Annotated in this window: 51 protein-coding genes (1 of these 51 cut by a window edge); 11 read left to right on the top strand and 40 right to left on the bottom strand. The window is 40.2% G+C overall.

The features are described from left to right. Positions 1-37 precede the first annotated feature (37 nt). Entirely contained in the window at positions 38-553 is a 516-nt protein-coding gene (locus tag AC6CHU_RS17815) for a hypothetical protein (RefSeq protein ID WP_498122545.1), read from the top strand. Positions 554-631: 78 nt separating this feature from the next. Here AC6CHU_RS17815 and AC6CHU_RS17810 read toward each other — a convergent pair whose 3' ends face one another. Then, entirely contained in the window at positions 632-886 is a 255-nt protein-coding gene (locus tag AC6CHU_RS17810; RefSeq protein WP_498122544.1) for a hypothetical protein, read from the bottom strand. Positions 887-1007: 121 nt separating this feature from the next. Next, entirely contained in the window at positions 1008-1394 is a 387-nt protein-coding gene (locus AC6CHU_RS17805; protein ID WP_498122543.1) for a DUF4257 domain-containing protein, read from the bottom strand. A gap of 449 nt (positions 1395-1843) precedes the next feature. Here AC6CHU_RS17805 and AC6CHU_RS17800 point away from each other — a divergent pair, with 449 nt between their 5' ends. From AC6CHU_RS17800 to AC6CHU_RS17790, 3 genes are read left to right on the top strand one after another with little or no spacing between them, the layout of a single operon-like run. Then, on the top strand, positions 1844-3340 hold the full coding sequence (locus AC6CHU_RS17800) for a spore germination protein (RefSeq protein WP_498122542.1): 1497 nt from the start codon (positions 1844-1846) through the stop codon (positions 3338-3340). An 18-nt stretch (positions 3341-3358) separates the two neighbouring features. Further along, positions 3359-4444 carry a GerAB/ArcD/ProY family transporter gene (locus tag AC6CHU_RS17795; protein WP_498122541.1) on the top strand — a complete coding sequence of 362 codons (1086 nt, stop codon included), beginning with the start codon at positions 3359-3361 and terminating at the stop codon, positions 4442-4444. Next, a complete protein-coding gene (locus tag AC6CHU_RS17790; protein WP_498122540.1) occupies positions 4437-5519 on the top strand; it encodes a Ger(x)C family spore germination protein in 1083 nt (360 codons plus the stop codon). Before AC6CHU_RS17795 ends, AC6CHU_RS17790 begins: the two co-directional genes overlap by 8 nt. Before the next feature lie 41 nt (positions 5520-5560). On the opposite strand, the gene AC6CHU_RS17785 is transcribed toward AC6CHU_RS17790, so the two are convergent. The 21 genes from AC6CHU_RS17785 to AC6CHU_RS17685 form a co-directional block, all read right to left on the bottom strand. Then, positions 5561-6046, bottom strand: coding sequence for a hypothetical protein (locus tag AC6CHU_RS17785; protein WP_159862238.1), 486 nt, complete (start codon positions 6044-6046; stop codon positions 5561-5563). A 250-nt stretch (positions 6047-6296) separates the two neighbouring features. After that, positions 6297-7316, bottom strand: a complete 1020-nt coding sequence (locus AC6CHU_RS17780; RefSeq protein ID WP_498122539.1) for a DUF3231 family protein — start codon at positions 7314-7316, stop codon at positions 6297-6299. A 253-nt stretch (positions 7317-7569) separates the two neighbouring features. Then, the gene (locus AC6CHU_RS17775) at positions 7570-7761 is read right to left on the bottom strand and encodes a hypothetical protein (protein WP_159862240.1); all 192 of its coding nucleotides are present in this window, start codon (positions 7759-7761) and stop codon (positions 7570-7572) included. A gap of 319 nt (positions 7762-8080) precedes the next feature. Continuing rightward, positions 8081-9337, bottom strand: coding sequence for a benzoate/H(+) symporter BenE family transporter (locus AC6CHU_RS17770; protein WP_498122538.1), 1257 nt, complete (start codon positions 9335-9337; stop codon positions 8081-8083). Positions 9338-9367: 30 nt separating this feature from the next. Then, positions 9368-10171 carry an enoyl-CoA hydratase/isomerase family protein gene (locus AC6CHU_RS17765; RefSeq protein WP_251283475.1) on the bottom strand — a complete coding sequence of 268 codons (804 nt, stop codon included), beginning with the start codon at positions 10169-10171 and terminating at the stop codon, positions 9368-9370. After that, positions 10171-11727: a class I adenylate-forming enzyme family protein gene (locus AC6CHU_RS17760; protein WP_251283476.1), complete on the bottom strand. Its 1557-nt coding sequence runs from the start codon at positions 11725-11727 to the stop codon at positions 10171-10173. Before AC6CHU_RS17760 ends, AC6CHU_RS17765 begins: the two co-directional genes overlap by 1 nt. Then, positions 11727-12233 (bottom strand): (2Fe-2S)-binding protein, encoded by a 507-nt coding sequence (locus AC6CHU_RS17755; RefSeq protein ID WP_498122537.1) that lies wholly within the window; start codon positions 12231-12233, stop codon positions 11727-11729. The genes AC6CHU_RS17760 and AC6CHU_RS17755 overlap by 1 nt, the downstream gene beginning before the upstream one ends. A gap of 1 nt (position 12234) precedes the next feature. Beyond that, complete coding sequence (locus AC6CHU_RS17750; RefSeq protein ID WP_251283479.1) at positions 12235-13110, bottom strand: FAD binding domain-containing protein; 876 nt, start codon at positions 13108-13110, stop codon at positions 12235-12237. 16 nt (positions 13111-13126) lie between these two features. Beyond that, positions 13127-13582 carry an SRPBCC family protein gene (locus AC6CHU_RS17745; RefSeq protein ID WP_251283481.1) on the bottom strand — a complete coding sequence of 152 codons (456 nt, stop codon included), beginning with the start codon at positions 13580-13582 and terminating at the stop codon, positions 13127-13129. Between the two features lie 17 nt (positions 13583-13599). Next, positions 13600-16011 carry a xanthine dehydrogenase family protein molybdopterin-binding subunit gene (locus AC6CHU_RS17740; protein WP_251283482.1) on the bottom strand — a complete coding sequence of 804 codons (2412 nt, stop codon included), beginning with the start codon at positions 16009-16011 and terminating at the stop codon, positions 13600-13602. Beyond that, entirely contained in the window at positions 15995-16612 is a 618-nt protein-coding gene (locus AC6CHU_RS17735) for a nucleotidyltransferase family protein (protein ID WP_498122536.1), read from the bottom strand. Before AC6CHU_RS17735 ends, AC6CHU_RS17740 begins: the two co-directional genes overlap by 17 nt. After that, positions 16613-17713 (bottom strand): XdhC family protein, encoded by a 1101-nt coding sequence (locus tag AC6CHU_RS17730; RefSeq protein ID WP_251283484.1) that lies wholly within the window; start codon positions 17711-17713, stop codon positions 16613-16615. Between the two features lie 149 nt (positions 17714-17862). After that, complete coding sequence (locus tag AC6CHU_RS17725) at positions 17863-18612, bottom strand: response regulator transcription factor (protein ID WP_251283485.1); 750 nt, start codon at positions 18610-18612, stop codon at positions 17863-17865. Positions 18613-18685: 73 nt separating this feature from the next. Continuing rightward, entirely contained in the window at positions 18686-20287 is a 1602-nt protein-coding gene (locus AC6CHU_RS17720) for a class I adenylate-forming enzyme family protein (protein ID WP_498122535.1), read from the bottom strand. 207 nt (positions 20288-20494) lie between these two features. Then, on the bottom strand, positions 20495-24325 hold the full coding sequence (locus AC6CHU_RS17715; RefSeq protein ID WP_498122534.1) for a S8 family serine peptidase: 3831 nt from the start codon (positions 24323-24325) through the stop codon (positions 20495-20497). A 431-nt stretch (positions 24326-24756) separates the two neighbouring features. Next, the gene (fabG, locus tag AC6CHU_RS17710; protein ID WP_159862242.1) at positions 24757-25497 is read right to left on the bottom strand and encodes a 3-oxoacyl-ACP reductase FabG; all 741 of its coding nucleotides are present in this window, start codon (positions 25495-25497) and stop codon (positions 24757-24759) included. A 39-nt stretch (positions 25498-25536) separates the two neighbouring features. Next, positions 25537-27108, bottom strand: a complete 1572-nt coding sequence (locus AC6CHU_RS17705; protein WP_159862243.1) for a sodium:solute symporter family protein — start codon at positions 27106-27108, stop codon at positions 25537-25539. Positions 27109-27123: 15 nt separating this feature from the next. Next, on the bottom strand, positions 27124-27252 hold the full coding sequence (locus tag AC6CHU_RS17700) for a hypothetical protein (RefSeq protein WP_268891634.1): 129 nt from the start codon (positions 27250-27252) through the stop codon (positions 27124-27126). Between the two features lie 3 nt (positions 27253-27255). Beyond that, positions 27256-28320, bottom strand: a complete 1065-nt coding sequence (locus AC6CHU_RS17695) for a ketopantoate reductase family protein (protein ID WP_498122533.1) — start codon at positions 28318-28320, stop codon at positions 27256-27258. Between the two features lie 16 nt (positions 28321-28336). Next, positions 28337-29200 carry a beta-keto acid cleavage family enzyme gene (locus AC6CHU_RS17690; RefSeq protein WP_159862245.1) on the bottom strand — a complete coding sequence of 288 codons (864 nt, stop codon included), beginning with the start codon at positions 29198-29200 and terminating at the stop codon, positions 28337-28339. Positions 29201-29393: 193 nt separating this feature from the next. Continuing rightward, positions 29394-30941 (bottom strand): sigma-54 interaction domain-containing protein, encoded by a 1548-nt coding sequence (locus AC6CHU_RS17685; RefSeq protein WP_498122532.1) that lies wholly within the window; start codon positions 30939-30941, stop codon positions 29394-29396. 231 nt (positions 30942-31172) lie between these two features. On the opposite strand from AC6CHU_RS17685, the gene AC6CHU_RS17680 reads away from it, so the two are divergent. Together AC6CHU_RS17680 and AC6CHU_RS17675 are read left to right on the top strand one after the other, a co-directional pair. Then, the gene (locus tag AC6CHU_RS17680; RefSeq protein WP_498122531.1) at positions 31173-31361 is read left to right on the top strand and encodes a hypothetical protein; all 189 of its coding nucleotides are present in this window, start codon (positions 31173-31175) and stop codon (positions 31359-31361) included. Further along, a complete protein-coding gene (locus AC6CHU_RS17675; protein ID WP_498122547.1) occupies positions 31358-32026 on the top strand; it encodes a pyridoxamine 5'-phosphate oxidase family protein in 669 nt (222 codons plus the stop codon). The genes AC6CHU_RS17680 and AC6CHU_RS17675 overlap by 4 nt, the downstream gene beginning before the upstream one ends. Positions 32027-32179: 153 nt before the next feature. Here AC6CHU_RS17675 and AC6CHU_RS17670 read toward each other — a convergent pair whose 3' ends face one another. From AC6CHU_RS17670 to AC6CHU_RS17635, 8 genes are all read right to left on the bottom strand, one after another. Then, positions 32180-32614, bottom strand: a complete 435-nt coding sequence (locus AC6CHU_RS17670) for a dual specificity protein phosphatase family protein (RefSeq protein WP_159862247.1) — start codon at positions 32612-32614, stop codon at positions 32180-32182. 72 nt (positions 32615-32686) lie between these two features. Beyond that, a complete protein-coding gene (locus AC6CHU_RS17665) occupies positions 32687-32935 on the bottom strand; it encodes a PepSY domain-containing protein (protein WP_159862248.1) in 249 nt (82 codons plus the stop codon). A gap of 175 nt (positions 32936-33110) precedes the next feature. Continuing rightward, entirely contained in the window at positions 33111-33554 is a 444-nt protein-coding gene (locus tag AC6CHU_RS17660; RefSeq protein ID WP_498122530.1) for a GNAT family N-acetyltransferase, read from the bottom strand. 66 nt (positions 33555-33620) lie between these two features. Next, complete coding sequence (locus tag AC6CHU_RS17655; RefSeq protein ID WP_498122529.1) at positions 33621-34244, bottom strand: GyrI-like domain-containing protein; 624 nt, start codon at positions 34242-34244, stop codon at positions 33621-33623. A gap of 104 nt (positions 34245-34348) precedes the next feature. Further along, entirely contained in the window at positions 34349-34813 is a 465-nt protein-coding gene (locus tag AC6CHU_RS17650; protein ID WP_236566109.1) for a hypothetical protein, read from the bottom strand. After that, on the bottom strand, positions 34810-34983 hold the full coding sequence (locus tag AC6CHU_RS17645) for a hypothetical protein (protein ID WP_251283491.1): 174 nt from the start codon (positions 34981-34983) through the stop codon (positions 34810-34812). Before AC6CHU_RS17645 ends, AC6CHU_RS17650 begins: the two co-directional genes overlap by 4 nt. 53 nt (positions 34984-35036) lie before the next feature. Next, positions 35037-35264, bottom strand: a complete 228-nt coding sequence (locus tag AC6CHU_RS17640) for a hypothetical protein (RefSeq protein ID WP_159862250.1) — start codon at positions 35262-35264, stop codon at positions 35037-35039. Between the two features lie 136 nt (positions 35265-35400). Beyond that, on the bottom strand, positions 35401-36048 hold the full coding sequence (locus AC6CHU_RS17635; protein WP_159862251.1) for an NAD(P)H-binding protein: 648 nt from the start codon (positions 36046-36048) through the stop codon (positions 35401-35403). Between the two features lie 165 nt (positions 36049-36213). Between AC6CHU_RS17635 and AC6CHU_RS17630 the strand changes: the two genes are divergently transcribed. Then, complete coding sequence (locus AC6CHU_RS17630; protein WP_498122528.1) at positions 36214-36702, top strand: pyridoxamine 5'-phosphate oxidase family protein; 489 nt, start codon at positions 36214-36216, stop codon at positions 36700-36702. A 178-nt stretch (positions 36703-36880) separates the two neighbouring features. Here the strand turns inward: AC6CHU_RS17630 and AC6CHU_RS17625 are convergent, their stop codons facing one another. From AC6CHU_RS17625 to AC6CHU_RS17600, 6 genes are all read right to left on the bottom strand, one after another. After that, positions 36881-37024 (bottom strand): hypothetical protein, encoded by a 144-nt coding sequence (locus tag AC6CHU_RS17625; protein ID WP_201306452.1) that lies wholly within the window; start codon positions 37022-37024, stop codon positions 36881-36883. A gap of 551 nt (positions 37025-37575) precedes the next feature. Then, complete coding sequence (locus tag AC6CHU_RS17620; RefSeq protein WP_498122527.1) at positions 37576-37998, bottom strand: VOC family protein; 423 nt, start codon at positions 37996-37998, stop codon at positions 37576-37578. Between the two features lie 42 nt (positions 37999-38040). After that, positions 38041-38256, bottom strand: a complete 216-nt coding sequence (locus tag AC6CHU_RS17615; protein WP_498122526.1) for a hypothetical protein — start codon at positions 38254-38256, stop codon at positions 38041-38043. Between the two features lie 32 nt (positions 38257-38288). Then, positions 38289-38564: a hypothetical protein gene (locus tag AC6CHU_RS17610; RefSeq protein WP_498122525.1), complete on the bottom strand. Its 276-nt coding sequence runs from the start codon at positions 38562-38564 to the stop codon at positions 38289-38291. Between the two features lie 43 nt (positions 38565-38607). Beyond that, positions 38608-39126 (bottom strand): GNAT family N-acetyltransferase, encoded by a 519-nt coding sequence (locus AC6CHU_RS17605; protein ID WP_498122524.1) that lies wholly within the window; start codon positions 39124-39126, stop codon positions 38608-38610. Between the two features lie 212 nt (positions 39127-39338). After that, complete coding sequence (locus AC6CHU_RS17600) at positions 39339-39650, bottom strand: hypothetical protein (protein WP_498122523.1); 312 nt, start codon at positions 39648-39650, stop codon at positions 39339-39341. Positions 39651-39840: 190 nt separating this feature from the next. Between AC6CHU_RS17600 and AC6CHU_RS17595 the strand changes: the two genes are divergently transcribed. The 4 genes from AC6CHU_RS17595 (at position 39841) to AC6CHU_RS17580 (ending at position 44309) form a co-directional block, all read left to right on the top strand. After that, a complete protein-coding gene (locus AC6CHU_RS17595) occupies positions 39841-41466 on the top strand; it encodes an ATP-binding protein (protein WP_498122522.1) in 1626 nt (541 codons plus the stop codon). Further along, the gene (locus tag AC6CHU_RS17590) at positions 41459-42154 is read left to right on the top strand and encodes a response regulator (protein WP_159862257.1); all 696 of its coding nucleotides are present in this window, start codon (positions 41459-41461) and stop codon (positions 42152-42154) included. The genes AC6CHU_RS17595 and AC6CHU_RS17590 overlap by 8 nt, the downstream gene beginning before the upstream one ends. A gap of 258 nt (positions 42155-42412) precedes the next feature. Further along, positions 42413-43735 carry a CitMHS family transporter gene (locus AC6CHU_RS17585; protein WP_251283493.1) on the top strand — a complete coding sequence of 441 codons (1323 nt, stop codon included), beginning with the start codon at positions 42413-42415 and terminating at the stop codon, positions 43733-43735. 103 nt (positions 43736-43838) lie between these two features. Beyond that, entirely contained in the window at positions 43839-44309 is a 471-nt protein-coding gene (locus AC6CHU_RS17580) for a tRNA (cytidine(34)-2'-O)-methyltransferase (protein ID WP_159862259.1), read from the top strand. A 143-nt stretch (positions 44310-44452) separates the two neighbouring features. On the opposite strand, the gene AC6CHU_RS17575 is transcribed toward AC6CHU_RS17580, so the two are convergent. The 3 genes from AC6CHU_RS17575 to helD form a co-directional block, all read right to left on the bottom strand. Then, a complete protein-coding gene (locus AC6CHU_RS17575; RefSeq protein WP_251283494.1) occupies positions 44453-44740 on the bottom strand; it encodes a hypothetical protein in 288 nt (95 codons plus the stop codon). Positions 44741-45318: 578 nt separating this feature from the next. Beyond that, on the bottom strand, positions 45319-46836 hold the full coding sequence (locus AC6CHU_RS17570; protein ID WP_159862261.1) for a DHA2 family efflux MFS transporter permease subunit: 1518 nt from the start codon (positions 46834-46836) through the stop codon (positions 45319-45321). 61 nt (positions 46837-46897) lie between these two features. Next, a protein-coding gene (gene helD / locus AC6CHU_RS17565) for an RNA polymerase recycling motor HelD (protein ID WP_498122521.1) crosses the window boundary here: on the bottom strand, positions 46898-47769 show its end. 1462 nt of this gene lie beyond the right edge of the window; 872 of the gene's 2334 nt are visible here — the last part of the coding sequence; the start codon falls outside the window, past its right edge; the stop codon is at positions 46898-46900.

Here is a 47769-nt window from a genome sequence, read left to right as displayed (position 1 = left end):
TATGATATTGAATTAAAACGAATAGGAGATTGACTTTATGATAAAAATTCAAGATATTGAAGTGGATTTTACAAATATAGATATAACACCTTATTTTCAAGTTAAGGCAGAAAACAGAATAAGGTTTGGGATAGAAGTTTTTGAGAATCATGGAACAAGATTACTACAAGATATATTAAACGATGTCTTTCTAGATAGCAGTTCGGTTTCTGCTTCTTTTATTACTGGATATATTAATAAAAACAAAAGATCTTCTTTAAAAACCGGACTAGGTGAAATAGTAAAGATTTCAAATTGGAAAGAATCATTAATTGAAGATCCTATTAATGAAAGAACTATTATATTCGGTACAATAAATAATCTCCAACCAAAACATATTTTTGCTTATACCAAAATGATTATACAAGGACACCCTCAGTCTTACATAATATTCTACAATGATAATGTCCTTATTTATGTTAGCAGTGATGTAGTTGATATAATTACCGATAAGAATTTAATTACAAGCCTAAAATCTAAGTATAATAAATACTATGTACAAGGTTTTGAGTGAAGTACAGATAACTAATAAATAATTCTTTCAACAAAATAAAAAAGCTGTATCCCACGATATGTTGGAATACAGCTTTCTTCATTGTAATACATGCTCTTTCTTTCCTTTAATCCGGACAAAAGGTGACGTTGCTCTAATAAGTTCATAGGTTGAAGCCTGTTCTTTATTTCCGCTCATTAAAGATTCGTACCGACTTCTCGCTGTATCTAAGATTTCGTCAATCTCAGCCTGAATTAAGGTCCTCTCCTTCTTGTTATGGGCATCAAGTAGTTCAAGTTGAAGTTCATTAAACTTCTCAAGCTCATTAGCATTTAGAAAGTCCTTAAGTTGCATCTTGGCATCTCCTTTCAGGATTTATTTGCTAAGATTCAGTCTCCATTTAGATATCGTATAATTGTTACGGTAATTATATCATAATTTTCTTGCAAAATATGTAAGAAAGAATAATGCTTGTTTATTGTTCTTTCTCATGTTTTGCTGAGGACTCATTGTCTTTCGGTTCAGGAGCAGGCAAAGATTCGTTTAATTTTTCTAAATTGCTCTTAACCGAATCAATATTAGCTTGCTGATTTGAAGCTTCTAATTTGGCAATTGTACCTTCTCCGGCATAGCCGCCTAAGATAGAAGTCAATATTACTCTTTCCAACCCATTAGGATCTGCCACAATAACAACTGGGACGGCAGCCAATGCCCCATAAGCCATATCAGTTAAAAAACCAGGATAGAATGTTCTTTTTGTGTTTCTTGTTTTTTTAATGGTGTTATTCCTCTTAGCATGAGATATACGCCCATCATTGAACCTATCCCTGCTGCTATTAATATCTTTGTTAACATATTTCACCTCACCCTTTCGTTTTTTGTCTTGAAAATTTGCACAAAAAAACGACCTTTGGACGATAGAAAGACATTACAAATAAAGTAATGTTCCATCGACCACAAAGGCCGTAACTTTTAAGCGTACCCGCTAGTCTCAAAAAGACTGCTAAAAAAAAATACTACTATAAATTTCTAGCGGTATCAATATTTTCCTAATATATTCTTTTACCTCACCCATTCATCCGTGCTCTTTAAAGCATTTTTAGTCTTGTAGAAGCTTCTTTATAACATTCTGGGTCTTCCCTACAAGTATCCTCAATGGAATGGATTAGAACATCAATGGCTTGCAAAGTCAGCTTAAGTTCACTTTTGGACTTTCCTTTTATCTCAAACATTCTCTTTGTTCTTTATGATGGTATCCATGTATAGAAATGACAGGCTCACAGATAATATGAAAAAAACAGAGGTTTTGCTATGAAGAGAAAGAGCAGCCGAAATAGTGACGGCATCGGCAACTCCCATTCAATCCATCAGAATTGGGTTGAAACCTTTTCCGATTCAAATGACTTTGTTCATTATCATACTTCATCAATCGATAATCATCCATTTTGGATAGCCTATTTTCGCACGCTTATATCATCAGATATTCTGCATAAGGATGTTCTTCCATACATACAGGGCCGCCTTTCCTTAATCGAGCTAAAAGACATCATTCCGATTCAGGAAATGGTTATCACCAGCGATTCGGATGAAATCATTCAAAACATTATGAATGGCTACATGGCCATTCAATTACATCCTCATGATGAGGACTGTTTATTAGTCAATATCGCAAACAGTAAATTTCGCGATGTGGGAATTCCAACATTGGAAGCCTCTGCAATAGGTCCTCAAATCGGGTTTATTGAGGAATTGGATACTAATATTAACCTCATCCGAAAGAGATTGCCTATACCTGACCTTATCGTAAAGGAAATGACTGCAGGGAATTTATCAAAAACAAAAGTAGCCGTTCTCTATGTGAAAGGGATAGCAGATCCGGAAAATATCAACACCGTCATTCAAAGAATTACAGACATACAGTATGAACACATCCAGGATAGTTCCTATATCTCAGCTATGATCGAGGACAATTCCAATTCTTTGTTTCCCCAATCCATTTCAACAGAAAGATCTGACAGGGTGGCAGCGGGGCTTACAGAGGGAAAGGTTATCATTGCCGTTGATGGGTCACCCAATCTGATTATCCTGCCCGTCACGTTTATGGAATCCTTTATTGCAATGGAGGATTATAACTATTCATGGATCATCAGTAATTTCTTCCGTATATTGCGCTTTGCTTCCTTATTTATTTCTGCATTTGTCACTCCTATGTATGTGGCGATCATGACCTATCATTACGAGTTAATTCCAGCCCGTCTGCTGGAGCCGCTTGTAGGATCAAGAGCAACAGTTCCCTTCCCCCCTTTTCTGGAAGCATTGTTTTTAGAACTAATGATTGAAATGGTAAAGGAGGCAGGGATCCGATTACCCCTTAAAATTGGGCAATCGCTGGGTGTCGTAGGCGGTATTGTCATCGGACAGGCAGTGGTGGAAGCCGGATTAACCAGCAATGTGCTGCTGATTATCGTGGGGCTTGGAACATTAGCTTCCTACACATCCCCCGTGTATAAATTTAGCAACACCATCCGCTTTATTAAGTTTCCGATCATTTTTCTAGCCTCTTGGCTGGGCCTATTTGGTGTATACCTTAGCTTAATCTATACATTGATACACATACTTAGGCTGACATCACTTGGACGGCCATATTTAAGCAATTATCCTATGCGGAGAACCGCATTTCAGGACCTGTGGATCAGACTCCCTTTTTCCATGCAAAAAGATAACCCCCAAAATTTAAGGCCGCAAAAAAAGAAAAAGGTTTCAGGAAACCAAAAGAATCCTGAGCCATTGAATGATTTTTACGAATAATGTTATAGGGTGATTCGTTTGAAAGTAAGCATAAGGCACCAGGTCTCCCCATATTTGGTCTTTTTCATCATTTCCAACTCACAGGTAGGTGTGGGGATTTTAAGTTTTCAAAGAACGATTGCAGAGAAAGCGGGATATGATGCATGGATTGGCGTCCTCGCCGCAGGATGTCTGGTTCAGGTCTTTATTTGGGTTATGTATAAACTGCTTGGAAAAGCACAGGGGGATATCATCGATATTCACAAGGCTTCCTTCGGCAATGTCCTTGGAAAATTCCTAAGCTTCTTCATCATCAGCTATTATGCTTTAGCAAGTGTGTCTGTCATGCTTAAATTCATAGAAATTATCCAGGTTTGGATGTTTCCGGCCATACCTTCCTGGATTGTATCCGTGTTGATTCTAATACTTGTATATTATTGCATTTCCGGAGGCTTTCGCGTTGTCGTCGGCCTGTCATTTTTATCTTTTCTTTTCCCGCAGCTATGGGTCTTATTTCTGTATATATTTCCATTGAAGACTGCTCATTTTTCAAATTTGCTTCCCATCATGAATCACTCCTTTATGGACATGCTGGACTCTATTAAGAGCTCCATGTACACCATAGCAGGAACAGAGACACTATTAATGGTTTACCCATTTATCCGAAATCCTGATAAATCCAGAAAGTTTGCTCATCTCGGTGTACTTTTCACTACATTGCTCTATACCCTTTCTTCCATTGTGTCTTTCACCTTTTATAGTGAAAACCAATTAAAATCGACCATCTGGCCAGAGCTTTCACTTACTAAAGTCATTAAGTTTTCTTATTTGGAGCGCTTTGAATATTTATATATCTCTATGTATTCAATGGTTGTCACCGCATTGATTTCACTGTTGTTATGGTGTTCAAGCAGGGGACTAAAGAAAATCTTTAATGTGAAGCAAAAGTATGCTTTATGGGTCCTTATTTTAATCAGCGTAGGGTTGTGTCTAATTAATAATGAGCATTTTAATGAGATGCTGGATAAATATATTACGCAGATGAATTTGTACGTCTTTTACGTCTATATCCCTCTGCTTCTGATTTATTTCACTTTGTTTAAAAGGGGGCATCAAGATGGGTAGCCGCTCAGTATTATCGATCTTCTTCATCCTTTTCCTATCCGGGTGTTCCCTGCTCCCAACCCGTATTGTCAATGAGGTCGGGATGATACAGGGGGTTGGCTATGATTTGGCCGATGAAGGGGAAATTGAAGGGACCGTTGCCTATCCAGTCTTTAAGAATAAAGGTTCAACAACCGAGGTCAAATCAGTATCCGGATATTCAAGCAAGGAAATAAGGGAAAAGTTAAATAATGAAACACAGCTTCGATTAGTCAGCGGCCAGCTCAGGCTGGCTCTTTATGGGGAGTCACTGGCAGAAAGCGGGATCAGTGATTTTATCGATACCTTAAACCGGGATCCCTTTATCGGAAGCATCGTACAATTGGCGATTGTGGATGGGGAAACGAAAGAGCTGATGAACCTGAATAAATATCAGAGTGAGAATATTTCCATTTACCTCCAGGAAATGCTGGATCAAAACATGGAGTTCGGAACGCTTCCAAAAACCAATCTGCAAACCTTTTTATTTCAATTATTTCAGACAGGTCAAGATGCATACTTACCTTTAATAAAGAATGTAAATGGTACCATCAGAATAACTGGTTTGGCGGTTTTTAAAGATGATAGCTTTATTACTTCCATTCCAAGGGAAGACATATTTATGTTCAAAACATTGCTTAAAAAGAACAAAAACAATGGTACGCAGGCGTTTATGCTGGAAAATGGGGATAAGGTGGTCCTGGAAACCCTTTATTCAAATCCTAAATATAAAATAAAGATGGTTCAGGGAAAGCCGGAATTTTCCATTCACCTAAAAATGAAAACAAAGCTTCAGGAATTTGCTTCATCTGAGAAAAAAAAACATGCTTTTGATAGGAAGAAATATCAGGATAAAGTAGAAAAGGAACTGGAAAAAAAAGCTCTCCATTTCATAAATAGGCTTAAGGAGGAGCAGGTTGATCCTCTAGGGCTGGGAGCAAAATACAGGGAGCATGATCGTGCCTTTGATGAACAACAATGGAAGATGCAATATCCAGATGTCAAAGTGTCCATTAAAGCCGATGTGGAAATAGAGCAGACTGGAACAATCAATTAACTGGATCAAAAAAAGCTGCCTGATCAGCAGCTGATTATAGCTTATGAAGGTCTCTGTGCCCATGTAGTACGAAGCTTGAACATCGAAATGATCATGACTAAAGATAAGATAATGGCTCCGCCGTCCGTAATCGCACTTGGCAGAATCCCTAACACGCCATAAATGTCATTAACTGCTGTCCACATTGATGAAGGAATCATAATTGGCCCAGTGGCTTGCGTGACATTAACGATTAATATGATCCACCACAATATTTTTGAACGGCTATTTAAAGCCAATATGCCTAACGCATTTCCAGCAATGTATAAACACCCGACAATTCTAAAACCAAATGTGAATTCGATTGCTTCACCAGCAGGGTCTGCTGCTCCCGCCATTTGCATCATGGTTTCAATTAAAGACGGATTTATAATAATAAAATTGTGAATGGCTGTCCCAATGGTAAAAAGAATGGAACATAAAAAAATGGTCATTTGCAGCTTTCCGGTTGCAGCTGAATCTGTTAACTGATGTTTCTCTTTTGGCATTTATCTTCATCCTCTTCCTGACTCTTTATATATCAAATGTACCATGGTCCATTTATAGTATCCTGGGCCTCCGGTTCAATTTTTATCTAAGTCTTGGGATTTAGTCTATCGCAGGGAATGGACCAGCAGCTGGTCGTTAATAAATGCACTTTTGTTCCAGACAATATTCGCACGTTTTTTGTCACCCATAAAAAAAGCCTTTCTCAGCGAAAGGCTTCTCTAAACTGCAAAGTATGGACTATTAGAATCATTAACCTCTATCAGCAGCTGCAGGCGGCTGTTCAAACCATCCTTTCTCAATCATAATTCTAGCAGCACGTTCAACAAAATATGAGTTTTTCATAATTGCCTTCAAATAAATCATGCCTATATCCCGCCGGCCATTGACGGCCACTGAATTTCCGAAGGCTCTTATTTTTATTGAAAACATATCCATCTTATGGAACAGCATGATTTTATCTGAAAAAGGAGAAAAAGTGGAATTGGTTACTAAGTCATCCAGATAAGGTGGAGACGGCAAATCTTCCTCATGAAGCTTTTGCTTATAACTCTCGATATTAGCTGTAGTTATTTCCTTTCCACTCTCGAATAGTTTTCGGATCTTTTCATCCTTTGCCACCTGGCTGAATGCCATAATCAGTGCTTTGCTTGTTACATTATTTTCAATATTATCGTAGAAATGGGTGATTTCCATTGCATGCATAGGACGTTTGTTTCCAAGATATCCATTCAGAAAATCCTTATGTACAAATTCCACTTTCTCAGGAGCCGGAATTAATGGTGGTTTAATAATTAACCCTTTATACATGAGGATATCTTTTATCTGCTCCATTAAATCCATGGCAGAATCCATACAATGCCTGAAGAATTCCTTTACATCCTTTCTGTAAACAAGTGGGATCGCGATACTGTAAATACTTAATCCTGCTTTTGCCGTATACTTTAAATAATGGACATAAAATTCGTCCATAAACAGTCTCGGAGCACCTAAGTTAACATCCTCATCAGAAAAACCCGCAGGAATGGGAACTCCATCTTTCTCAAAGATCCCTTTAATGATTTCCATGAATTCTTCTGACAGGTGCAAGGCGTTTTCCAATAACTTTTTAATTTCTTTATCTTCCACATGCTGCAGAAAATATTTTAAAATACATGTTGCCATGCTGTTTCCCATGTATGTAGCCCAAAGCTTGCCCATTTCTGCAGATGTTAATTTTTCCTTGCTGCTTGCTTGATGAGAACCTAATTTAATTGGCTTAATTTTTTTCATGGTAATCCCTTCTTTTTTACTTAATATCTCCCTCCTTTAAATTCGTATACTTTAAATATGCATATTAACAGCCTAATATAAGAAAAGGGAGCTTCCGATCCCTTAGATCTTCAACTCCCAGCTAATGAAAAAGTATCTTCCGGTTAGTTGAAACCTAAATATTGGACTAAGAACACTCCACACATCTATCTGATAAAAACGTCCAAAAATGCACATGTCCTCAATGTCGCCCACTCTAATCTTTTTGTATGGCTTACCCGTCCTGGGAGGACATGGTTAGTTTATATAAATAAGCAAGCGATCCAAGCAGGGCAAACACAGCCAAAGCATTTGTCACAGAAAAAAAGCCTATGTCCGCTAACATGTTCCTGATCATTAAAAAGATAGCCATCACCGAAATCATGACAGCCCAGTAAAAATCAAACCTGCCGCTATCCTTTTTCAAAACCAGCCCTCCCTTTATAATCTAGTACGATCTTTAAGGAGTAAAGGTTTCATTGAACGGATAAAAACACAACAAAAAGAAAATACCCCTCCAGGCTCTAATTAACCACCTTCCTATAGGTCAGCCCCTTCCACCTGTCTCACCTTAAGCACCGCCAAAAAAGAGAAAAACCCGGCTCCATCAAGGAAGCCGGGTTTCTCAATACTATTACTTATCTTTCTTTCCATTCCCTTTACCAGGCTTTGCCGGGCCATCATTATTTATTGAGAAAAGAGGCCTTTATCTGTTATATTATTAGCCACCCATATCATATGGATTATCATACTGCACTTTCAAAATTCTTTTTTTCATTATCAGTTTTTATTTCATATTTAAAGGTATCAAAATCACCTTTTTCAATGATTAAAGAAACAATAACTCCACCAATAAGAGCCCAGAAAGGTGAGCTAATACTAAAAAAAGAGACTCCTGACATCGCAATAACTAATGAGAAAAATGCACCAATTTGAAATTTCCTCTCAGTAAAGGTTGCTTGAAGAGAACTTACCAGTACACCAATCATAGCTAGTCCCGCAACAGTTGAGATCAAAGCACCTGGTAAGGCAGTTACAAATGGGACGGCTAAACCAGCAATTAAGCCAAAGCCTCCAAATATTACTGCATTTACAATTACAGAGGCATAGCGCCCTTCCTTATTTTCTCCAGATTCCCTTGACGAACAGATCGCTGTCATTGGCCCTGCAATATTTGCATTATGTCCGCCGAATAGAGATGTAACTATCCCGCCAATTCCGCTCCAAATCGTCATTGAATTAATAGGGGGCTTATATCCTTCTGCCATCAAGACACCTATTGCTTGGGCATTCTCCGCCCCAATTACTAATAAGGTTAGAGGTATAGAAACTGATATGATTGATTCGAAACTAAATGTTGGAAGTAAGATTTGCGGCAGGGTGAATCCTGCTTCCATACTGGATGATTGAAACTCTCCCATTACTGCTGCCAAGATTCCTCCAGCTACAAAAGACATTAATATAGGAGGGACTTTTTTTATATAGCGTGAAGAAAATAAATAAACCAGAATTGCTGTTCCTACTATTAAAGGAGTTCCTTCAAGCGATGTAATCATCCCAGTGCCAAATTTGATCATCGCCCCTACGATCATCGCCATTACAATCGGCACTGGAATCCATTTCATAATTTTCCCTATTAGACCTGAAATCCCCAGAATAAATACGAGAATTCCTGAAACTAAATAGGCTCCTGAAATTTCATTAAGGGAGTAATGCTGAAGGGCACTTGCGACTAACACTGCCCCTGGAATGGACCAGGCTCCCGCAATAGGCTGACGATACTTTAATGCTAAATAAACTCCAATCAAACTTCCGAAGAAATAAACTGCAAACAGCCATGAAACAGTCTGCTCAATGGATAATCCACCTTCAGCAGCACCGCCAATGATAATTAAAGCCGGTCCAGTGCATCCAAAAATCGCCGCTAGTGTTCCAGTACTAAAGGTGTTAATATCTAAATACCTGGGCATCATTCTAAAACTTTCACCCATTGAGTATTTCATATATACCCTCCATTTCCCAATTCAACTTTCCTAAATCCCTTTGAAACTAGGTTTCACCTTATTTCCAAACGACTGTACACCTTCATTAAAATCCTCAGTAGATCGCAGCATTCCATATGCAAATCCTTCTATTTCCATCCCTACACTTAAAGGCGCATCCTGGGAGCTATTTATGACCTTTTTTAACACTTTTAAGGTCATTGGTGAAAGCCTAACAAGATCTTTAACCAATTTATTTACCTCTACTTCTAAATTTTCCTGACTTGTCACAGTTGTTAACAGGCCCCATTGATGTGCTTCATGTGCTGGTATCCGTCTTCCTCTCATTATCATATCCTTTGCACGGCCGACTCCAGCAATTTTGGCAATCCGCTGTGATCCACCACTGCCAGGAATCATGCCAAGATTGATCTCGGGCAATGCCAACTGCGTGGTTTCTGATGCCACTCGAAAATCACATGCCATTGCGATTTCAAGACCTACCCCAAATGTGTACCCCTGCAATTGGGCAATGACGGGTTTGGGAGAACGCTCTGGTGCAGCTACATTCACATGCAATTCTGATAGTACGGATGGATGCTGCTCCATGAATTCTGCAATATTCCCGCCTGAACTGAAGGCTTTTTCACCCGCTCCCTTTATCACTATCACCCTTACATCCTCATCATTATTTAATTCAGTGAAAATTTGATTAAGATGTGAGCGAGCAATAAAACTTAGCGTGTTCATTTTTTCTGGCCGATCTAATGTAATTGTAGCCGTCTTTGCTTCAATATCCTTGTCTACTAAAATATGATCCCATTGGTAAGTATCGTTGTTATTAAGTGCTGTCATTAGCCTACACTCTCCTCTTTTTGTGTTATAGATGGATAATTTTCTTTTAATTTTTTTCTTAAAATTTTCCCTACTGGGCTTTTAGGTATCTCATTTATAAAACAGTAATCCCTCGGCCGTTTAAAGTTTGCCAACCTGCCAGATTCTCTGCAATAGTTGTCCAGATCTGCAGATGAAATTGCTGGGCTTTTACCAACTATAAATGCAACAACCTTCTCTCCAAAACGCTCATCAGGTATACCAACAACTGCAGCCTCTAATACTTCCGGATGTGAAGACAAAACGTCTTCAACCTCAAGAGGGTGAATGTTTTCTCCTCCAGAGATAATCATGTCATCAACGCGGCCAACCACATAAAGATCTCCATCTTCATCTAAAACACCCATATCTCCCGTGAAGTACCAGCCATTTCTAATCGATTTGATGTTTGCATCAGGTCGTTTCCAATAACCTTTAAACGCCTCTAACGAGTCAATATTCACAATAATTTCTCCTGGCGTTCCATGTGGGACAATATCAGCAGGACCTGTTCTTCCTTCAGGGTCAGGTTCAACTATTCTTAATTGCTGGTGGAAACCTGCTTTACCCGCACAACCCGGCTTTTTATCTAAATAGTTACAAATACTGAAAGTATAAACCTCAGTACTACCATAATGATTTACAAAAACATCCGGCTTTAATTTCCTGAAACATTCTTCTGTTAATTCTGTAGTCATGGATGCTCCAGCGTATCCTATTTTTCGAATATTCCGTAAATTATACCTACTAAATTCTTTATGATTTAATAGGTCATGTATAATGGTAGGAACTAAATAAACGCAACTAACCTTTTCATCTTCCATCACTTTTAACATTTTTGATGTATTATTATCAGGAATCATAACCATTTTCCCATTAATAAATGCCATGGATAATAGAGAGCGCATTCCCATGGTGTGATAGAGCGGCATGACACCCAGAGTGCTTTCATGAAGCACATATTGGTTTTGAATAATGTGTGCGATTGCAGCACTGTATTCATTTTTGTGGCTTCTGGGAACCCCCTTTGGCTTCCCCGTGGTTCCTGAAGTGTATAACATTAAACAAATATCATCTAAATCAATATTGGGGAAATCAAACGCCTCTTGATCATGTTTTATAAGCTCTTCATAGGTTATATCTGCACCTTCAGCACCTAAAACGCTTACAAAAAGCGGCTTACTTGAATATGTGCCATTTAGTGCGGCATTTTGGCTGCTTGGCTCAAAAATGACCGCTTTAGCATCAGCATTATTTACACAATACGCCACTTCTTCTGTTGACAGTCGAAAATTTATTGGTGTAAAAATGGCACCTATTTTTTGAATAGCCCAATAAATTACGACCATCTCTAAGCGGTTCTTAAGTATAATGACAACACGATCTCCTTTTTCAATCCCCTGCTTCTGCAATGAATAAGCAAGCTTATTCATTTCTGCTTGTAATTCCTTATAGGATAACCGTCTATCATCTTGAACGATGGCTGTTTTATCAGGAAATCGATTCACTGCAAAATCAAACAGCTTTCCAAGATTCACTAATTGTCACCTTCTTTACATTTATTTATCCCACACGCTTTTTCAATAGCTGCAATAATTCCTGTGTACCCAGTACAGCGGCAAAGATGGCCGGATAACATTTCTTTAATCTCTTGTTTTGTGGGTACTTGGCCATTATTCATCATCTCTAGTGAAGACATTAAAATCCCCGGTGTACAAAAGCCACATTGAAGTCCATGGCACTCTGTAAATGACTGCTGCAAAGCATGCTGTTCTCCATTCTTTGCTAAGCCTTCAATTGTTTGTATGTCTGAACCGTTAGCTTGAACAGCAAACATTAAACAGCTTCGTACGGCTCTACCATTGTAAAGTACCGTGCAGGAACCACAAACTCCATGTTCACAGCCAACATGAGTACCTGTAAGACCTAGATCTTCTCTTATAAAATCACTCAAGAGTTTTCTAGGCTCAGCTTCTGCTCCCACCTCCTTTCCATTCATTAATAGGGAAACGTTCATTTTTTGTTTAAGGGTGAGATTCGACATTTTAAACCTCCTTTCCTAATGCACGGTTATATGCTTTTATCAATGCTTTCCTTGTGAGAACTTTAGCTATATGGATTCTATATTCTTTTGAAGCATGTAAATCATCATCCGGATCAGCATCCATTACTGCAAGCTCTACTGCTCTGTCAATTGTTTCCTCTGTTATACTTTTTCCTTCTAAATATTCCATAGTCCCTTCTGCTAAAAGAGGAATCGCATCCACCCCTCCTAAGACAAGTCTCAATTTATCTACTTTTCCAATTTCATCAACTGATAAAATACAAGCAACTGCTCCTAAAGCAAAATCACCGTGTCTCCTGCTAAATTCTTCAAATGCGTAACCAGTTTGTTCAGTGAGAGGGACATGAATTTCAGTTAATATTTCCTCCGGCATCACCTCTGTTGTTAAATAGGTAATAAAAAACTCATTTATACTTACTTTCCTAGTCTCATCTATACTTTGAATAACGATTTCGGCATTGAGTGCCAAAAAACAAAGAGGCAGTTCTGCGCTTGGGTCTGCATGGACAACACTTCCTCCCACAGTACCTCTATTTCTCGTTTGGACATGACCAATAAATGGAGTAGCTTCTGTGAGTATAGGAACATGGATTTTAACAGCCTCCGACTGTTCGAGTTCCCTTTGCTTTGTAAGTGCCCCAATTTTCAGAAGGCCATCTTCTACTCTGACTCCGTTTAATTCCTTGATTTTGTTAATGTCAATGAGACACTCCGGTTCTGACATTCTCATATTTAATATAGGAATAAAACTTTGCCCGCCGGCAATGATTTTCCCTGTATCTCCATATTCATCTAAAAGTTTCACTGCTTCCTCTATTGTTGAAGGACTATAGTAAGCAAATGCTGCTGGTTTCATATAATTGTCCTCCTTTCTAGTCAGCAATATTTACTTTATCCAGCTCTCTTTTAATCTTTTTAAAAAAGTCTTTAATAATCAGTTTTGCAACACCACCTAACATACGCTGACCAATTGAAGCGACTTTTCCACCTACAGCGGCCTCATAAGTATACCTAAGCTCTGTATTTTCATCGTCCACCGGAACTAAATGAATGGCTGCTTCGGCATCTACAAATCCTGGTGCTCCTTCACCATGAACAATTAACTTATAGGAGTGAGGAGGCTCCAGGTCCGCAAGACGAATGGTTGCATCATATTTCCCTTTTACTGCAGCAACCCCAACGGATAAGTCTGCCACATACACATTGGTTTCTTGTTTATATAGATCTTTGCACCCCATAATGCAGTTTTTTAATACTTCCGGATCTAATAAGCTTGAAAAAACTTTATCCAGATTTCCGTTCAGCTGAATATTTCCTTCACCATTCATGACAATTCCTCCTTAGGTTAAATTTGTATCGGTTTCTTATTATGAATTTTTGACCAAATCCGATTTGGAGATAAAGGAAGTTGGTCAATCGAGATATTAAATGGTTTTAAAGCGTCTGTAACTGCATTTGCGATAACAACCGGAGCACTCATTGTGTTTCCTTCGCCTAACCCTTTTGCTCCAAGAGGGGTTAGGGGGGAAGGTGTTTCAATATGCTTTATGGTCACATTTGGGATTTCTGTCGCCGTAGGACATAAGTAATCCATAAAACTTCCAGTTAGAAACTGCCCCCTTTCGTCATATGCAAGTTCTTCATAAAGTGCGGCTCCTAGTCCGTGTGCTAAACCACCCATTATTTGACCTTCCACAATATTTGGATTTAATAGTTTCCCAGCGTCATGGATTGTGGTATAGTCAATAATTTTTACTTCACCTGTATCAATGTCCACTTCCACTTGAACAGCGTCAAACACAAATCCATAAGTAACTGATCCATTAACAAGATCCATTTCATTAGGTGACTCCGCTGCAGATAATGTATAAAATGCAGATTCATGGATACCTGGTTCAATACCAGCGGGAAGGCCTTGAGGATTCCAATGTGCCAAACCTACTAATCTCTTAATGGAGATACTATTCGAAGGATTTTTTTCTGCAAATACCTTGCCTTCTCTCATGACCAACTCGTCCACTGTGGTATTTAATTGGTTTTTGGCAATTTCTAAAAGTTTCAATCTTACTTTTTGTGCTGCTTGATAAACGGCACTAGAACCTATTGGAGCAAACCTGCTGGAATAACTACCTGAAGCTACTGACCATGGGCTTGTTAACGTATCCAATTCAGCAATAACCCGGATAGAAGCAGGATCAACACCTAGCACGTCTGCAACGATTTGGGAAGTAACTGTTTCGTGTCCTTGCCCCGTTGGTACCGTACTGATCCGGACTGTGACTCCACCCATGGGATCTATCGATACCGTGGCACCTTCAGAACAGCCTGATTTCGGCAATGATTTTGCTCTCTCTTCCGGCGTCAAAGCAATGGTCACGTAACCCATATTCGACCCGGATGGCTCAACGATGCTAGCAAACCCCACCCCCAGATATTTCCCATTTTCCCAGGCTTCTTTCTGTTTTTCTTTAAAGCCATCATAATCAATTGATTCAAGTGCAAGATGCAATGCCTTATGATAATCCCCGCTATCGTATATTCCCCCTGAAGCTGTATGATAGGGAAATTCTTCTTTCGTAATTAAATTTTTCTTTATGACTTCAATCACATCCAGATCCAATTCAGCTGAAATGATTTGTATCATTCTTTCAAGAGGAAAATAGTGCTGAGGACCGCCATAGCCTCTTATAAGCCCCGTTGGACTTTTATTCGTAACGACTGCAATCGCTTCCATTTTCACGTTTTGAATTCGATAGGCTCCAGTTGAATTTGAGTGTGTTCTATATAAACAAGCAGGTTCGGGGGCACGTATATAACCGCCAACACTATCCGCATATTTCATTTTCAAACCCATAATGGTTCCATCTTTTTTTACAGCTGCATCAATCCAGGTTACACGATCTGTACCACTGGAACTTGCCATGAGGTGTTCTTGTCTGTCTTCCGCCCATTTAACTGGTACATCCAATATTCTTGACACTACTCCGATTAAGACCATATATGGAAATACTCCTGATTTGATACCGTAGCTTCCGCCTATATCCTTTGGCGTAATAATCCTCAGTCTATTGCTTGGCACCCTTAGTGCTGCAGTCATGACGGAATGAAGTGTAAATGGTCCATGAAAATTTGACCAAATGGTATACGCACCTTCACTTTTTGTATAATTCGCGATTACTCCATAATTTTCCACTGGAGTTGCACTAACCTTAGGAAAAGTGAATTTTTTCCTTACAATATAATCTGCACTTTTAAATGAATCCTCGACATTTCCGTATTGGAATACACGATGATTAACTATATTCGTACCTGCTTCTTCATGAAGAACGGCTGACTTAGACGAAAGAGCATCTTCAATTTGGACTACAGGATCCAGCGGTTCGTACTCGACTTTTATTTTTGCGAGAGCATCTTCTGCAATATAACGATCTTTAGCCACAACAACTGCAACAGCTTCTCCCACAAACCGAACCTTATCTACTGCAATGGGGTAGTATTTTATTGGTACCTTTACGCCCACTGGAAAAGGATTGGTTAAAGCTTTTACATGTTCTCCAACAACCACTCCTATTACACCAGGTGTTTTTGCCGCTTCTTCTGGAAGAATCGCTTTAATACGGGCATGTGCATGGGGGCTTCTAAGAATCGCAGCATAGTGGATATTTGGCAATGGCGAAAGATCATCAATAAATGTTCCTTCACCGGACACTAACCTAGCATCTTCTATTCGTTTCACGGGCTTACCTACATAGGTCAATTTCATTCCTCCTTTTTAATAGTCTTCTATAATCTTCAATGGTATCGATGTCCTCCGGAGCTTTTTCATCCTCATAATAAATGTGCGCCTTTTCTTTATTAGCACTAATAAGTAATTTTGCTCCTTGATCTCCCTTGAGGTTCAAAAGCTCCTTGAAATACAATTCACCAAACAAAATAGGATGCCTGATTTTCCCTTTATATGAAGTTATAATTAAGGGATTTTTTGATACGAGGTACTTTTTAATTACTCCGTTCATTACTTCTACTTTAATCTCGGGCTGATCTGCTAGAGTTATCAACAAAGCTTCACAAGTTGAAGGCAAGCTTTTAATTGCTGTTGCTAAGGAGCTGCTAATCCCAAGTTTAGGACAAGGGTTCCAAACTATGTTTACTGGCAAATCACGAATTTCACTTTCCAGTTCAGGAAAATCTCTATTCAATACAACCATCGTTTTAGTGGCCATATTAGCCGATATCTTTTTGACGGTGTACTTTAGGATTGTTGATCCATCTTCAAGCTTTTTGAGTAACTTATGAGTTCCCATCATCCTCGTTGATTGACCAGCGGCTAAGACCACGTTCCAGATTTCAACCTTCATCTATTGGACCAATTCTTTTAACCTTTGATTTGAAGCATGAATTGAATCCTTTTTCCATTTAAGCGGTTGGCTGCTTGTTTTACTTTTGTGCCCCATAATTTCTGCTGCGATACTCAGTGCTATTTCCTCAGGTGTCTCAGAGCCTATATCAAGGCCTATTGGTGAATATATCTTTTCAGAAGCTTTTGCAGGGATATTGAACCCTTGTGCTTGTAGATCATTTTTAAGATTGTTGAACCTTCTCTTTGGACCCAATAGGCCTATATAGGAAAGATTCATCAGGAGCAATCCTTTCAGGTAAATAAGATCTTGTTCATAATGGTGAGTCATGATAATTGCATAAGAATTTTCACTCGCATTTAGACCTTCCGGAAATTCTCCCGGCGGGACTAATTTCAATTCATCTGCGTAAGGAAAGTTATCCTTATTTAAATATCCAGGACGATGATCCACTATTGTTACTCTCCAATCTAATAACTTTAATTGATCTATTAATGATGATGCATCTGGTCCTGATCCGAAAATGATGATATCAGGTTTGGGTGTAATCGTTTCCAAAAATATAGTTACTTTTTCCTTTTTTCCATTCACACTAATTGAATAATTTTCTATAATTCTGCTTGACATAATCTTTAAGAGAGGCAACTCAACATTTTCTAAGATAGTTCCCGGCAGAAGCGTATTATGATTACTTGATTCAATGACTGTACAGACTGAATATGATTCCTTACTTTGATATTGCTGTTTTAATACTTTGAATTGCTTTTCAGCTGATTCTTTATTATTTTCAGGATCTATAAGCGAAAGCCAAACGGTTATGACGCCATTACACCCAACACCTAACCCCCATGGCACATTATCATCATTTCTTAAGTCATAAATAATCTTTCTTGGTTTACCTGTCTCAAACACTTCTCTTGCATGTTCAAGCAAGTCTTGCTCAATGCATCCACCGCTAAGAACACCATAGGCTGTTCCATCTGTTAAAATTAGGCTTTTTGCTCCGACTTGGCGGTAGGAAGAACCCTTTTTATCAATGATAGTTGCTAAGATTGCTTTTTCATTATTTTGAATGCATCTATTAAGTTCACTTATAATCAAACTCCTTCGCCCCTTTGAATTTATTAATTGAATTATATGAATATTTATAACATTAAGGTTTCAATATATTTGCAAATGAACTTTTAAAATACTATTAAAAAAAGGACAAATCCCGAAATGGGACTTATCCTTAGATTTATTATCTTTTATTACTTTATAAAAAGACTTCTATATTCAGATGGTGTACAGCGTTCACTTTTTTTAAAGGTCGTTGCAAAATACCCGGAACTAGTAAAACCTATTTGATGTGCGATTACCTCAATAGGTAAAGAGGTCATTTTGAGTAATGACTTTGATTGTTCTATTCTATATGCCGTTAAATACTCGATAAAAGTTACGCCCATTTCTTCCTTGAATAAACGGCTAAAATGGGAAGGGCTCAAATAGACAGAGTCTGCAACCTGATTTAGTGTAATTGGATTTTTAAAATTCCCTTGAATGTATTGAATAGAAGATTCAATTGGATGAGCAAGATCGACATTTGCGGTATCTTCCCTCTTTCCAGTAAAATGGTTTGTCTCCCTTGATAGACTATGGATAATTATACGCTCAAACACCTGCTTGATTTCACTTCTTGACACAGGTTTTAGCAAATATGCTGAAAATCCTAGATTAATAGCACTTTGGACATATTCAAATATTTCTAGCTGAGTATAGATTATTACTGAAATTCCTGGATCCCACCGCTTTGCTTCTTTTCCAAGTTCGAAACCGTTGTTGCCCGGCAAGGAGATTTCTACTATAAGGATGGAAGGCTTTAGCTGTTTTAGCATTAACAGTCCCTTCTCATATGTATCTGCTTCATGTACAGAAAAATAGTGATATTCACTGGAAGCGATAAACTCACGAAGGAAATATCGGCTTTCGTATTCATCATCTACAATTAGCATATTGGGCATTTTAAGCCTCCTGCCTAATTCATTTTTATTATTTTGCTTTTAAATGATAAAAATTTGAAAGTCCACCCTATTTTTAATAATTTGATTTAATTTTTTTGCGCATTATTTTTCCTACAGCTGTTTTTGGAAAGGATGCTTGAAAAATATATTTTCTCGGCCGTTTATAGTTTGATAATTTAGGATGTCTTTTGCAAAATAAATCCAATTCATTTACGGTCAAAGATGGATCACTTGGGACGATATATGCAACCACCACTTGTCCCCAGCGTTCATCGTCTTCCCCAACCACAACAGCTTCCTGTACCTTCTGATGTTCTAATAGTACAGACTCAACTTCTATAGGATATATATTATCTCCTGCGTGAAGAATCATTTCATCCAGACGCCCTACCACAAACATATCTCCATCTGCATCTTTGTATCCTAAATCCCCTGTATAAAACCAATTCTGAATCACACATCTTTTCGTATGTTCTGGTTTATTCCAATACCCTTTAAATGATTCAGGAGAGCCGATATGAACAATAATTTCACCTATTTCACCATCATTAACGGTGTCCGCAGGTGTCTTAGAACGGCTTATATCAGGTTCAACAATCCTTATATTTTGATGGATGCCTGGCTTCCCAACACATCCAGGCTTTTCCGAGATATGATCGCAAAAGGAATAGGTGTAAATTTCTGTGCTTCCATAGTGGTTAATAAAATACTTGGGCCGGAATACTTCCATACATAAACCGATTAATTTGCTTGTCATAGGAGCTCCTGCATACACAATAGTGCGCAATTCATTAAAATTCGATTTATTCGATTCAGACAATGTTGCCATATCGTGATACATATTAGGGAGAAGATATAGACAATTTATTTTTTCCTGCTCTATTAATTTAATAGCCTCATAAGAATCGAAATCCCGAAGAATGATGAAGGTACCGTTTAACAGCACCATACTTAGCAGGGACCGCAATCCCATTGTGTGGTACAGTGGTATTACCCCTAACGTGGAGTCATGCCACTCATAATGACATTGGAAGATATGGGCAAAAGCAGCTGCATATTCATTTTGATGCGAACGTGGAACACCTTTTGGATTACCTGTTGTTCCAGAAGTATATAAGATGACGGCTAAATCACTTTCAATGATTTGATTGGGAGTAAAGTCGTAAGGTTCTTGTTTTTTTAGTTCTTCATAATTAATATCTCCGTCATTTCCATCTATATTTATAAATACTGGCCGTTCTATAAATCTTTTTTTGTTAATTAAATACTCAGTCGAAGCATCGTAGATAACGAATTTCGACTCTAAATCACTTAAACAATAATGAACGATTTCTTGGGATTGTCTAACATTTATTCCTGCATAAATAGCGCCCAGCTTTTGAATGGCCCAAAAGATTACCACTGTTTCAAAACGGTTTTTCAAAAGCACAGCTAATCTGTCGTGTTTATTCACTCCAAGTTTGTGTAAGGAAGAGGCCACATTGTTGACCTCTATCCCCAGCTGGCGGTATGTATACCTTTTATCCCCTTCTATTATTGCAACCTTATGAGGATGTCTTTCAATAGAATATTCAAATATTGTACGCAGATCCAAAGAAATTCCTCCTTTATAATCTTTAACTACATAAAAATTCGCTAAATTGCGGAGAAACCCTTTTATACAAACGATACCCAAAATGTCACGTTCCTATGAAACAAATGCCACCTAAACATCTACCAAAACTCAAAACTTTTCTTTTTCAAGGTTAAATGTTCTATTTGCATGATTCTGATTCGATTTAGCACCGATCTATTATTAGAAGGATGCCCCATCCTATTTCAAAACTACTCCCCCAAAAAAGAAAACCCGGCTCCACCAAGGAAGCCGGGTTTCCAAATACTATTACTTATCTTTCTTTCCATTCCCTTTACCAGGCTTTGCCGGGCCATCAGGGGTTTCGTTATTTTGCGGAGGCTGTTCGCCTTTTTTCAGCTTGTACAGTTCGACCGTCTTGGTTGTTTTGTTGCCTGCCAGGTCCTCTGCTTCAAACGTGAAGACGTTTAAGCCTTCCTTCAATGAGAGTTTAATCTTTTTGAACTCTTTTTCAATTGGTCTCATTGCGTATGGTTCCTGGAACTCCTGGTAAAATAGCTCGCTGCCGTCCTGATAGAAGCGGAGCTGGTCAAAATTATCTGTCACTGTGATGTTGATGACAGGGTCTTTTTTGTTGTGCTTAATGTATTTGCTTGAAGGCAGTCCATCGATTTCGACAGTCGGACCAGTCGCATCTACGATAATTGTGCGCTTGAAGGAAATTGCATTATTCGCAGTATCAACGGCTTTCACTTCCAGGCTGTGAACGCCATCTTCAAACGTCATCTTTGTTTCAAACTCATACTGGCCTTTAGCTTCATTGTACTTGGTTTCAATTGGAGTTCCAGCAATGGAGAATTCCTTCATGCCAGACTCTTCTTTAATCGTTCCGCTGACAGTCAGTTCATTCGTGTTATACACTTCAAGTGCCTCAGGCTCTTCAAGGTACACGTATGGAACGGTCTTGTCATTGCTCACTTCGCCCACTTCCACAGTCGCTGCTGATGAGTTGCCGGCAAAGTCATAGGCTACAACCTTAACATTGGTGCCAGCTTCCAACTCTTCCGGAAGTGTGAATTCTTCGGTATCTCCGCTTAGCGCTTCATCCAGAATGGACTCTTCCTCTACGAAAATATCAATATACGAAATGCCGGAGCCTTCAGGGTTATCAGCAGCTTCAATCTTAAGTGCTGTGTTGCCTTCGATCAGCTCAGCCTGAATGCTTGGCGCAGCCGTGTCCACTTTTACAGGGATTTTCACGGATTGCCATTCTGCCCCTGCATAATCAATAACAGACTTAATTTCAAAATAATACTGTCCATCCTGTGCAATCTGGTTGCTGATTTTTCCATCCCAGCCCCAAGACGGGTTAAGCGTGTATGTTGCACCACGGCCGCCATCGTAATAATGCTTGCGGAGGCTGTTTTCCGTGCGCAGCTTGCGTAACGTTTTTCCATCCTCATCTGTAATCGCGAATTCTACTTGTTTCGCATTTCTAAGGAACGAAAGAACCGGAATTAATTGATCCTGAACTTTGTCCCCATTCGGAGAAATCGCAATGGCTTCACCGTTGAAAGAATCATTTACCGGGTCGTATCCCAAATATGTGTAGCTGTCAGCTGACTCAGAAACAGCTCCTGCCATTCCGTAGAATGAACTGTCATCATACTTCATGCCGTCAAGGATCGGAGCTTTATCCCAATCACCCTTGAAGCCTACATATGGAACCGTTAACTGCGGGTTCACATCAGCTGAATCTGTCAACGTGACATATCCTTCAACAAAGTATCCATTAGGGAATACCTCGTTAATGTCAAGCGGAGTTTCCCAATCTCCTGTCACTGAAGGTTCTACCACTTTTGCATTGCTCACATCCACACTTACTTTAAAGCTTACAGATCCATTCGCAGGAACGGTTACCTCTGCTGAATCCTGGCCATCCACTTTTACAGAAGCATCTAAAATCTTCTGAGCTTCAAGCTCATCTGCTGCCCAGCCCATCTCTCCATAGGCTGCAAAGTCAGTCTGAAGATTAGCCGCCACATCATATGCTACATCTTCATCACTGAAATTTTGTGCTTTTAACGTGAATTCAAACGTATTGCCAACCTCTTTTAAAGCTACCTTCCCTTCATTCGTTGAAGCCTCCGTCACAATCACAGGAGAAGACAATGCCGAATGAAGCTGCATGATGCCCGATCCCTGGCGGCGTGGAGAATAAGGGATATTCCATTCAAATGCACTGTTAACGGTTCCTTTATCAATAACTGGTGCCGCTGTATTCATCATCAGGTTCTTCGCAACGTTGACACGGTCAAAGCCGGTTACGCCAAACTCGTTATCCACGCGCTCAAGAACAAGTGCTGCACCACCAGAAACATGAGGAGCTGCCATGGATGTACCGCTCATCATTCCGTACTGGTTATTCTCAAGAGTAGAATAAATTTGTCCGCCTGGAGCTGTAATTTCAGGCTTGAAGTCCAGGTTAGGCGTTAATCCCCATGAAGTGAAGGCGCTCATTTTGCCTGCTTCAGGGTTTGCAGATTTCGTCTTTTCTCCGTTGAACGTAAGATTGACTGTCTGTCCATCCTGAAGAGCTGCTGCCAGCTTGTCACCATCATTTTTCAGCATGAACAGCTGCGGGATGGTAATGGACGGATCACTTGCCATGTTGACATATCCGTCTGCATTGTTGTAGATAATGACACCAAGTGCTCCAGCTGCCTGGGCATTGATCGCTTTATCAACAAATCCCAGCTCTCCGCGCTGAATTAATGCGTATTTCCCAGCAACTCCGGAAAGCTCTTCAGGCTTGCCCAGTCCGCCGTATGCCACTTCAAATGTTTTCTTTTCTACATCGTTCGGGTGAACATTTGATGCTGATAGGAATGCAGCTTTTCCAGACTCTTCACCGAATTGGTAGTTCACTGCATCCAGATCCATGAAGCTATTTTCAATGGATGCAACCTGCAGAGAATCATAGGATACACCAGGTGATCCGCTGACACCGATATCGGGATTTTCACTGCTTGGATTCGCAAATCCATTTCCAAAGTGAGCAGAGTTCCCAGCAGAAATAGACATTAAAATGCCGTTTTCAACTGCTCTGGCAATCGCTTTTTGCTCAGCTGATTCAGGGCTCACAAAACCAGCTGTAGAACCAAGGCTCATGTTTAGTACATCTGCACCAAGTACGATCGCATCATCAATTGCCTTTACATAAATATCGCTGTATGTAGAAGGCATATTCGGATCATTTCCGAATACTTTAAGTGCAAGGATCTGGGCTTCAGGGGCGACCCCTTTAATACCGCCGTTTTCCTCATCGCCATTTGCTCCGACAGTTCCGGCAACGTGCATTCCATGCATGGAAGCATCCGGGCCGATATCGCGGATTGTGTCATTTTCATCCATATAATTGTATCCATATGGAACTTTTTCAGAATAATATTTTCCTAGAAGGCCATTATCTTTTTTAAACTTGTTGATTTCGGCCTTCGTTAATTCTTTTTCAGTGTCGCCGGCTAAAACCATATCGCGGTGAGAAGGATCCATTCCGGTATCAATGACGCCGACTACCATTCCCTCACCTTTAAATCCATAATCACGCCAAGCTTCCTGAGCCTGTACGAGCTCTTTGCTGTAAACCATATCCGGTTTTTCCTGCGGCTTTTCGTACTCGTTCACCACTTGTACCTCTGCCACTTCCGGCATTTCTTCTACAAGCTCAATGTCGCCATACATCATTTCAGCACTAAAGCCATTTACGATTGTAGTAAAGCTTTCGCGTTCAATCATCTTCACTCTATTCTTTTTGGCGCGATCCTTTACCTTCTGCTGTTCAGACAGCTTTTCATTTTTCAGCTTCTGCTTTGTTGCATCTGGAAGTTCTTTATACTTCTTCTTTTGCTTTTGGGCATAAAGGACAGAAGGCTCTGTCTTCATCTCCACTATGACTCGGACAATATCTGTTTTCTTGTACTGCTTGTCCAATTCACTTTTCTTAATTTCCTGGACGGTCTTGCGGTTTTCATCTCCCTTGGTGCTCGGTGATTTTTCAGGCAGCACAGCCCCCGACACCGAACTGGAGAAGATTAGCATGAACATTAATAAGGCCACTGCTGATCTTTTAATCCTCATCCCTTACCTCCTAGTTCTATTATTCAGAATTTTTTTAATACACTATAAAGGTAACAAAACCAAATTTTTCATATAAGAATCAAAAGACCCGATTAACAGCTTTCGAAATAGGGAATTAGAACTATTTTTCACGAAAAATGATGTTGAATATTTTCATAATTTAACTGAATATGAGATTTATTGTAAGTAAAACAGGACAGTGGAGCATGTCGTATGACACAGTCTGGCTTAAGCCATTCGAACATATCTTTGTCCCAATAAAGATTCCTTCCCCAAAAAGCAGAAGAGGCATAACCAGACAGCAGAACTGCCGGGTTATACCTATACAATTTCTTATAGACTTTTAAAAAGACGCTTCATTACTGAAGCCAGATTCTATGCTTATGAAACACTTGTGAAACAAGATTTTTCGGGTGGTGCCTGTCACCAGGTCAAATTACAAGCCCTCCATCTATACTCAAAATTGTTCCCGTAATAAAGCGAGCTTCTTTTGAAGCCAAGAAAGCATAGCCGTTTGCTATATCTTCCGGTCTGCCCATTTGATTCAAGGCTGACTTTGCTTTCATGATGTCTTTTACTTTATCAGGCAGAACGCTGGTCATGTCCGTCTCGATAAATCCAGGGGCAATGGCATTGACACGAATCCCGTATTTACCCAGTTCCTTCGCCCAGGTTTTAGTCATGCCGTTTACTCCCCATTTAGCAGCAGCATAATTGGACTGGCCAAAATTGCCGTATAGCCCTACAACAGAAGAGGCATTAAGAATAACTCCTTCTCCCTGATCCTTCATTATTTTTGCTGCATACTGGCCGACATTGAAAACACCCTTTAGATTTACATCAACGACCTGATCCCACTGGGATTCTGTCATATTTACCAGCTGTGCATCCTGAACAATGCCGGCATTGTTTACGACAATATCTACACGGCCGTACTGTACCAGCGTTTCTTCAAATAACTGACTGACTTCATTCCGATCTGCCACATTGCATACAATATAGATGGCTTCTCCATCGCCTTTTCTAATTTCCTCTGCCCTATCCAATAGTTTCTGCTCATTTAAGTCAGCTAAGACTAATTTTGCCCCTTCTTCTGCAAATTTCTTAGCTATGGCTGCACCAATACCTTGTGCTGCACCGGTAATGACAGCAACCTTGCCTAATAATTTCATTTTTATGTTCCTTTCATTTGAAAGTATTCCTTCTCTTCTTTATCCTTCAACTGCCTCTTTGGAACTGGTAACTGCCTTTTGCTCATTTTCTTCCTGAGCATAGTCATCCTGAATACTTGAAATAGCCTTTTTGGTTGAGCTGCTTATTTCGATCTCAAAATAAGGTTCATACGCTTCCAGCGGTGCTTTCTTGCCAATTTTAACAGCAATTAAAACGCATACAAAGGCAGCTGCCAGAGCAATGATAAATGGATTAGTTGCTCCTAATACCTTTGCAATGATATACACTGCCGTACCTACAATTATGTTGGCATATGCACCCGCACTGTTCATTCGCTTCCAATATAGACCTAAATAGACGACAAAGAAGAATGCTGCGCCGAATCCTCCGTATACATACGTGAATCCCATTGCCAGCAGCACAGGCGGTTTTATTGCGCTCACCACAGCTAAAACGCCAAGTGCCAGAACCGTATATCTTAAATGCTTTTTCGAATTTTCCTCTGTTGTTTTCGAAGTGAATATGTTTTTGTAAATATCATAGTAAAGTGATGTCCCGCAATGCAGCAGCATAGAGTTAGCAGTCGATACGGCTGCCGCACATAAAGCGACTAAGGTAAGTGCTCCCACTAAAGGATGCGCATATTCCGTGATCACCAGCGGCATAATATAGTCCGTGGTTTGTCCTGCCGGCAGGCTGGGAATCAATGTTTTCGCACCTAGTCCAATAATGATTAACGGAACGAAAATGGCGATTAGCAGAACGACTGAGATCATCATCTGCATGATGGCTACTTTAATGCTTTTAGGAGCCAGCATTCTGGCTACCCAGTGAGGGGAGACGGCAGCTCCAAGTGAATTGGAAATAAAAATAGAAAATAGAGCGCCCAGGCCAAAGGATCCAACAGGTGACAATAAAACACCTTCTGCCAGATTCTCTCCTCCAACAACGGTTGGTGCAGTTGTTGCCGCCAGGGTATCATAAATATTGGAGAATCCTCCTGCTGCGGCCAATACAGCGACAGCCCCCAGAACTACACCTAAAATGATTAAAATGGTGTTCACAGTATCTGTAACAGCTACTGACCAGAAGCCTCCTATGCTTGTAAAAAGAAGGAAAACAAGAAATGCAAAAATAGCTATTTCGTATTTCATGCCTGTAATAGTTGAAAAAACAATTCCAAACCCCACTACCTGCAGATGCGTAAAAACAAAATATCCAACGAGCATAAGTGCCGCAACCAGTGTCCGCAATTGGCTATTCTTTTTTAATGGTTCATATCGGAGATGAATAAATTCTGGAAAAGTTTTTGCCGGTGATTCCGGCCTTCTGACTTTATAAGCAACAATCGGGATTAAAGCTGTGCCGAAAAACCATCCAGCAACCCACCCTATAATGGCTGCCACTCCCGAACTGTACAAGTATCCCGGAACCCCCATAACAGAGGCAACACTTACCCAGGTGGCAACAGATGTGCCAACCCCAATAAATAAGCCCATTCGGTGCCCGCCTGTTGTAAAGTCTGACATGGATTCAACATTCTTTAAGCTTTTCAGACATGTCCACACGATAAATAATAAATAAAATGCAAAAACTGCGATATACCACATACCTGTCACCACCTCCTATTTAAATAGTTTTCCGGAATATCCCCAGCGTTTTACTTTTGACTTTTCGACTTTATAACACAGAACTGTCCCGAAAATCAGTGAAAAAGCGATTGTGGCACCCCAAATCAACAATACTATAGCCATGGGTTATCTCCCCTCTACAAGCGTACTTGGTTTATTTTTCAATTTCTTATTTAAGGATTCAAAAAAAAGCAAATTATCAGAAAAAACAGGAGCTGCTTTCCTATTTTCAGCATCCGATACCAGCTTCACAACTAAATCGTTATAAGGAGTTGGAATACCAAATTCTTTCCCTTTTTTCGAAACATGGCCATTAATGAAGTTAATTTCTGTCTTCACTTTCCGTACTAAATCCTGCAGCATGCTCGCTTTCAGATTTCGGTGTGGAGACCAAACCTCATGGTAAAAACCCATTTTCTCACTAACCTTTTGACCTTCCTTCAGTTCCAGGAATTCCATGTCTTTTCCCTGCATATTGGTTAATTGGATCCCTTTCGCATGTGCAACTTTAATGGTTTCATCCGCAATATAAGCCAGGCTTGTCATTGCTTCCTTATTCGACAGAACATCGCCGAACGTACAGCCGAGTGCCGCTGACATACCGCTGAATGTCGTATTCATTAATAACTTTGTCCATTTGATTCCGTTAATATTGGATGTGATTTTGCAATAGCCTACATGTTCCAATACCGCTTTTACATCTGATAAGCGGGAGGTGATTTTTCCGTCCGTTTCCCCTATCTCAAATGCATATTTCTTTACAATCTCCCATTCTGTAGTCAGTTCAGACTCCCCCGGCCCTTTCCATGTTGCTCCAAAGCCAACAGCCCCGCCAATCGTCCTTTTTCCGCCAACTATGGAAGCAACATACTCTTCAGGAATTCCGTTCTGAAGCGTACAGACAATGCTGCTTTCATGCAGATAAGGAAGTAATTGATGAAGAGATTCATAGGTAAATACCTGCTTGGTTAATAGAAATACTAAATCATATGGGCTGCTGATTTGATCTGGTGTCAATGCATTGACAGGAACCGTTTTATTTAGAAAACCTGAAAGCTTTGCACCGGATTGATTCAGCATATTTACATGACTTTCATTAATATCAATTAAATCTACTTTTTCTCCTCCTTCCGCCATTAGTGCTCCAATAATTGTTCCTAAAGAGCCTGCACCCATAATCGCAATATTCATAATACCCCCCCTATTCTTAATAATTTTTGGCACCCTTCAGCGATGAAACTAGACTGCCTCTATTCAGATTATCAATCCCTAAGATTTTTCTGGCCTCCGCTGGAGTTGCAACCTCTCTCCCCAATGTTTGGGCCAGGTTCGCTATTCGATTCACAAATTGAGCATTTGTTTCAGCTAATTCACCTTTTCGATAATAGACACTATCCTCCATTCCTACCCGAACATGTCCGCCTAATAGAATACTCATTGTATTGATGGTTAACTGATCTTTACTTGCACCAATTGCCGACCATGTAGAACCTTCCGGAATACTGTCTATTAAAAACATCAAGTTTTTAGGAGTTGCCGGCATACCTCCATGAACACCCAATACGAATTGAAAATGGAATGGATCATTAATCAATCCCTTTTTAGCAATCCTTAACGTATTGTGAATCATGCCGACATCAAAAATCTCAATCTCCGGCTTGATTTGCCGTTCTTTCGTAACAGCAGCCAATCTTTCCAGGAACTCAGGCGTATTGTGAAAGACACCCGAGCCAAAGTTCATGGTCCCTGCATCAAAAGTAGCCATTTCAGGGTTTAATTCACACACCTTTAGCCGATCTTCATCATCATTTCCGATTCCCCCGGCAGTTGTTAAATTTAAAATAATATCGCATTTTTCCTGGACTCGGTCAATAACTTCCTTATACGTATCCAGATTAAGTGTGTTTTCTCCCCTATGATCCCTTACATGAATATGAGCAATAGCCGCCCCCTCTTTCCATGACTCATAAACAGAGTCCGCAATCTCTTTTGGTGATAAGGGCACATAAGGGGTATGTTCCCGGGTGGTTTGTGCTCCTGTTGGGGCTACTGTAATAATTAATTTTTCCATTGTTTGATCCCTCTTTCTGCAAAATAAATTCTTCTCTTTCTGTAAATGCAATTTCCATGCCAAAAGTAAAAGGGCGATAAACTCACTTTTTTCTAAAAATCAACGTAAAAAACCGATGATAAAATTCATCGGTTTTTAAATAATCCGACTATTCAGTTCTTTTATCAGGCATATATTCCGATGAAATATTTCATCAACTCTGATTCGTTTTTGCATCACTTAAATTAATTCCCAGCCTTTTAGCCTTTTTTACGATAGTAGATTGGTCAACTTCTAAAATAGCGGCTGCTTTTCTTGTGCTTCCATAAAGTTTTATTGCCTTTTCAATTGTCTCTTTCTCAACGTTTTCCACTATTTTCTTTAAACTGAGACCTTCATTTATTGTTTTTGCCCCATCCAGTTCAATATTTAATAACTTCATTGCATGGTCAGCACTAAACCTCTTAAATTTTTCCGAAACGATCACCATTCGTTCTACCACATTTTGAAGCTCTCTTATGTTTCCAGGCCAGTTATACTCTTTAAATACTTCGAATACATCCTTTTCTAAAATCACTTCTTTACTATATTTTGTATTATAAATGTCCAAATAATGTCTGACTAATATCTCAATGTCTTCTGCACGTATCCGAAGCGGAGGAATATGAATCGGAAATACATTTAGCCGAAAATACAAATCTTCTCTAAACTTCCCTTCTTTTACAAGATCATATAAATTGCAATTGGTTGACGCCAGGATTCGGACATTGAATTTAATCGGCTTTGTCCCTCCTAGACGGGTTACTTCTTTTTCCTGGATAATCCTTAACAGCTTCGATTGCAGTTCAATTGGCATCTCCCCAATTTCATCTAACAGCAAAGTGCCTTTATCAGCTAATTCAAACATGCCAATTTTCCCTTTACTGGATGCTCCAGTAAAGGAGCCGCCTTCATAGCCAAACAACTCAGACTCCAGGAGACTTGCAGGAATAGCTGCACAATTGATTTTTATAAACGGCTTGCCCTTCCTCTCACTATTCATATATATTTCATTGGCGACAACTTCTTTTCCAACTCCTGTTTCTCCCGTTATAAGGACCGTAACATCTAAATTGGCTACCTGGTGAATCATTTGGATAACAGGCTTCATCTCACGGCTTACTCCAATTAAACTTTTGGATGTCTGTAATTTTCTGAGATGTTCAATTTCATATTGGTTTTTTAGCTTGTCTTTTTCAACCTCTTGCATACGTTTCTCTGAAGCTGCTAATTTTTCATGCATCTCCAATAGATCCGACATATCACGATTAATTACCACAACTTTTTTGATATCGCCCTTATGGTCAAAGATTGGATTGCCGGAAGTTAGAACTTTGACCCCTGTCCGGATTTCAGCTACTGCATTAATTGGCTTTTTTGTTCGAATAATTTCAGGAGTGATGGCATTCTTATACAGACCTTCCTTCATCAGATCTTCCACATACTTATTCAAAACAAGTTCAGGAGCCAGCCCGGTTATTCTGCTGTAAGCCTTATTTACATATAACGTCTTTCCTTCTCCGTCTGCGATATAAATTCCATCATAAAGCTCATCACAAACCTGTTTATAGTCTCCTTCGTTTAACTCTTTAATTTCTTCTAAAATTTTCATAAGACCATTTTTAATCTCTTTTTGATCCAAAGACGTCAGTGACGAACTTATTACTGTTTCTATCAATCCTTTTAAAAACTCCTGTGAAGAAAACAGTTTATCTCTTGACATAAAATTCTCACACCCATTTAACTTACTGATTTTTTCTAATACTTAAACAAATTAAACATAATTATAGAATAATAATCAATAGCAGATTGGTACGGCTTGATAGTGTTTATTCTTTTTAACAACCCCAACAAATGGATATTTATGTTAAAATATTTCTAACAACCCCTTACCCATTTGCCTCCACTGAAGGTTCACGGAAAGCCTACGTCATATAAAGAAAGCAGTGGAAATATGAATAAAAGAAAACAAATATTACTTAGCCTATTTTCCATCCTCATTTGCCTTGCTCTATTTGTGACTGGAATCCGTTTTGCTGAAAAAATACCTTTCCTTACCGTACTGGGAATTCTGGGACTCTGCGGAATCTATTTTGTCGTGTACCGGCTTGTCAAAACAACCGTGGAGATAAAAAAATCATAAAGCTTGATGAAAAGGAGATACACATGAGTACAAAATATAAAAACCTCATAACCACAATTGGAGAATTTGCTTCTTTTCGGGCGGAAATCGGCCAGCCGAGTGCACGCGCCGCGGCCAAAGTCATCCCTTTCATTGATGAGCATTGCATTGATTTTATTTCCAAATCGGCTTTTTTAACCTTGTCCACTTCAGATGCAGCCGGGAAATGCGATGTTTCTCCAAGGGGTGATTCCCCAGGGTTTGTGACAGTTCTTGACGAGCAGCATCTTTTTATTCCGGAACGGCCGGGCAATCGAAGAATGGATACCGCTCATAATCTTATAGAAAACCCTAATGTCGGTCTTCTTTTTCTCATACCAGGGCTTGGCGAAACGCTAAGAATTAACGGCAAAGCGTACATATGCCGTGACCCCGAGCTTTTAGGAAAGAGTATAGCCAATGGCCGCACTCCCTTATTTGGAATTTTAGTAGAAGCAGAGGAATGCTTTATCCATTGTGCAAAAGCGTTGATCCGATCGGGATTATGGAATGTGGAATCATGGCCTGCAGAGGAAGCCCTGCCTTCCGCTCCTGCAATGCTGGCAGCACATACGAAACTGCCGAATGACACCGTTGAACTGGTGGAGAAGGATCTTCAGGAAAGTTATAAAAAGAGATTATATTAAGGAAAAATTTTTCGATGCGGGAAAAAGAAGCTGAACTGATTTCTGATTGAAAAGAAGGCAGCCGCTTGGGGAAAAACTTAAATTTCCGGCTCTTCTGCCAGATAGAAGCTAAGCGTTATAGTGACTACCTCGAGGGTAATATTTAGGCTCTTCTTAGTGGCCTAAATAATTTTCGTATTGTTTAAGCAATCTCATGTAATCAGCCGGCGGTTTTATGTCCGGCTTTAATTGTTTAACGAGTTGAATGGCAGGGTCACGCTTTAAACCAAATCTTTGCATATAATAAGCAGTAATAACAAAGCCCAACCGCTCTTTGCCTATAGTATCATGGATTAAAATTCTATAGTTTAACTCCATTAGATGGTTTAACTGATTCATAAGACTGAGAACCCAATCTAAACTCGGAGCCACCCGAACATTAAGCGGGGCCCAAATCATAATTCTATTCGTAAAATCAAAAGGAGGCTGATCCGGTTTCGTTCTTAGATTAACAATTGCGGTTATATTGTTTTTAATAAAGTCCCAGTCTGCAGCAGTAATCTTTCCGCCTATATAGAGCCTTTGAGGAATCATTTCTACAAAACTCATTTTTGACTCACCTCTTTCCATCTCATAGAGAATGAAGCGGCAGTCAAGGCTGCCTCCTTTTGAAATTGAGTGTTAATCAAAATCATGTTCTTCTTCGATTTTTAACACTTTACCTGTTTTTGCAGCAATCTCGACCTCGAATATTCTGTTATCCGCTGTTAAAATGAAAACCTCATAAACTAACACACCATTTTCTAAATCCATATCTACATGCTGAATTTGCCCAGGTACGTTTTTCAGGGCGATTTCCTGAGCCTGCTCCTTCGTAATTCTCTGTCTATACACTGGTCTGGGGCTGCCATAATAATAATTTTCATACATTCGGATATTTCCTCCTCGTCAATACATAGATCAATCTTTTTTATCCATATGTATGTGACAAACTAAAAGTGCTATTCCATTCCCCTTTTTACCTAACCTTGATTTATTCAAAAAGAAAAAGCCGCCTGATTCGGCAGCTGGATCATATAACGCTATTTATAACACTTTCCATATTTTAAAGGCATAAATAATGAGTGGAATTTGAATACAAATTTCCCTTTGCAAATCCAAGAGAAGTATAGAATTTATCCCCTTGTTCGGTATCTGTATTAAGCACTAAAACCTTATAAAAGTTTTTTGCATCGGAAATTAGCTGATTTACCAAGAGTCTTCCGAGGCCATTCCTTCGATAACCCTTGGAAACATAGAACCTTCTCAGCCGTCCAGCTTCATTTGAAAATGGATCTATATTAAGCCCTCCAATTGCAATTAGTACACCCTCTTTGTTAAACAAACCATATAAAGACTCCCCAGGTTTATCAAAGTTATTAGTGTCATCTTCATATTCATTAACTAATCTTTCAAGAAATCGAAAACCGTCTTCTTTGCTTTCCTTAACTAAATGGTGTAAGTCAATATCAAACAGGCTTTTTAATTGCTTCACTATAAACTCTTCCATATTTCCCTCCGAAAAAAGCATTCTCAGGAACCCCCTTGGTTCCTGCATAAGCCTGCAAGATTTCTATTATTTGGTTTTCACTTTATATCTAAGAACTGTCTTCAACTTTGCCGGTTCTACTTTTCTAGCGTCTGAAAGATAAATCTCCCTGTGTTTGAGTGTAGCAATTTCCAGCTGATTTTCCTCTATGTATTCCTTCATTTTTCTAAAGCTTTGCGGTTCCTCATCATAAGAGCCGATATGAAGCATTTGGACGGATAGGCCATCCTCCATGGATTCAAATGACACTTCATCAATAAGCGGATTGGGCTTCTTTTTTCTTACGCTTTCAATCGCCCTTTCGACTATTTCTTCTGTCACAAAGTCCGGCTGTCTGATCATAATGGTATAAAGTAATTGATCCTTATCAAGGGTATCTAACTTTCTTCCCTCTTCTGTTAAATCCCAAAGTCCTTCTAATGGATAGACGGTATATTCAAAGTATCCTTCTGGGGTATACCCTTGCCTTGGCATCATTCTGATGGCATATGCAATGGAATAAAGAACTTCTATCCTTCTGGAAAAGTCCTCACTATTGGGATTTCCTTCTCCGTCTATAGTAATAAATTTTTGCTCTGGCACCGTTACGACTTCAGGTTTCTGTTTCGGCAAATACAGATTCTTTTCCTGCTTTCTCCATTCAAACTTCATGGCCGCAGCTCCCTTCTATTCAGCAGTCAATCACTCATTTTTGTATCGTATTTAGAATACCATTTTAACAGCTTATATCATCCCAGGCCTATGTGAAAAATTCCTTACTTCTCTCCCTTTTCCACCAGCTTAATTTCATCAATTCTCCACTTTTCCTCACTCTCAAATCGTCCTGGCGCCTTAACCATAACAAATTGATAATTCTGTTTGATATCCTCTGCCGTATGATAGGTCAGTAAAATTTTATCCTTTTCAACTCTAAATGCTTTTAGGTCAAGAACTGCATTGGGTACCCATTCAAATCCTTTTTCATTTAAAAAGAACCCACATGGGCAGCCTCCTCCTCGCTCGCTTGTATAGGATCCACCCCCGTCCTTTAGGGCAATAAACCTATTTGCCTCCTCAAATGTTTGTACGGCCTTGTAAGAGTCAATCGCCTTTACCGCGGCAGTAAATTCCGTATAGTCAATCGCAGCCCGCAAGGATTCGGTTTCCTTCTCCAGCACCGAGATCCTTTCTTCAAAAACTCTATTTTCCTTTTTGGTCTCATCCAGCATTTTAGCTTTCATTTCATATTCATTTTTGATACTTCGACTTCCTCAGCCAGCCGGTCCTGTTCCTTACGCAGCTCCTCAGCCGCATTTGAATTATTTAAGCCATCCATGATAGCCAAAACGGCAATTATCAATAGAAGAAAAAAAGCATATGTTTTATAGTTTTTAATAACTTTCCCTCCCATCCCAGCCGGGCACGGTGCATGCAAAAGAAGCCATTCCTATCGGAATCGCTTTTCTACCATTTATTATTCCGCCTATTTTGATATTCACCCCTGAAAAGATAATCGGCACTTTTGCCTGAGCTCCATTGGGACAAAAACGTGGAAATGCTCATAAGTATCCCGCCAATTAGAAAACCGGCCATATAATAGCCCATAAAAATTAAAACAAAGGAACCTATAAGGGTAACTATCATGATCGTCAGCAGCCAATTTTTCAGTTGCTCTTTTCTTTCATGCTTCAATCCCAGTCCCACCCCTATCAAACATCTATTTTAATAATTTTCCAAATATTACCTTTATTTTAACATAAATTTCCTGCTAAAAGTGTTACAAAAAAAATAACTTTGACCTGTTGGACAAAGTTATCAGAACGATATCTTAACTCCCGGCACATTCCCGAATCGCATCAGCAGCAAGCGTAAAAATGCCGCTTTTTGGCGGTTTCAAGGATTGGATCATGGCTTGAGCCAATTTTTCTGTCGGCATCGGCTCCTGAGACCGAAGCAGTCCGAACCGATTAAAAAACTGTACGGCTTTTATTCCCGCCACCTCCATGGTACGATCACTGTTTTTTCGTACCAGCACAGGCGGCCTAAGGATGGTCACGCCAGGAAACCCTAATTCTTTTACGGCTTCTTCCAGCTGCCCCTTCATCCTTGGATAAAAGAAGGGAGAATTAGGCGATGAGCCTCCTGAGGAGACTAAAACATAATGGCTAACATGGTTTTCCCTTGCGATACTCGCAAATTGGTACTGGTAATCGTAATCGACTCTCCATTGTGCCTCTTTACTCCCCGCAGCCTTCAAGGTTGTGCCCAGGCAGGAAAACAAGCAATCGCCCCTCACTAAATGCCTCCATTTTTCCGGCTGATCAAAGTCAATCACATGCACTTTTAATTTTTCATGCTGGATAGAAAGATCCCGCCTGACAAAAACATCTACCTGACGGAAATGCTCATCCTCCAGCAGCAATTCCAGCAAGTCCTTGCCAGTTGCTCCCGTTGCTCCTATTAATAATGCGTGCATTTTTTTCTCCTTATATTTTCATAGTTTTTTTTATAAGAATTATATAACATGTTTCCTCAAATATAAGACATAACGGCTTAACTTCTGATTCAAATTGGCCATACTCTGAATAAATGCTGGAACAAAGGGTAATATACCTCTATAACACATAATGAGGTGATGGAAATGTCTAACATGATAAATCAAGAAGAAGTAGAAACATTACGAGAGTTAATCAAAGACATAGATACGGCCATGCTGACCACAGTAACGGAAGAAGGGCTTGTGTCCCGTCCTATGAAAACGCAGGAAGTAGAGTTTGATGGTGACTTATGGTTTTTCACGAAAAAAGAGACTGCTAAGTATGAGGAAATTCTGCATGATCAAGATGTAAATGTGGCTTATGCAGGCAAATCCTATGTGTCTGTCCGCGGCAGAGCGGAAATCGTTGAGGATTTAGAAAAGAAAAAAGAATTATGGAGCAAAGCATACGAAGAAATCATGCAGACGTCTTATGATGATCCTAACGTTGTCCTTATCAAGGTAAAAGCGGAAGCGGCCGAATATTGGGAGACTGGCAATTTTACGAAAAAAGCAGCGTTTCTCTTTAAACGCATGACAGGGCAAAACTCTCAATCGTCAGATATTAATGAAACCGTTGAATTGGATAAATAAAGCAGAAATGGATTGTCTGGAATAGACAATCCATTTTTGCATGCCAGAACTATGCCGATTATGACACGCTTTTATTGCGAGAATTGTATTTTCTCAGCAGATGAACAACACAGCACATCACCAGCATGGCCTGAATGGCGCACACACTATCAGGCCATGTAGTGAACTGCCCCAGCTCTTAGGCATTAGGATTGGAAATTCCCTTATCATCAGCAGCTCCATTTTCAAGGATTTCCTTAATTTCACCAGCATCGCCTTTGGCATTAATAATTTCAAATATCTGATTCAGTCCTTCACTCGTTTCCTGATCTTTGTCTTTCATTTTGGATCCCTCCAGTTAATAACCTTTTACTATAGGTTTTCCAGACTCTCCATTTGTATCCTTTCTGATACTTTTTTTGCCGCTTGCTTCCCATATTCCTCTCTATATAAGAGTATTTGATTTATTTAGTTCGTTCTCTAATTAAAAAATTGAAAGGAAAATGATGAGTAAAGCCATCACCACAATGCAATAAGCAGAAAGAGATTTTTTATTATGACGAAACTCTTGAATCCTCCAAAGAATCAAATTCATTGCAATCAATAGGTTAATTATTTCGATTAATCCATCATAGCTGTCGTGTATAAAGGCAAGTAATCCTAATAAAGCAGCAGCTAACGCGAATCAAATCTGTATTTTATCCATCATATTACGTTTTTTCATCGTCTCCTTCCTTCCATTGATCGATATTTCAATTAATCTCTTTATCGTTTTATGTCTCAATTGGTAATACAGGCTACAGAGAGAATAAGTTTCGGTTACGATAAACCGCCCCGCAAATAAAAAAATCAGCCTGGACAGTGGCTGATTTCAACCTGAAGGACCTCGACTCCTCACTTTTTAGAAAAGAGGTATTTCTCTTTGAAAGCTGGACTTAATTCACTCCACACATCAAATTTATTGCCATCTAAGTCATAAAAAACAAAATTCCTTCCAGCGTGACCTCTGTCTTCAATCTCACCAACTCTCAGTCCATTTTCCTTAAAGTCTCTATGTATGTCTTCTAAGGCATTTAATCCATTCACCTCAAATGTTAGCGAAAAACGCTCGTTGCCATGAATATCATAGAAATTGGAGCTTTGATCCCCATTAGCTTTCACAAGAAAGATACTCTGATTGGCAACGTTTAAAATGGCTTTGTCCTCATCTTTGTAGCATAGCTCTGCCCCTAATTTATTTACATACCACTCAGAGGAAAGCTCTACATTTGTTACGGGTATATAGGTTGTGCCTACTCTTATTAATTTCTCGCTCATTTTCGTCATCTCCCATATATTTTTTAATAAGATCGACCAGGTTTATTCATTGCTTGTGTTATCCGTCCTGGCACGCTTTATATCAAAGAAACCGATAGCACCACAAATCAACACACCTAAGCTAAAAAAAACAGTAAGCACCCAATTACTATCCCAGCTGTTGATCATGCTCAATAAACAGCTGAATGCAACAGCAGCAGCTCCGTATTTCGCACGCCATTTTTCTAGTTTTGAAGGGTTAACATTACTCAAAATCACTCAACTCCATATGAGAACTTCCACCATGAACATCAAAGCAGGGAAACAAGGAACTCCATAAAGAAAATAGACAGAATAAAAATAGGAATGGCGATAAGTATTTTATTTCGCAGCCTAATATCTTCAAAATGTCTATGTAATTTGTTTATTACGATAAAACCAATGATCAGAACAGGTACACTGATACATATGGCTATTAAATCAACACGGGTAAAGGGTCTGCTGATGTATTGATCCAAAATGAAGTTTAATACAAGAAGCGCTGAAAATAAAAAGAATTGATAAAGGCAAAATTTAATGTATAGCATGGATGATTCCCCTAGTTGCATGACCGCCTGATTTTTTTTGAATTCATTCCTTATTGCTTAAAGTATTAATATTATCCCAGCCGTAAACAAGTTCCTTAAGTTTCTTTCCTGCAATTTCAACTCCAACCTTATCGATGGCCTTACCTCCCATGGCCTCATAAAATAACGCGGATTTATTATCCGCTAAAACAAAAACGAGCATAGTGTTCATCCCTAATTTCCTCATTTCCTTCATTACAGAATTAAAAAGGGCCTTGCCTATTCCTTGCCCCTGGAATTCCTTCAAAATATAGATGGCATTGAGTTCTCCCTGGTATCCTTTGTAATTCCCGCTTCTTTCTTTGCCGCAGGATGAAAATCCAACAATCTGTCCTTCATCCGTTTCTGCCACAATAACACTTCCCTTTTGGATAATATAAATCCATAACTCTTCACGGCTTTGATAGGATAGATTCTCCAAAAAAATTTCTGGAATAATATGTTTGTATGTAGTTCTCCAGCTGTCGACGTGTACCTTTGCAATTCCTTCTGCATCAGATAATTCAGCCGCCCTTATCTTCATAAAATCCCCCTTTTTTCCATTCGTTCAATCCAGATTACAGTGAATCATTATTTCGGGGCATTAATTTTATTAAAGCTGCTATACAAGACGCTCCCAGCAGTTTAAGTATGCTGTTACCTAAAATAGAGTCATCAATGGTTATACTCATGAACAAACTGTCTGCTAATAATAGAATCATAATGAACAGAGTTCTCATAATGTATCATCAACCCTTAATCTGCAGGCGGAATAACACCTGAAACAAGAAGAATAAACAGCAGCAGTCCAATGGAGAAAAAAACGATGGAGGAAGTGAAGACAGGACCTCTTCTTAACACAAATACTTCCCTTTTTTGGATGTAGCCTGTTTGAGCGCTTGCCTGTGAAGAACTGAAATCTGAAATGACCCCTCCACTGCTTGAAAAGTAAAAGCTTAAGCCGGCAAAAGCCATCCCGGTAAAAAACATAATCTCAATGAACCTTACAGAGAATGTGGAAGCAACAAACATCGTTACAGCCGCTTCAACCAAAAAAGTAAAAAGCAATATAATAAAATATCTTGTCCGAATGTCTTTCTCCTCCTTTTTTAGTAACCTAGTACTATATTAATTTTAACATATTTTTACAAAAGTTACTATATTCTGAAAATAGAGTGCGTGCGGGTAAACTTTACCTTGCCGAATGGAAATGCCTCCTTTAATCTAGTAATAAATAAAATGGCCAGAGGTGTCCAATGTGTCCAAACCTTTTAAATTAAAACGGCCGGGGCTTTTCGGGCAAATGGTTCTGCTTGTTCTTACTGTCCTTATCCTTTGCATACTGCTAATCATCATTTCTTTTTCATCAATTATTGATCAAATGATTGAGAGAACCACTGGACAGCAGGCGCTGACCGTTGCGGAATTGGTTGCTGAAAACGATTCTATTATTGATGCGTTTGATACAGAACATCCAGCAAAGATTATACAGCCGATTGCTGAGAAACTAAGAAAACGGACAGGTGCGGATTATATTGTAATAGCAAACGGGGAAGGCATCCGCTATTCCCACCCCTACCCGAAACAAATTGGCAAAGTGACAGAAACAAGCAATGATGCCCCGCTCGCAGGAGATTCTGTTATTTTCATAGGAAATGGCGTCTTAGGGGAAGCAGTTAAAGCGAAAACACCTATTTATGATGAGGAGGGCACCATTATCGGTGTTTCTTCCGTTGGCTTTTTAACAAATGAAGTGGAAAGCAAAATCTTTACTTATCAGCTGCGGGTAGCTGCCTTCGGCGGACTTGCCCTTCTCATTGGCATACCAGGGGCATTTTATATTGCACGCCGAGTCAAAAGGCTTATATTTAATTTGGAGCCGGAAGAGATCTCCCACGCTTTTTCTGAAAAGCAGGCCATTCTGGAGTCGATTGGGGATGCCACTCTTGCCATCAGTCCTTCATTCCATGTTTTATCAGCCAATAAAAAAGCGCGTGACATTCTGGGGAAACATGCAAAAGGCATACTGACAGAGCCTCATTTGAAAGCGCTTATCGGAACTGCATTACAGAATCCGGACCGATTAATTCAGGAACAAGTGCTCATCAGCAACTCGATCTATATCGTAGACATTTCTCCCATCACAGCGGAGGAAACGGCCATATCAGGTATAGTGCTGACTATCCGCCCCTTCTCTGAAGTAGAAGATCTGGCGAATGAACTTATTGAGATCCGACAGCACGCAAACCATATTCGGGCACAGACCCATGAATATTTAAATAAACTGAACACATTAAACGGACTCCTGCTATTGGATCGCTACGAAGAGGCAAAAGCATTTATGAAGACGGAAGTGCAGGAACTGCAGCAGACTGTCACCTTTTTAATGACTACAATTAAAGATCCTTTAATTGTTGCCGTTCTTCTTGGGAAAGTGAACCGGGCCAAAGAAATGAAAGTTTCGTTCACCTTTGATGAAAACAGCCAATGGCTGGACTACCCTGACACCATTCAAAGCGAGCATGTCGTTACTGTAATTGGCAATTTGATCGATAATGCTCTTGAAGCATCTTCTGAATGGAAAGGACAAAACGCTGCTGTCCACTTATCCTTCACAGACTATGGAGACGAGCTGGTTATGGATATTGAAGACAATGGCAAAGGCATGACTTCCGAAGAAGAAGCCTACTTTTTCACCGAAGGAGCCACAACCAAAAACCACCCGCAGCACGGGCTGGGCCTGACAATCATGCAGCACGCATTGAACCGCCTTGGCGGGGAATGGTACCGTACTGACCGGCCAGAAGGCACATGCATGACCATCGCCATTCCAAAGAACAAGCCTGAATACACCACCGCGGAGGAGAGAGAAAATCATGACTAACCCATCAATTGGGGTGCTTATCGTTGAGGATGACCCTGTCGCTTCGTCTGTATATGAACAGCTTATTCAGAACAGACAGGATTTCACTGTGATAGGGAAATCTCAGACCGCTTCAGAAACGATTCAGCTGCTGAACGCAGTTACACCTGATTTAATCTTACTTGATGTTCACCTGCCGGATGCAAATGGCATTGATTTGCTGTTTCAGATCAAACATGAACATTCCCATATCGATATCATCATGATCACCGCTTCAAATGATGCTAAAACCGTACGAGATGCCATGCGCGGGGGAGCCTACAGCTACCTGCTGAAGCCTGTAATGGTTGAAAGCTTTTTTTCTACCTTTGAAGAGTACAGCCAAACAAGGCAAGGCAGACAAACCAGTTCTCATATGGAACAACATCAAATACAGCGGCTCTTTCAGAAAATCCCCCCTGCATCAGAGGCAAATCAGGAATCCAAGGCTTTGCCAAAAGGCATCGACAAACATACACTGCGAAAAGTGACCAAAGCAATTGGAGCTGCTTCCACAAGCCTGAACGCTGAAGAAGTAGGAAGGCAAATCGGTGCAAGCCACTCCACGGCAAGGCGCTATTTAGAGTACCTGGTTTCCATCGACCTGGTAGAAGTGGATATTGTCTACGGCAGTGTGGGCCGTCCCGAACGCCGATATAAGCAACACTAGCAAGCCCTCTTATAAGGGGGCTTGCTTTTATTTTTTGAGAATAGACCTCCTGCCGTCCTATGTCTAGGAGCAAGCTCCATCTTCCCACTGAGACTTAGACATATTCCAGTTTATTACCACCCCTATTTTTCATAGAAAATATGAAAATTATGAAATTAATATGTTTTATGTAAATTAAACAACTAATCTGGTCTTTCAGGAGCCCCCCTGTTAAAGTGATTCAAAAGGAAGCGCTTACAAATAATGAGGAGGGGTTTTATGCTGGCAATACTGGGATATTGTATGGTTGCTGTTTTTATGGCTTTAATTATGACGAAACGAATGTCTGCCCTGTTGGCATTAATTATTGTGCCGATCCTGTTTGCTTTAATTGGCGGGTTCTATACAGGGATTGGCGATATGATGCTGGAAGGGATTAAGCAAGTTGCTCCAACAGGCGTGATGCTCGTGTTTGCTATCCTGTATTTTGGCATTATGATAGATGCTGGCCTGTTTGATCCAATTGTGAATACGATTTTACGGATTGTTAAGGGGGATCCTCTAAAAATAGCCCTCGGAACCGTTGCTCTCGCGTCGCTGGTAGCTCTTGACGGAGATGGAACAACAACGTTCATCATTACTGTCACAGCCATGCTGCCACTATACAAAAAGCTGAATATGAATTTATACATGCTGGCAACGCTCGCCCTTCTCTCCATCGGGGTTATGAACATGACACCCTGGGGCGGACCGACAGCGAGAGTCATCAGCTCTCTGCAGCTTACAACCGAGGAAGTATTCCTTCCGCTGATTCCTGTAATGGCAGCCGGCATTCTTTTTGCCTTTCTTGCTGCCTGGTACTTTGGGATAAAGGAACGCAAACGAATTGGAATCCGCTCAATGGATGATTCCGCTATCAGGGAGCTTAAGGCTGCAGAGGAACAGATAGCTGCGGCTGTCAGCAGAGAATCACTTGCAGATTTGCAGCGTCCAAAGCTAATTTGGGTAAATGCAGGACTGACAATAGCCCTTCTGATTGCCTTAATCGCCGGATTGCTGCCGCTCCCTGTACTCTTTATGTTAGGCTTTGCAATTGCTGCGATGATTAATTACCCAGACCTTGTACAGCAAAAGGAACGTGTTGCCGCTCATGCTGGCAATGTCCTGGCAGTTGTCGCGCTAGTCTTTGCTTCTGGTATTTTCACAGGAATCATGAATGGAACTGAAATGGTGGATGCAATGGCGACAGCACTTGTTCAAGTCATCCCAGATCAATTGGGAAGCCAGCTGCCTTTAATTACAGCGATCACGAGCATGCCATTCACGTATTTCATGGCGAACGACCCTTATTATTATGGAATTATCCCGATCATAGGGGAAACGGCTGCCAGCTACAATATTCCTATGGCTGAGATTGCCCGTGCATCAGTGCTCGGCCAGCCTGCTCACGTGCTAAGCCCGCTCTATGCAGCAGGTTACCTGCTAGTCGGAATGATCGGCATTGACTATGGCCAGAATCAGCGCTTTGCATTAAAATGGGCAGTTGCTTCTTCCCTATTTATGATTATGGCTGCGATTGCATTTGGCGTTATTTCAATTTAATATCCTTAATGCTGGTGCGGATAATGAATTTATGCTGTTTTCACCTCGCAGCTGATCCTATGCTATAATTTGAAGGGTAAAATAAACATAGAGGTGACAACCCTTGGCCATACATGTCGTACTTTATCAGCCGGATATACCGGCCAACACCGGAAACATTGCGCTGACTTGCGCCGCAACGGATACAGCTTTGCATTTGATCCGGCCGCTTGGCTTTTCGACAGAGCCGGAAATGATCAAACGGGCAGGCTTTGATTTCTGGGACTCTGTGAACATATCGTATTATGATTCCATGGATGAATTTTTCTCTAAAAACCAGGGAGAGTTTTACTATATAGAAACCTTTGGTGAACAGGCCCATTCATCCTTTGATTTCAGTGATGTCTCAAAGGAGCATTATTTTATGTTTGGGAAAGAAACAACAGGCTTGCCTAAAGACTTGCTGGAGGAAAATAAAGATCATTTCTTAAGAATTCCTATGAATGGCAATGTCCGATCGCTCAACCTATCGAGCACAGCTGCGATATTGGTGTACGAGGCATTGCGCCAGCAGGGGTTTCCGAATATTAAATAACCATCTTCCCTGCTGGAAGATGGTTTGTTTTTGCTCAAACAGTTTCAAATCTGATTCAGCCTCCCAGCGCCTTTCACCTTATTATCGCATAAAAAAAGCTGCACAATGACAGCCCAGAATCCCGCTTTCTCTCTATGACACCCTCATTTTTCCGGCTTCAGAATGGTTCTTTGCAGGGGAACACCTCCCATCGAAACATTGCGTTCTATGAAAATATAGGTCCGGCCGTCAATAATGAATTTTCGATTTCCAATATAACTGACCTCTCTCCCTTGATTCACAAGCTCATTTTGGATAGCTTCTATATATTCTTTAAAATCCACATACCTCTCATCAAAATCAATCGTGATATGATTTTTTCGATATCCCATAAGCCAATTAAAACCAGCCAGACATAGGCCGAGTATAACCAAAAATAGTATGAGTTTCATCTCGGGGCTTCACCTCCCTTTAATAACTATTTTACGTGAGAGAAACTCATTGGTTTCATGTAAAACAAATTTGACTAACTCATATTCCAAATACTAAAAAACAGAGGGTCTCATGAGTTCCTCTGTTTTCATATTTCCCCCTCCATCAGCTGGGCCATTTGCTTGGAATTGGGATCATTCTCTTTTTATAAGGCTCTTTTCTAAAATTTTTTTTGTTTTGGTTTGTGAATTCTGTCCGTTGATTGCAGCGAAAGGCACGCAGCGAACCCGCGGAAAGGAATGCGAGCCTCCTCGGCTTCGCCTGTGGGGTCTCACACTTCCCTCTCTACCCGCAGGACATTGAAAAAGCATCTTCGAATGAACACCGCACGAAGATCCAACTCAGCAAATTAAACTAGGTTATGAAAAAGCAACAAACTTTACGAAAACAGCCTTTTATAAAACATTTGGATCCACTTGCTCCCTGCTTACTTCGCATAGCTTTTGTATCTAATCGGCATCATCTCCACTGCTCAATTTTTAAAATAAAAAACCGGGAGGCACCTGATCTGGATGCCACCCGGTTTTTTCTCTATTGATTACTCTTTAACAGTCATTTCCTCACCTGTTTGATTCTCATGATGAGGTTTCACTCTCTTAATAAAGAAAGCAAGAATAAGTGCAATGACCGCAATCAGGGCAGAAATGAAGAAAGTAAAATTAATGCCATTCAGCATCGCTTCATTCATGATCTGCCGCTGGATATCAGCTGCAGCCTGTGCAGATGGCTGTGCACTTGCACTCATATTGGCCAGTGTGTCAGCTGCCAGCTCCTCTGCTTTTTCTTTCGTACGGTTATTCATGACGGTAATCAGCAGGGCCGACCCAATGGCGCCTGAAACCTGCTGCAGCGTATTATTCATAGCGGTTCCGTGCGGGTTATTGATCGGCGGCAGCTGATTCAACCCATTTGTCATGACAGGCATCATCACCATTGACATCCCGAACATCCGGAAGGTATACAGCAGAACAAGGGTTGAATAGGCCGTAGTCATGCTGATTCTGCTGAAGTAAAAAGAGGTTACAACCGTAATGGTCAGTCCAATCACCGCTAAAACCCTTGCCCCATACTTATCAAATAGCTTCCCTGTAATTGGAGACATAATCCCCATCACAATCGCTCCCGGCAGCATCAAAAGACCCGAATCTATCGGTGAAATGCCGCGGATGGTCTGTACATAGATCGGCATCAAGATCATTGCCGAAAACATGGCGACAGCTATCACGATTGAAATGGCCGATGACAGGGCAAACATCGGATATTTGTAGATGCGAAACTCTAGCATTGGATCATCCATCCGGAGCTGTCGGAGTATAAAAGTAACTAAAGCAATGGCCCCAATTACAATCGTCCCGTATACAAGAAGGCTATCCCATCCTTTTTCCCCTGCTGAGCTAAAGCCATAAAGCAGCCCGCCAAATCCGATGCTTGATAATACCAGCGAGATGAAATCAAGCTTAATCGCTCTCTGCGGTGTGATGTCTTTTAACTTAAAGACGGCAAAAACTACGGTTAACAGAGCAATCGGCAGAACAAGATCAAATAACATTCTCCAGCTGTAATGTTCAATCAGCCAGCCGGAAAGAGTCGGCCCGATCGCTGGAGCTGTAATCATAACAAGCCCAAACATCCCCATTGCCGCCCCTCTTCTTTCAACCGGAAATGCGGTTAGCATGACATTCATTAATAATGGCATCATAATCGCTGAGCCTGAAGCCTGGATCATCCGAGCCCCTAATAACACACCAAATGCAGGGGCAATGCTTGCAAGGAATGTTCCCAAAGTAAACAGTGACATGGCTGTAATGAATAACTTCTTATCAGAAAATCGCTGAATGAAGAACGCACTCGCCGGTATTAAAATTCCGTTAATCAGCATATAGCCTGTAGACAGCCATTGAACGGCCGTTGCGTTCACGTCAAATTCCGCCATAATGGATGGGAGGGCTACGTTCAGCAAGGTTTCATTCAAGATCGCTACAAAAGCCCCGATAAATAAAATGGCAATCATGCCATATGGCGGTTTATTTTGATCTGCTTTGGTTTCCTGCTGCATATAGATCAAACCTTCTTTCTATGTTAAATATAAATTTGCTTATCGGATACATCCGGACGGATCAGCCCTGAATGAAGCCATTTCGAAGTGCATTGTGCAAAAATGAGCTCGGCTCCCCTGCGCTATAGAGCTGCAATTCATGCATAGCCCTGGTGCAGGCGGTGTAAAAGACCCGGCGCAGACTTTCATTCCCATACACACGTTCAGAAGCATCATAAATGATGACAGCTTCAAATTCGATGCCCTTGGATAAATACGAAGGTACGACAACCACGCCTTCTTCATATTCTGTCGAGTTGCTTTTCAAGAGCTTAATGCCATCGATGCCGGACAGAGCCTCATAAGCCTTTGCACTTTCTTCAGCTGACTTGCAAATAATAGCTATGCTTTTAAGCCCCTGGCTTCTCCAGTCAGCCACCTTGGAGGCAATGCTCTTATGCAAATCGGTATGATCGGTTAATTGCATCAGCTCAGGCACCTTTCCACCACGATCAAAAGGAATGATTTCTTTCCCGTTCGGAACCAGTCTGCGCGTGAATTCGATGATGGGTTTAGTCGACCGGTAGCTCCTCGCTAAATTAATCAGCTCTGTCTGATCCGGCCCATACAGGCTGGTCAGTGTGTGAAAATCAGCGGTTTCGCTCGCATGGGCGAAGATTGCCTGATTAAAATCACCTAGCACGGTCATCTTGGAAGCTGGAAACAAACGCTTTAAAAACTCAAATTGAAACGGAGAATAGTCCTGTGCCTCATCCACTACAATGTGTTTGATCGCGCTATTCGTCTGAAATCCTTGAATTTGCTCCTTCACATATAAAAAGGGAGTCGCATCTTCATAGCATAATCTGTCTTCATCAAGCCTTTCCTGTGTCGCCAGGCAAATATCCTTCCATTCTGAAGGCACCTCCTCTGCCCATTTCTGAATCCTTAGCG

The sequence above is a fragment of the Cytobacillus sp. GQ23 genome, assembly GCF_059758675.1.
This window is presented reverse-complemented; position numbering and strand designations above follow the sequence as displayed.

Excerpts from the sequence above, each read along its gene's own strand:
- AC6CHU_RS17815 (WP_498122545.1), top strand. The coding sequence starts at position 38 with ATGATAAAAATTCAAGATATTGAAGTGGATTTTACAAATATAGATATA.
- AC6CHU_RS17810 (WP_498122544.1), bottom strand. The coding sequence starts at position 886 with ATGCAACTTAAGGACTTTCTAAATGCTAATGAGCTTGAGAAGTTTAAT.
- AC6CHU_RS17800 (WP_498122542.1), top strand. The coding sequence starts at position 1,844 with ATGAAGAGAAAGAGCAGCCGAAATAGTGACGGCATCGGCAACTCCCAT.
- AC6CHU_RS17790 (WP_498122540.1), top strand. The coding sequence starts at position 4,437 with ATGGGTAGCCGCTCAGTATTATCGATCTTCTTCATCCTTTTCCTATCC.
- AC6CHU_RS17785 (WP_159862238.1), bottom strand. The coding sequence starts at position 6,046 with ATGCCAAAAGAGAAACATCAGTTAACAGATTCAGCTGCAACCGGAAAG.
- AC6CHU_RS17780 (WP_498122539.1), bottom strand. The coding sequence starts at position 7,316 with ATGAAAAAAATTAAGCCAATTAAATTAGGTTCTCATCAAGCAAGCAGC.
- AC6CHU_RS17770 (WP_498122538.1), bottom strand. The coding sequence starts at position 9,337 with ATGAAATACTCAATGGGTGAAAGTTTTAGAATGATGCCCAGGTATTTA.
- AC6CHU_RS17765 (WP_251283475.1), bottom strand. The coding sequence starts at position 10,171 with ATGACAGCACTTAATAACAACGATACTTACCAATGGGATCATATTTTA.
- AC6CHU_RS17755 (WP_498122537.1), bottom strand. The coding sequence starts at position 12,233 with ATGTCGAATCTCACCCTTAAACAAAAAATGAACGTTTCCCTATTAATG.
- AC6CHU_RS17750 (WP_251283479.1), bottom strand. The coding sequence starts at position 13,110 with ATGAAACCAGCAGCATTTGCTTACTATAGTCCTTCAACAATAGAGGAA.
- AC6CHU_RS17745 (WP_251283481.1), bottom strand. The coding sequence starts at position 13,582 with ATGAATGGTGAAGGAAATATTCAGCTGAACGGAAATCTGGATAAAGTT.
- AC6CHU_RS17735 (WP_498122536.1), bottom strand. The coding sequence starts at position 16,612 with ATGAAGGTTGAAATCTGGAACGTGGTCTTAGCCGCTGGTCAATCAACG.
- AC6CHU_RS17725 (WP_251283485.1), bottom strand. The coding sequence starts at position 18,612 with ATGCCCAATATGCTAATTGTAGATGATGAATACGAAAGCCGATATTTC.
- AC6CHU_RS17715 (WP_498122534.1), bottom strand. The coding sequence starts at position 24,325 with ATGAGGATTAAAAGATCAGCAGTGGCCTTATTAATGTTCATGCTAATC.
- fabG (WP_159862242.1), bottom strand. The coding sequence starts at position 25,497 with ATGAAATTATTAGGCAAGGTTGCTGTCATTACCGGTGCAGCACAAGGT.
- AC6CHU_RS17705 (WP_159862243.1), bottom strand. The coding sequence starts at position 27,108 with ATGTGGTATATCGCAGTTTTTGCATTTTATTTATTATTTATCGTGTGG.
- AC6CHU_RS17700 (WP_268891634.1), bottom strand. The coding sequence starts at position 27,252 with ATGGCTATAGTATTGTTGATTTGGGGTGCCACAATCGCTTTTTCACTG.
- AC6CHU_RS17695 (WP_498122533.1), bottom strand. The coding sequence starts at position 28,320 with ATGAATATTGCGATTATGGGTGCAGGCTCTTTAGGAACAATTATTGGA.
- AC6CHU_RS17690 (WP_159862245.1), bottom strand. The coding sequence starts at position 29,200 with ATGGAAAAATTAATTATTACAGTAGCCCCAACAGGAGCACAAACCACC.
- AC6CHU_RS17685 (WP_498122532.1), bottom strand. The coding sequence starts at position 30,941 with ATGTCAAGAGATAAACTGTTTTCTTCACAGGAGTTTTTAAAAGGATTG.
- AC6CHU_RS17680 (WP_498122531.1), top strand. The coding sequence starts at position 31,173 with ATGAATAAAAGAAAACAAATATTACTTAGCCTATTTTCCATCCTCATT.
- AC6CHU_RS17670 (WP_159862247.1), bottom strand. The coding sequence starts at position 32,614 with ATGAGTTTTGTAGAAATGATTCCTCAAAGGCTCTATATAGGCGGAAAG.
- AC6CHU_RS17665 (WP_159862248.1), bottom strand. The coding sequence starts at position 32,935 with ATGTATGAAAATTATTATTATGGCAGCCCCAGACCAGTGTATAGACAG.
- AC6CHU_RS17660 (WP_498122530.1), bottom strand. The coding sequence starts at position 33,554 with ATGGAAGAGTTTATAGTGAAGCAATTAAAAAGCCTGTTTGATATTGAC.
- AC6CHU_RS17655 (WP_498122529.1), bottom strand. The coding sequence starts at position 34,244 with ATGAAGTTTGAATGGAGAAAGCAGGAAAAGAATCTGTATTTGCCGAAA.
- AC6CHU_RS17650 (WP_236566109.1), bottom strand. The coding sequence starts at position 34,813 with ATGAAAGCTAAAATGCTGGATGAGACCAAAAAGGAAAATAGAGTTTTT.
- AC6CHU_RS17645 (WP_251283491.1), bottom strand. The coding sequence starts at position 34,983 with ATGGGAGGGAAAGTTATTAAAAACTATAAAACATATGCTTTTTTTCTT.
- AC6CHU_RS17635 (WP_159862251.1), bottom strand. The coding sequence starts at position 36,048 with ATGCACGCATTATTAATAGGAGCAACGGGAGCAACTGGCAAGGACTTG.
- AC6CHU_RS17630 (WP_498122528.1), top strand. The coding sequence starts at position 36,214 with ATGTCTAACATGATAAATCAAGAAGAAGTAGAAACATTACGAGAGTTA.
- AC6CHU_RS17625 (WP_201306452.1), bottom strand. The coding sequence starts at position 37,024 with ATGAAAGACAAAGATCAGGAAACGAGTGAAGGACTGAATCAGATATTT.
- AC6CHU_RS17620 (WP_498122527.1), bottom strand. The coding sequence starts at position 37,998 with ATGAGCGAGAAATTAATAAGAGTAGGCACAACCTATATACCCGTAACA.
- AC6CHU_RS17610 (WP_498122525.1), bottom strand. The coding sequence starts at position 38,564 with ATGCTATACATTAAATTTTGCCTTTATCAATTCTTTTTATTTTCAGCG.
- AC6CHU_RS17605 (WP_498122524.1), bottom strand. The coding sequence starts at position 39,126 with ATGAAGATAAGGGCGGCTGAATTATCTGATGCAGAAGGAATTGCAAAG.
- AC6CHU_RS17590 (WP_159862257.1), top strand. The coding sequence starts at position 41,459 with ATGACTAACCCATCAATTGGGGTGCTTATCGTTGAGGATGACCCTGTC.
- AC6CHU_RS17585 (WP_251283493.1), top strand. The coding sequence starts at position 42,413 with ATGCTGGCAATACTGGGATATTGTATGGTTGCTGTTTTTATGGCTTTA.
- AC6CHU_RS17575 (WP_251283494.1), bottom strand. The coding sequence starts at position 44,740 with ATGAAACTCATACTATTTTTGGTTATACTCGGCCTATGTCTGGCTGGT.
- AC6CHU_RS17570 (WP_159862261.1), bottom strand. The coding sequence starts at position 46,836 with ATGCAGCAGGAAACCAAAGCAGATCAAAATAAACCGCCATATGGCATG.